This is a genomic window from Marinomonas spartinae (assembly GCF_016461715.1).
In the GTDB taxonomy this organism is placed as follows: domain Bacteria; phylum Pseudomonadota; class Gammaproteobacteria; order Pseudomonadales; family Marinomonadaceae; genus Marinomonas; species Marinomonas spartinae_A.
In genome coordinates this window covers 1-57,671 of record NZ_JAEMUI010000013.1, presented here as the reverse complement: position 1 = coordinate 57,671, position 57,671 = coordinate 1, and the positions used below count along the sequence as shown (strand labels likewise).

Genomic DNA, 57,671 nt, shown 5'->3' with positions numbered 1-57,671 from the left:
ATTCTTTGTCCATCGGCGATGTAAACAACAGGTAAGCCCTCTTCGATAACCACGCTAATGGCTTCACCAAGAGACGCTGATTCGTCTAATTTACTTAATACACACCCGTCTAGCTGAACTTGAGAATACACATCAACGACAGACTTAAGCACCTGTCTTTGACTAGTACAAGGTAAAACTAACAATTTTTTCAAACTGGAACGCGCTCTTTTGATCATTAGCAATTGCCGCTCGAGGTTAGAATCTCTTGGATTCATACCTGCAGTGTCCACTAAAACTAAAGAATAATGAGCGTATTTAGCAAGTACTTCATTTAAATCAGAGTATTCATTCACCACTTCTACCGGAATATTTAAAATCCGGCCAAAGGTGCGTAACTGCTCATGAGCAGCAATCCGGTAAGTATCGGTTGTCACTAAGACTATGCTGTCTGAACCATATTTCAAAACATGCTGAGCCGCAATTTTACCAATGGAGGTTGTTTTTCCTACCCCTGTCGGCCCCATAAAAGCAATGCACCCTTTTAGCTCTGTCGAATTTGAACGCACTGGAATATAATCCGCAAGATGAGCAAGCAAACGATTCCAATCGTCCTCCCGACCTTTTAGGTCAATATCATCCAGCAAACGAGAGGTCACCAAATCAGACAAACCTAAACGCTTTAATTTTTCTCGGGCTTTCGCTTCAACTGAATTTTCTTTGGGCTGCGTTGCTGACTGCTGACGCTGTTGCTCCAACATTTCTTTGACACGGTGCAACTCCTGCTCCATGGCATGGAGCTGGTTATCGCTCCCTTTGTTCTGTTTTAGAGAGAGCGCTTCTTCCAACATCGGTTCGTCTTCATCATTTTCAATAGGTGGCATATCAAATGATGGGGATGATGCTCGGGGGCTATTAGTATCGGTTGGAGTTTGTTGCTTTGCCCTTTCTATACGTTCAAAATACTCAGCTGACGGGTCTTGATAAGCCTCTTTTCGTCGCTCTTTAGAGGGCCTATATGTTGATGTTGAAGGCTTTTTTTGCACCATACTAGAAGGCAAAGAGCCATCATAGTCCAACGCAATGACGATCTCTATCTCACCAGTAGGTAGGCGTTGATTCGATAAAATAACCGCATCAGGGCCCACAGCGTCACGGACTTTCCGTATCGCTTGGCGCATGTCGGGAGCTCGAAACCGCCTAATTTGCATGTATAATTGAATCCTTCTAGTGTATTTAACCTTACAAATCCATAGCTTACCCGAAAGACTTTGATAAATATAGAGACTAATTGATCACAATTGCTACAGACTATTGACCAATCACACCAACAACAGTAATTCGCTTATGATCTGGCACTTCTTGGTAAGACAGAACAGACATATTCACCATACCATAACGCATAAAACGAGCTAGCATTGGCCTGATTGGTGCTGACACTATCAGTATAGGAGTATTTCCCATTGCTTCCTGCTGTTCTGCAGACTGTTTAAGGGAAGCTTGTAATTGTTCGGCCATTTTCGGCTCTAAAATAAGCGCTTCTTCATTCTTAATACCAGATTGCTGACTCTGCTGAACCGTTTGCATCAGCATTTTTTCTAATTGAGGATCAAGCGTTAACACAGGAATTTCTTCTACCCCATCTGCCAAAGTTTGGATAATCAAACGAGATAAGGCCGTTCGAACAGCTGCGGTTAGTACCATAGGGTCCTGACTTTTCGGCTGCACTCCCATAATGGCTTCGGCGATAGTACGCATGTCGCGAAGCGGAACCCCCTCAATCAATAAGTTTTGCAGTACTTTTAACAAGATACTCAAAGGAATGGTATTCGGCACCAATTCCTCAGCCAGCTTCGGATTATATTGTTTAAGCAAGCTAAGCAATTGTTGCACTTCATCGTGACCAATTAACTCATAGGCATGTTTATGCATAATTTGGTTAATATGCGTTGCCACCACCGTACTCACATCCACTACAGTATAACCGTAGGTTTGTGCTTGATCGCGTTTTTTAGGATCAATCCAAACAGCATCCAAACCAAACGACGGATCCTTACCTGCAATCCCATCAATAGAACCAAATACTTGCCCAGGATCGATTGCCAAATCTTTATCTGGATGCACTTCCGCTTCCGCCAAGCTAACCCCCATCAGCGTGACACGATAGGCATTGGGCATCAAATCCAAGTTATCTCGAATATGAACACTGGGAACAAGAAAACCCAAGTCTTGCGACAACTTGCGACGAACCCCTTTAATCCTTGCTAATAACTCCCCGCCTTGAGATTTATCCACCAGAGGAATCAAGCGGTAGCCAACTTCTAAACCCAACATATCAACCGGCGCCACATCGTCCCAGCTAAGATCTTTGCTTTCTGCTGGAGGCGAGGCATCAGACGATGAGGATTTGCCTGTCGACAAAGCTCCAGCCATCGCTTTGCGCTTTTTGCGGTACTCAAGAAAGTAAGCGAAACTACCTAAAACGATGGCTAGGGACAAAAACGCAAAATGTGGCATGCCCGGTACAATGCCCATAATCCCCATAATCGCAGCGGCAATATACAATGCCTTTGGCGAACCAAACATTTGCGAGACAATCTGCGTCCCCATATCGCCCGACTCGTTAACCCGAGTCACCATGATGGCGGCCGCAGTAGAAAGCATCAAAGAAGGGAGCTGAGCCACCAGACCATCACCAATAGTCAGCAGAGAATAGCGCTGAATGGCTTCGGAAAAAGACAAACCGTGTTGCGACATACCAATCGCCAAACCACCGATTATATTGATCCCCAAAATCAGCACACCCGCAATAGCATCCCCTTTTACGAACTTAGAGGCACCGTCCATAGAGCCATAAAACTCTGCTTCTGAGGCGATTTCCATTCGCCGCTGTTTGGCTTGATCTGCATCGATCATCCCTGCGTTCAAATCCGCATCAATGGCCATTTGCTTACCCGGCATGGCATCCAAAGTAAATCGAGCACTTACCTCAGAGATACGCCCTGCCCCTTTTGTCACTACGGCGAAGTTGATGATCATTAAAATGGCAAAGACCACAAAGCCGACGACATAGTTGCCACCAATCACCACCTCACCGAAGGCTTGAATCACCTTACCAGCCGCATCTCCCCCCTCATGACCATACAATAAAACAACACGGGTAGAGGCCACGTTTAATGCCAAACGCATCAAGGTAGACACCAACAAAACAGTTGGAAAAACGGCAAAATCTAAAGGGCGCAAAGAGTAAATCGCGACTAATAAGACCACAATGGCGAGCGCAATATTAAAAGTAAATAAAACGTCGAGCAGAAACGCAGGAATCGGCAGTATCATCATGGCTAAAAGTGACAGAAGCAAAATAGGAATCCCCAGATTCCCGCTCACTATCCCTTTAAACTGACCAGTCACTTTTTGGCGATCAAAATTCACACGTGGTTCCCGCAGATATTAACAATCAATTTAGCTAGGATGGCGTATTACCATCCCATTGAAACTCTTCTGGCACATCAAAACGCGGCATGGTTTCCGGCCTTGGCGCACCATGTCGTGCATTACGCAGCTGATAAACATAAGCGAGCAATTGTGCGACTACTTTAAAGAGACCATGGGGAATCTCCTCTCCGATCTTCGTATGATGATAGATCGCTCGCGTTAGTGCGGGGGATTGTACCACAGGGATATCATAGTGATTGCCTACTTCACGAATTTTCAATGCCATAAAATCACTCCCCTTAGCAATCATTATAGGAGCCTGCCCCCCACTTTGATCGTATTTTAACGCCACAGAAAAGTGTGTTGGGTTGGTAATAATAACATCCGCTTCAGGAACATCGGACATCATGCGATTCATCGCAGCCTGACGCTGTAGCTGTCGGATACGCCCACGCACTTGCGGATCCCCTTCTTGCTGCTTGTACTCATCTTTCACTTCTTGTTTGGTCATTTTCAACTTTTCTTTGTGAGACCAAATCTGAAACGGCACATCTATCGCAGCAATCAGTGCCAAAGACAAACTAATAAAAATAAACGCCCACATCACCATATCAATACCGTGAGAAATGGCAGGACGTATGGACTGAAAGGTCAACTCCAGTGCTTCGGGTAAATAATGATAAATAACCAGTGTCGATACAAAAGCAACGAGGACAACTTTGGCTATAGACTTAAGCAATTCGACTAAAGATTGAACGGAAAACATTCTTTTTAAGCCAGTAATGGGATTAATCTTACTGAGCTTAGGCATTAAGGGCTCCCATGAAAAATTCAGCCCACCCAACATAATACTGCCAATAATCCCTGCTACAGCCAGTACCAACAAAGTCACGATTAACGATTTCATCATTTCAACCGTCGAACCGTAAAGATGAAAAATCATTCGACTAATATCAAACAGATCCGATCTATCTATATTAAAGTTGAAGCGAAATACATCCCCCAAGTCTTTCGCCATTAATACACCAGTACTGTATATCGCCACAGCAGCCACAATTAGCAACAGAGCAGAACTTAACTCTTTGGAGCGAGCGATATTGCCTTTTTTTCGAGCGTCTTCGAGTTTCTTACTACTGGCACTTTCCGTTTTTTCGCTACCGTCTTCGTTTTCAGCCATGTAAACGAGCCCCCCATGTATCTTTCATCCAAGCCGTTATCTCATGGAAAAATAAACGATAGATATCCAAAAAGTCCCCTAACATCATCCAGAAAAAGAACAGAGAAAAGAGCATAATGATAGGAAAGCCTAACGCAAAAACGTTTAACTGAGGGGAGGCCTTCGCCACTACCCCAAAGGCTAAGTTCATAATTAAAACAGCAATGGCCAAGGGTAACACCACTAGCAACGCCTTCTCAAACATCCAGCTCCCTAATTGAACCAGTTGCCAATAGTGTCGACTATCAAATCCACTGCCAATTGGCCAATACTTAAAACTCTCTGCTAAGTATTCGATCATCACCAAATGACCATCTGTACCTAAAAATGCTAAGGCTACCATCGACATATAGTATTGACCCATGGTTGCAACCGATACCCCATTTGCAGGGTCATTCGACATCGCAAAACCTAGCCCCGCCTTCATGGCTGCCAACTGCCCAGCCATGGAAAAGGTTTGGAATAAAATCGTCACGACAAACCCTAATGCAAAACCAATAACCAATTGCTCCGCAATAAGTACCACAAATGCAGGGGAAATCGGATCGTAATGGGGTACTTTCACAACAGGTGTAATAATGATAGCAACTAAAAATGAAAATGCGATACGGACACGGGTGTTGACCAGCCGACTACCAAACAGCGGCAACGCCATGAAAAAAGCACCGATACGAAAAAAAGGCAGTAAAAAGCTAACAACGAGATTAATCAATTGATCCGGATGAAGCTCAAGCATCAGCCAATCATCATTGGAATATTAATAAACAGATTAGTGGTGAAATCCATCAACTTAGTCAAAATCCAAGGACCAAGCTGCATAATGACCAAAATGGTCACAATTAAGCGAGGCAGAAATGATAGGGTTTGCTCGTTAATTTGTGTCGCAGCCTGAAAAACACTGACTATCAAACCAACAACCAAACTCGGTGCCATCACCGCTGCGACAATCACCACAATGAGATAAAAGCCTTGCCCATAAAGATCTAAAACAACTTGTGGATCCATAACTACATCCCAAAACTTGCTGCAAGCGTCCCCATAATCATAGACCAACCGTCTACCATTACAAAAAGCATGATCTTAAACGGTAAAGAAATGATCACCGGAGACAACATCATCATCCCCATTGCCATCAAGACGCTAGCCACCACCATGTCGACAATCAAAAATGGAATAAAGATCATAAAGCCAATTTGAAATGCCGTCTTTAACTCACTGGTCACAAAAGCAGGCATTAGGATTGTGAAAGGTAAAGTATTAAGCGACTGGATCTTCCCTTCTTTGCCTGCCAATTTCACAAACAAAGCAATGTCAGCTTTGCGGGTTTGAGCGAGCATAAAGTCCCGCATGGGCTTTTCTGCTGCCTCGACCGCCTGTAATGAGGTCATTTTATTATTCAAGTAAGGCTGTAAGGCCACAGCGTTTATCTTATTCATTGTTGGCGTCATAATAAACAAAGTCAAAAAAAGCGCCATACCAATCAGAATCTGGTTAGAAGGCGTCTGCTGCAAACCAATTGCCTGACGCAAAATGGCTAAGACCACAATAATTCTAGTAAAAGCCGTCATCATCATTAATGCCGCAGGCAACAAGGTCAGCGCGGTCATAATAAAGAGGATTTGCAGAGATACAGAATACTCTTGACTACCGTCCGGGTTAGTTACCACATTGACCGCAGGCAACCCCACCTCAGCCCACGAGACGGACGGCAGTATTAACAGACTAAGTAGCAGCAGAAGACGAATCACGATGATGCCCCGCGAGGTGAGACACTGTCATCTTGAGCAATATTATCGTCTGCTTTGTCTTGCAACGGCGCTTCTCCCATTAATTGAGCAAAGGCTTTACTATTCGGTGTGAAACTTTTGATGTGATTAATCGAATGCGATGTGACACCAATCAGAATTTTCTCGCCTTCCACTTCCACAAGAATCAATTTCTCTTTTGCCCCAAGCGACTGGCTACTAATAATTCGAATATCAGACTTACTCAATCTCATCTGAGCAAACTGCAACTTTTTCACAACCCAAAGGCTTGCAGGAATAAAAGCAATAATAAAAATCAGCGACGCAACCACCTTCCAGATGGAATAAGTCGATGTCATGGTAGGAATCGATCCTGAATCGGCTAAAGAATTAGCGTGCGCATAGGAAACAGCCATGCAAAGCATGGCTGTGATCAGAAATGTGTGCAATTTTCTATAAACAGTCACGGGGTTACTTCAATCTTCTAATACGCTCACTAGGGCTAACAACATCGGTTAGGCGGATACCATATTTATCATTCACCACAACAACTTCACCATGGGCAATCAGAGTACCGTTAACTAATACATCTAATGGCTCACCTGCAAAGCGATCTAGCTCAACGACAGATCCCTGCGTCAGCTGCATCAAATTTCGAATAGCAATTTCAGTGTTGCCAAGTTCCATTGACAGTGTAACAGGGATATCCATAATAAGATCAAGGTCAGAGCCGACCCCACCACTTGGAACAGATGGTGCAGACAATGACTCTAACTTAACAGGCTTCGCATCTTGTTCTGACATCGCGGCGGCCCATTCATCATCGACATCATCTTGTCCCCCAGTTTCTCCCGCTTCTGACATGGCAGCAGCCCACTCATCGGCAAGCCCTTCGTCCATCCCCTCTGCATCAGGATTTTGCTCTTCAGCCATATTACTTATTTACCTTGTTAGATTTAAAACTTTCTTCCATCTGAACTGCATAACGCTCATTACAGACGCCCAATTTTCCTTTAAAAGCAGGAACATTGTTTGCTCTTACCGTTACAAATTCGGGCATTTCAATAGGGATGATATCACCTGCTTTGAACTTTAAAACATCACCAAGCGAAATTTTACGGTTCGCTACATTTACTCTAAGGTTAACATTGATGTCCTTCACATCTTGCTCAAGGGATTTCCCCCAACGGTCATCCATCTCATCGACATCACTTTGCACCCCAGCATCCAACAGTTCACGCACAGGCTCAATCATCGAATAAGGTAGGGTTATATGCAGCTCACCGCCACCTCCATCTAATTCAATATGAAAGGTAGAGACCACCACTACTTCACTCGGACTGACGATATTTGCCATCGCCGGGTTAACTTCCGAGCTGATATATTCTAATTCAAGCTTTAATACCGGAGCCCAAGCTTCTGTCAGATCTTTAAACACTTGTTCTAACATAAGTTGAACAATGCGGATTTCTGTTGGGGTAAATTCACGCCCTTCAATTTTAGCGTGTCGGCCATCCCCACCAAAAAAGTTGTCAACTAATTTGAATACCAATTTAGCATCCAAGATAAATAGCGCCGTACTTCTTAGCGGGCGAAATTTCACCAAATTCAAGCTCGTCGGTACATACAAAGTATGCACATATTCGCCAAATTTCATAATTTGCAAACCACCAGACGAGACATCTGCCGTACGACGCAACAAATTAAACAAACTAATACGAGTATAACGAGCAAAACGCTCATTGATCATTTCCAGCGTAGGCATACGCCCACGGACGATGCGCTCTTGACTGGTTATATCATAAGAGGCGACACCATTGGCATCTCTATCGTCCTCTTCTTCCGGCTTTTCATCAGGGCCATGTAAGAGGGCGTCGATTTCATCTTGGGAAAGTAAATCTTGCGCTGACATAAGCGTTATTGCATCACAAAACTAGTGAATAAAACCGCATCGATACCACCTTTACCCGTCTGCTGTTCCAATAGCTTATTAATCGCTTCCAGAGCAGATTTTTTCAGAGCTAACTTACCCTTCATTGTTTTTAGATCGTTAAAGGATTGACTGGAAAAAAGCAGCACCAGACTATTACGAATTAAAGGCATGTTTTGTTTTAAAGCATCGATTTGAGACTGATCTTTGGATTTGACGGTCATATTTAGCTGCAAATAGCGCTGTTGACCATCGACGACAAAATCCAACACAAAAGGTTCATCAAATTTCAAATAAATAGAAGGCTGTTTAGAAAGGTCTGCAGCCGCTTCTGCCGATGCAGCTCCGCCTCCCGCTTCGGCGCTAGCGGCTTTATCGGATCCACTAAAAAAGAAAAAGTAAGCGGCCGCTCCACCACCGCCTAACAGCACCACAGCAAGAGCAATGATGATAATAAGCTTCTTCTTACCACCTTTTTTTCCTTCTTCGGCACCTACATCTAAATTATCTTCTTCTGCCATAATAAAACCCTTGGAAACACAGACTTATAAAACAACGCACAATACGCTTTAAGGAACCCTATTCTACAAAGAATAATGAATAGCACCATCACTTTCCTTCATTTTAGGCGTAGTAATCAATTCCTGCAGGTGTCACGTAGGACATATTACCAAGAACAGGCTCTTCTTCGTCGTTATCTTGCCCTGCTATAGAGCCTAGATTAAGCTGTGGCTGATCACCATCTGCTGTCTGATATTGAGTGCCGGACATGTCTTGCTGAGAAACATCTACATTAACATTGCCAAGATCCATTCCTTGCTGAGCTAACATGTCACGAAGACGTCCCATCTGACCTTCTAGTAAATCTCGAGCATGATGAGTCGCTGCTACAAAACTAACTTGGGTATTATTATTGTCACTGTCGACAGACACTTTCACCGTTAAACTGCCTAATTCGGGAGGATCAAGCTTAATATGTGCGCTGTGAGCGCCATTATGAGCAACCCAAGCCACTTTTTGACTCATCTCCCCTGCCCAACCAGGGTGATTTAGCGGAACAGACATGGCTAGGTTTTGTTGCTGAGTCGGTGTTGGCTGTGTTGGATTCGTTGCCCCTAATGCCGTTCCTGTCGCAGCTAAACGACCAACATTGTTAGCAAGAGAACTCCCCATTCCTCCTGTATCCGAATCCTTGCTCACACCATCCAATTGCCCGACCATTTTGCCGATCATAGCATCCTGCTCTTTTTTCCGCAGTTCTATAGGTTCATTGGTTAACAAGCTGGCCTTAGAAGACCCCTTGCCATTAAGAAGACCTGACGCTTCTGTCGTAGAATCAGCATTCGCTAAAATGAGAGGTGTATCAGGTGCCCCCGTCACTGAGCCTTTCAAAGCATTGGCTAGCGCCACTTGGTCTGCAACCTTACTGGTTGAAACCTGATCACCGATTGACTGCGTCACATTTGACGATTTCGACGCTGAACTTGTACCACGAGCAGTGGCTGCCATACCAGTCACCGCTGCACTTACAGGCGCGATAGGACTGGCTCCCATTTGCGATAACACCCAAGAGAGCTCTCCATCTCCCGACTTTTTAGTCTCTTTTTTATCATTGGAAGATGGATCCGTTACGTTTTCAGCCCCCTTCTCGGACGCCTTTTTAGCACTTGCTAACGCTTGTTTTTGAGCCATAGGAGACAAGGCACTTAAATCAACATTGGACGCAGTTGATTTTACTTTATCCTCTTTGTTTTCTGCCGCCATTAACGCCCGCACTTCTGGCGGTATTTTACTCATTTTTGACGAGACATCATTTGCTTTGCCTTCGTCACCATGAACGCCTCTTTGATTATGGGATATGGGACTACCGCCATTAGCGCTTAATAATAAGTCTGACGCATCCTCGGAAGAAGGCGAGGCAACCTCTCCTTGCCCTAATACTACAGTTTTATCCGTCACAGGTTTGCCGTTTTGATCAAGATGGACAGCACCCTCTAGTGACGCCTTTTTCACAGGATTACCGTTTTTATCAAGATGAACGGTATCCCCCAGTGATGCCTTTTTCACAAGGTTACCGCTTTGATCAAGATGAATGCCCCCCTCTAGTGACGCCTTTTTCACAGGATTGCCGTTTTGATCAAGCTGCACAGCAGTTGTCTGAGCATGTGTTGCTTCAGTCTTTAACGTTTTCAAACCAAGGTCACCTTCAACAGAAGAGGTTACGACCTTATTTCCCTTGGTATCAGCTTTTATGTCTAACTGCGGAGTCTGCTCTCCTTCCTGCTCCTTAATCGCCAGATGGCCCGGTCCCCCCTGAGAAGCAGCTTTACCCAAATGCAGATGAGGCTGACCGTCAACCATCTGTTGTACCATACCATTTTGATTGGATAGGCGAACTGTATTCTCTTGCCCTTTTGAAGGGGCTTCTTTACTGACCGCCTCATCTAGCTTACGGTCGCCAGATGCTCCTTCAGAACCAGTGAAATTTGGAGTGTTTTTAATTAGCTTACTTTGTTCAACTCCATCACTATTGATCCGATTATTCACAACATGATCATCAACACTCACCGTGCCATTGACAAGCTTACCCGCTTGCTCGCTGTTTACATGCTCCTGTGATGGCGTCGTGCCAGTTACTGAAGGGATTGTCTTCTCAGACTGGGGTAGATTGGAAGAAAGCTTTTCGAGCTGAGTATCTGAATCTGCCCCTACACCAGAAGATACCGCAATATGAGGACTGGTACTTTTACTTTTCGTTGCGCTTTCATCAGAGTTGGTATGCTTAAACTCCCCACCCGTTCCAGCGCTTTCTTCTGGCGAAGATTCACCTTCAAGCTGCAATCTATTGCCGCTTACGTCAGTTTTGCCTAATGCGTTACTGTCATGATTTGCAGACGATCTAGTCCCTTTTTTTAGGGTATTCTCTTGGACACTATCAGCATCTTTTGAGGGGGAGTCAGATGGTATAGATGAGTCCGTTTGACGAGAGCCTCTTTCCAACTCTTTCTCTGGAGGATTTTTGCTGGACGCAGACGAGTCTAAAGCTTGCTTTGCTCGGTTAAAGTCCTCAGCAAATTGGCCCTGTGATGACTCAGTCGTCTGAGGCGATAAGGTGGATTTAGATGACACATTTGATGTCGGTGATAACACCGAATTGACCGTTGATTGCATAATACCCTCCAGCGATAGGATGATCTATGCAAGACAGAGGCCAATCTAATTGTTTTTTTCTGGACGCCAATGAAAATGGGCGGTTACCGTTCGACCACCATTAGAAAAACCAATCTCCTGACAAATCTGATGCAACAATGCTAAGCCGCGATTATAAGGCACTTCAGTGGATCCCAAAGTAAAGTCTAACGATTCATAATCAAAGCCTCTACCACTGTCTTCCACTTCTAGAATCAACTGTCCTAACTGTTTGTCAGAAACTACCTTAGCAGAAATCTTCACAAAACCATTCTTCAAAGAAGCTAATGCCTGTTCGCGCTCTTTATAATAAACAGAGAAGCCATCTAATGTGTTTTTCTTACTGGAATCCAACTCTAATACACCATGTTCCAATGCATTAGAATATAGCTCCGACAATATCATAAATACCTGACTAGAATAACTACTCAGTCCCGGCACGGTGGTGATGATTTGTAAGACATAAGGTAGTGGATCCGTTGTTCTAAGCGACTCTGCGCTAAGTTTATATTCAAACGAAAAATCGGCCGGAAAATCCACCAAACCAGCAAACTCTTGGTCAGTCAGAGAGTTCGCACCGATACAGGTATCAAGAGATATGCCTAAACAGGAAATATCATCATGGGGATTGTCTAACACCCCCTCCGCCTTTAAACGATCAATCAACCAGTCGATACTATCACTGGGCTTAACATCCCCCCTATAAAGTGGTTTTAGAACTGACTCACAAAACATCACCTCATTCCGATCAGCCGCCTCATAGACACCGTCAGAGAAGGAAATGAGTGTGTCACCAGGCACATAAGAGATTGGTTCAACAACACACTCAAATATAGTAGGAGACACCGCTCCAAGGGGGAAATTTTTAGAAGTTAAGCGCCTTGGCTCCTTCTTCGATTGCGAAAAAAATAACAGATCTGGCAACCCACCATTCCAAACCTCAACATTTTTTTCATTCGCTTTAATATCAATAAAGGCAGCACTGCAAAACATATTCGCTGGCAAGATGCTTTTCAGACGAGCATTCATCTCCGGAATAATTTGGCGCATCAAAAAGCCTTTTTTTGTCCAATCAAAGAAAATATCGGCAAGCGGTAATGCACCAATAGCCGCAGATAAACCATGTCCCGTAAAATCTCCTAACAGTAAATGCATACCCCCATTAGGTTTATAAGCCGCTAAAATCACATCACCATTAAAGGTATGACTCGCATGATGATAAGTCGTTAAAGCAGGGTCATTAAGACAATTAGAATGGGTAATATTTTCATAAATTTCTTTCGCCATCTCCTGTTCATGAACCAACTGCTCATTGTACCAAGCCATGGCGTCACGCTGATCCTCCAGCGTTTTTTGCATCACTAACAAACGCGCAATAGCATTCAGCTTTGCCGTCACCAAGGCTGGATTATAAGGCTTGGCAATAAAGTCTGCCCCACCAACTTCGAGACAATTAGACAGCGCAACAGGATCTGTCACACCAGAAAGAAACACAATAGGAATAAAACTATCTAGAGAAAGGTTCTGAATTTCAACAGCGGCTTCCCAACCATTTTTATGCGGCATTCTGACATCTAAACAGACTAGCTGGATAACCGCTGGGTCAAAAAGGTCAACGGCCTCTTGCCCATCTTTGGCGACAACCACATGGTGACCAAACTGCTTAAGCATAGCGCCCAATAACAGCCGGTCGGATGGATTATCGTCAGCAATTAAAATAGTTAAAGCGCTTTTCATATACTACTCAGACATATCGAACAAACGGTTGAAGTTTGCCATTTTCAATAAATCATTAACCGCCTTTGAACTATTTGTTAAAGCAACATGGGCTTCTTCACCACCAGCATAGTCCCTTAACAAAAGCAACATCCCTAAAGCCGAACTATCAAGGTACTCCACATGCGAAAGATCCACTTCATAACTTTTGGCTCGGGGCGCCAAAACAAAAGCATCTCGAAAAACCTTATGGCAACTGTAATCAAAACGACCATTAACGCGTATTACGAGGTGCTCGACATTTGCATCAAATACATTTTCAACCACTATATACTCCTTGAGTTATAGCAATTGAAATCACTAGAACTCATCTATTTGGTCGCTATTGTCATTCTTGGAAATCAAGCCAATCGGTGAAGCCTCATCTTGTTGATAGGAACGCTCTTTGTCCAATAAGACATGAATACACTCCCCCAGCTCAACTACTGATTGTTTTGCCCGTTCCAGCCTAGCCAACCCAACACTCCTGTCTGCTGCTAACAGAGACAGAGTTGAATCAACCATTTCTTTAATAGACTCAATATGTCTTTGAACCGTATCAATGTCGTGATTCAGGTCCATCGAAAAACGACGACGCACCGTCTCACTTTCCCCTTCCGTTGCCGCTAAACTGGATAAGACCCCTGCTCTAACCTCATTCAGGCAACGATAGACTTCGTCAAGCAACATGGCATCGCCCGCGATATCTTTTTCTACCATTGTTAGCCTTTGCAACAGCAACTCATACCCAACTAATACAGAATCGTGGATCTGCTCAGATAAATACGACATAGATCCAAGCTCATCTAGCAACTGCACATCAGACAGAGGATGAACCACTTCTTTAGGCACCACTAAGACATCTTCATCATAGGAATGATTGTCGTTTATTTCTTTATTTAAAAGGGTTTCGATTTGTTGTAGTTTAGTAATCTTGACCTTATCATCAGCTAGATTTTGTTTCTCTTGTGCACACTCTATTAAGGACTGCACTCTCTGTCTTACCCCCTCCAAGTCTCTAGAAAAGGCAGAAAAAGGCGAGTCTTCGCGCAAAATACGGATAGGCAAACTCCACACATCTTGTCTCATTAGCGCTGCACTTTTGCGAATAACTTCGATCTCAGCCATATCAGACAAAGAGGTTAACGTCATCAAATAATAATCAGAAACTTCCTGCTCTTCTTCAACATTCGCCTTGCCATCACCAATGCGTTGAATATGAATAACATAATTACCCTCAATCAATAGCAAGCGTGCTTCGTTTAGTCCTAATAATACACGACTAGATAATTGCTCGCCTAACGGACTGTCCAAACCATCATCAATCTCAAAATATGCTTCAAATTTGTCAATGTTGTTTTTCCATAAAGTCATCAACCCCTGACTCACCCAAACAACATCACCGTTATGTTTAGCAATCAAGAATGGAGCATTCAATTGACCGATTGCCAACTGGATCACATCCAAGCAATCTTGAGCAGCTTGGCGATCAAACTCTCGCGCTGAGAGTTCATTATCCACAAGACGCCCTATGTCAGTGAATTCATCTATACGATGATAATTCGCATCCTGCGTCAAACCACCTTGTTTATGACGCTCAAGCACGAGCTGCAAATGAGACAAGCCTTTAGATAATCGTCTAACAAAATAATAACCAAACAGAATGACAACAATACTCAACCCGCTAAACACGGCAAAAAGTAACTCAGTCATTTTATGATTAAAGACCTCATCATTAAAATCATCAGATACCTCCACCTCCATTAGTTTAATGTCGATACGGTTATTCTTTTTAATAATGTCATAAATACTAGAACGCTCTTGGGCACTTATTGGAACATTCTCTTTTACCTTTTTTTCAAGCTTTTTCAGAAAAGACAACACGTCATCAACATTGAGGTCAGACAGTTGATAATCATCTTTTTTCAACACACTTAATTGCAAATTAATTTCAGAATATTCATTCATTAACGCGTTATGTATCTCCTCAACGGAGTGTGCGTTTTGCGGCGGGCTAACTTGACTATCACTGATAGAAAGCCACTCCAGCCAATCAATTTCAGCATGATGAAGCCTATTTTCTAACGACAGTAAATCATTATTATGAGAGGATCGCTGATCGGATCCAACATCCATGAACTTATACAAACCAAAAGCGCTAATAATCAACAGCAAAACAATGCAGAAAAAACCTTTTTGCACCGTGCTAACAAGCTGCGTTCTTGGCTGACTAAGAGGAGAATGTGGCTTTTTCATAATTCATTATTCCTTTGGTAAAGACAACGTTGGCCAAACAGAGGCAACAAAGTCAGCAACGTTTCTTGTATTAAGAATATAGTCTTTATTATTTTCATTATTACAAAGAGTCACAACATAATCCGTCTCTTTTTGCACTATAAAGGAAGCGTTTTCTTCACCCAGTTCTGCTGATATGTTCTCGTGCCATACACAGGTTTCCGTATCGATAACAAAACCGCCTAAAGCTTTTATTACTATAGAGAAAGCCGCTGTTTGCTCGTCTATCCCCCTAATAAACCGTTGAAAATACTGTATACCATAAATCAATATATTCCCTACTCTTTTACAAGTTTTATAGGGCAATATGGCTTGAACCAACGATGCTTCAAGCCAAATAGCAACACCAGATACGTTCAGCTGATAATAACCAATTTTTTCCATATTAATGGCATTATTCTTTTTTGGGACGATGTGATTTATAAACAATGTATTTTGCATCAGCCAAGGCTCTAAAAAGATGTCTCCATAGGCCGTCAACCAAATATTTTTTGCCAACGGCCCAATACAATCACAGTGCCCACATACCGCTTCAGAAATCGTCACCTTGGAACCAATAACCGCGTATAGCTTTCCCCCTTGTACAATCAAGACAACTTGCTCATTTCCCTCCAATGCAGCACTCTGATCACCCATTCCATCCAATGTCATGTCGGCAAATACAACCTTTGCCACTCGTCCTTCTTGACAGATATAGCACCATTGATTTTCATGCTCATCCGCCTGGTATAGAGCGGTAGCATTAAAAGGATAGACGCCTTGACAGTCTTCTTGATCAAAGACAAACACACGGTTTTGACTTTCTACCACATACACATTGGACGAGAGATGATCGCCTCCCAAATAAACAAGCTCATTGTGCTTATCTTGACTCAACATAAATGACGGATCACTCTGTTCATCTTGACAGCACACCCAAAAAGCACCAGAGATTCTTATTGGCGAAGCGGAAAGAGTAGAGCTTTTGAGCGATATGGGATGGGCTAAACCCCTAAAGGGTACCCGACGCGAAGCCTGTTCAATATGTCCCACAAAATGTACTTGAGAAAAGCACTCAGCAAAAACTTGGTAATCGTTAGAATGAATCCATGTCGCTAAAGCATCCAATACATAATAATGCTCTTGTCTTGGGAGATGCTTTGATAAAAAAAGACTTGAGTATGTGGCTACAGGGAAGGCTAGTTGCTGTACTGGATTCCTTTTCCTAGCATCTACCTCATCACATTGTCGCCATGTAAGTGTAAGATAAGCATGCTGTGATTGTAGCCAAGCCATTGGTTGGGGGGTTTTCAACTCAATAATACCGTTAAGTTCTCCCTGTGATAACACACTGTCGAGACGATAAGTTACCTCACCAATTTGAGCCAATGATTGCAACATCTTATTTAAAGGAAAGCGTGAAGACTCTTTGAACTCTGTATAATAATGACATACTGGTGAATAAGCTCGACGTCCAAGAGAGGCCTCTAATACCTGCCAACAAGTACGCTGTCGATCTAATAAAAACTGGGTTTGCTCAGCATAATCGCCTTCAAGAGAAGACGCATAAAAAACTTGCTCAAGGGCATCAGCTGCTGCAAAGAAAGCCTGATACAAATCGGCATCATAAACAGCGCCTAAACGAACCGAAGATACCGCAGCCTCCTGCATTAACTCTAAACGAGCCAGAAGAAAGGGGGAATGAAACTCTCGCTCTGTATGTTGGCGAAGTGAAGAAACTGCCTTTTCTAGCGCCTCCATCCCTTGTTTTGGTGAAGACGAATACAAATAAAGTGCCGAGGAAAGGCTACTCAGGGAGGAAAAAACGGTAGACGTATGGTTTTCTAGCAACATCCTTTAACCCCTCGCCCATCTTTTCCTTTCAACATTCAATATCTATTATCAAAAAAACGCCGTATAGAAAGCTCATCGTTTTGTCGCTGTTCCTTTCTATCTTCCTGCGTTTGCTCAGTTTTTTTATATTTACTTTTTAGCCAATCCATACTTTGCGTCTTAGCTTTTGCTGCCTGCCAACTCCGCATTGTCATATCCGCTTGCTGCTCAGATCGCCCTATGGCTGCTTCTTGCTGATGAATAGCCTGCTGAACACGATCCACAAAATGCTGATAGTTAGTTGTCAAATACGGGCTTAACCCTAACAAGTTGCGTTCTGACTCATATTGCCCAGCATACTCTTTAAGTTCGTTCAGTTTGTTTTTATCGTATTCCACTTTCGCTCTATCACTGGCAAGTTGCCTCGCAATGGCCTCCTCTTTTCGCTTAGCAACATCAATTAAAAGCTGTACTCGTTGTGATTTACGCGCCATGTCCATTCTCTTCTAAGTAAGCCCAACTCTCACATTCATCTGTATGCTTTAACTATTCAACAAAGGTTCATCTTGTCTTTTTTAGACAATAACAATAAAACAATAATGACATTCTATAGAAAAAAAGGGGATTTATTTGCACCTTTTATGCCTATTATCTATTAAATACTAGACGACATCAGGCTTCAATGCATAAATTGCTCACTAAAAGCTTACGCTAAAAGCATTCATTTACTCTTTTGTCATGGCCGCAACAAGGGCCTCTAGGCTTTCATCAATAGTGAATTTTTCAGTGAGGGACTGCTGAAGAAACGTTCTAATATCTGGCATACGATAAATCGCTTGATCCAAGTCAGGATCACTGCCCTGGTTATAAGCACCAATAGCGATTAAATCCTGATTTTGCTGGTATTTTGAATAAAGCTGCTTAATACGCATCGCACCTTGTAAATGGGCTTCGCTCACAATATTGGGCATGGCTCGAGAAATGGATGCCTCTATATCAATAGCGGGATAGTGCCCTTCCTCTGCCAAACGACGCGACAAAACTAAATGACCATCTAGAATCGCACGAGCAGCGTCGGCAATAGGGTCTTGTTGGTCATCTCCTTCTGTTAACACTGTATAAAAAGCCGTTATGGAGCCACCACCATCGCGACCATTTCCCGCCCGTTCGACCAGCTGAGGTAATTTCGAAAAAACCGAGGGTGGATAGCCTTTGGTTGCGGGCGGTTCGCCGACCGACAAGGCAATTTCCCTCTGTGCTTGAGCATATCGCGTTAATGAATCCATCAAAAGCAAAACACTTTTCCCTTGATCTCGGTAATACTCTGCAATACGCGTGGTAAGCATTGCTGCTCGCAAGCGCATCAATGCAGAATCATCCGCTGGAGAAGCCACAACAACAGAGCGAGCCAACCCCTCTTCTCCCAAAATTTGTTCTATAAACTCCTTTACTTCTCGCCCCCGCTCACCAATCAAACCAACAACGGTGATGTCCGCTTCTGTAAAGCGCGTCATCATGCCCAACAGCATGCTTTTGCCCACCCCACTGCCTGCAAACAAGCCCAAACGCTGCCCTCTACCCACCGTCAGCAAGCTATTAATGGCTTTAATACCGACATCCAGCGGTTCACTAATCGGTTTACGTTGCAAAGGGTTGATAGCATCACACTGCAAGCCCACAGTATCTTTGGCTTTGACTACACCTTTACCATCCAGTGGCTTACCTAAACCATTAATCACACGGCCTAATAGCTCTTCTCCAATTGGTAACTTGCCTTCTTCAAGCATCGGTCGGACACGCGCCCCAGGAGAAATGCCGTCAATGGCCTCTGTAGGCATTAAATAGGTTAGGTTACCAGTAAAGCCAACCACTTCGGATTCAACCCACCGATCTTTACGGACTTGAACTAGGCAACGATCCCCCAAGGCTACAATACAACCTACCGCTTCCATGGTTAGCCCTACCATGCGCGTTACTTTTCCCTCCAACTGGGGGAGTATAGGAACAGAGGAGATATTGAGTAGCTTTTGCAAACGTTCTTCGAGAGTGGACACCAATAAGGCCTTATTCTTCGGAACTAGAAAGGTAACGCAGCTCATTACAGACGGCTTCTAAACGCTGTTCGACACGACCATCAACGTGAAATGACTTACAGTCCAGCACAAAACCGCCTTCGATCAGACTGTCATCAGGCTCAACTTGTATAGCGAGACGGCCATCGACGTCCAAAGACGCCAATACATCAACCGTATCAGGGTGAAGTTTCAGGCGTATACGCCCCTCAAATTCCCCCATTTGGTCAAAAATACGCGCCAACTGATCTTTCAATACACGATGGCCTTCTTCTTTCATTTGCGATAAGCAAATATTTTCAACCATTCGTACCATCGTTTTGTACAACAGATCTTCCACACCAGCACGACTCTCTTCCAAGGGATGGACAATTTCCTGAACCACGTTGGCTAACACGTTCTCTAACGTTTCTAACTGTGTTTTAGCCAAGGCGATGGCTTCAGAACGACCTTCTTCCGTGCCTTTTTCAACGCCTTTTTCAAATCCGGATTCAAAGCCATCTATCTCGCCTTGCGCACGGCCATCCTCATAACCTTTTGCATGGCCTTCCGACTCTCCTTGAATGAAACCTTCTTCATAGGCTGCGGATCTTATCTCTTCCAACTGGGACGCTGTCAAGGGCTCGTAAACCAAGCTATCGTGGTCTACTTCTTCCATCGTAACCGTTTCTTCTTCTTTCTGAACAAGAATACCAGGAGAGAAAGTCTTTTTTTCTTGATTACTTTCTAAATGTGGTAACTCCCAGCGTTCATAAGCGGTTAGCTTACGCTCGGAATCATCCTTTTTCTTATCTGACATTACTTAATTAAACCATCTGCTCACCGCCGCCACCGAGTACGATTTCCCCGTTTTCAGCGAGACGTCTGGCAACCGCCAGAATTTCTTTTTGAGCAACTTCCACTTCACTGACTCGAACTGGACCTTTTGCCTCAAGATCATCTTTAAGCATGTCCGCTGCACGAGATGACATATTTTTGAAGATCTTTTCTTGCATATCAGGATCAGCACCTTTGAGCGCCAAAATCAACGTTTCAGACTCCACTTCACGCAGAATCACCTGAATGCCACGATCATCCACATCCAATAAGTTGTCAAAGACAAACATAAGATCCTGAATAGTATTGGCTAAGTCTTCATCCACATCACGAATGGACTCCATCAACTCAGACTCAACAGAGCTATCAATAAAGTTCATGATATTAGCAGCGGTACGAACCCCGCCAATCGAAGTTGATTGGGTAGATTGATTTCCAGAAAACTGCCTTTCGAGAATATCGTTTAGTTCTTGCAAAGCCGCTGGTTGCACTGTTTCCAGCGAAGCGACCCGAAGCACAATATCCAAACGCACACGCTCATCAAAGTTTGCTAAAATATCTGCAGCTTGATCAGGATCCAAATAAGAGATAACAATGGCTTGAATCTGCGGGTGCTCATAACGAATAACGTCAGCAACAGCGCGCGGTTCCATCCACTTGAGCGTATCAAGACCAGTAGTGTTTCCGCCCAACAATATGCGATCAATCAAGCTACCTGCTTTTTCATCACCCAGCGCTTCTTTCAACATATTTCGAATATAGCCATCGGCGCCCAAACCAAGACCCGTTTGATCGCCAACCAAGACTAAAAAATCGTCTAATACTTTTTCTACTTGATGACGCTGCACATTAGATAGCTGCGCCATCGTTTGACCAATGCGTTGAACTTCCTTTGGTCCCATGTGCTTTAGAATTTGCGCAGCATCAGACTCACCCAACGACATCAACAGGATGGCGGCTTTTTCCAAGGAGCTTAAATCAGTTTGCCCAGTATTGCTCATTTACCCTTCCATCACCCATTGTTTAACAACCTGCGCCACCCGCTCTGGCTCTTCAGCAATCAGGCCACGAATTGCGTTAATCTGACGGTCAATCTTCTCCGGTGAACCTGGTACCATCACGTCTTCTGCACTGACCAAAGACACTTGATCATCGGATATTTCATCGGTCTCATCGGAGAAAATATTCGCTTCGGTATCCTCTGCAACGGCGATCTTGTTCTGATCACTAAGGGATTTCAAAATTGGGCGAACCACCACCAGTAATAACAATAGAACAAAAATCCCAACTAAGCTTGGCTTCAACAAATCCAAGAACCAAGTTTGCTTGTAAAAAGGCGGCTCTGGTGCGGGCTCTTGGGATTCAACAGGGGCAAACGGTGAATTAATAACACTGACACTGTCCCCTCTTGATGGGTCATAACCTACCGCATCACGAACCAAGAGTGTTAGACGCCCCAATTCTTCATCACTCCAAGGCGTTCTGACTACTTTATTCGTTTTGGGATCAATGGAAGTAATGTCATCAACTACAACAGCCACGGACAAGCGTTTAATTTTCCCTTGCTGATGTTTGGTATAACTAATACTTCGATCAAGCTCAAAATTTCGCGTTGTCTCGACTTTAGACTGACCATCCGTTACTTTATTCGTTGTTGAAGCGCCAATGGGCGAACCATTTTGATCAACTGTTTCTGGCACAGAAACGGCTCCTGGAGGCTGATTACTCAACGCTCCTGGTATACCACCATTTGCTGCTCCCCCAGTTTTATTTTCTTTCAGAGTCTGCTCACTGCGCAACGCCAGCAAATCAGGATTGTATTGTTCTGCGGTTTGCTCAACGGCATTAAAATCCACATCTGCTGACACTTCAGCTTTAAAATGTCCGCTTCCGACCACCGGATCAAGAATACTATTAACGCGCTGTTGCAGCGCATCTTCTACTTTTCGAGTGTATTCAAATTGCTTTCCAGCCACAGACAGATCCGATGACTTATCTTTTTCAGTTAAGAGGGTGCCTCTTTGATCCACTACGGTAACATTATCATCGGTTAATTCAGGAATACTCGAAGACACTAAGTTAACAATGGCGTCCACCTGACCAGAATCCAAACGACGGCCTGGGTAAAGCTCTACAAACACGGAAGCCGTTGGCTTTCGCGTGTCACGAACAAATACTGACTCTTTGGGAATAGCCAGGTGTACTCGTGCCGATTTAACACTTTGTAAGCTAGCAATGGTTTTACTTAACTCTCCCTCCAAGCCTAGCCGGTAACGAGCATTCTCAACGAACTGAGAGGTACCGAAACCTTGGTTTTTATCCATGATTTCCATACCAATATTCCTGTCAGAGACAATACCGGAACCCGCTAACTTAAGACGAGCTTGTTGATATTTATCAGATGCCACCAACAAAGCACCTGTGTTTTCGTCAATTTTGAAGGGAATACCGTTAGAATTGAGAAGGTCTACGATTTGGTCAGCATTATAATTTGTAATACTGCTCAGAACAGGTTTGTAATCCGTTCCATTTGACCACAGCACTGCCGCAAGCGCGATGGCAATAGACGCAGCAAGACCGACCATTAATGCTAACTGTCTGATGACGGTTAATTTATTAAAGCCTGTCAGAAGCTCAAGGTAGAGCTTTTGTTCTGATTGTTCTGCAGGGACATTATCCATTTAAAAGCGCCAAGCGATGTATCATACCTAAATAGGCATATTCATGATTTTTTCATACGCGTCGACCAGTTTGTTTCGTACTTGGGTCATAGCTTCAAATGAAACACTCGATTTTTGCAGACCTATCATCACTTGAGGCAAATCCACCCCTTGGTCTCCTCGCTCATAAGCCTGAGCAAGATTTGACGCATTCTTCTGCAACTCATTCACATTGTCGACTGCCGTTTTTAACATTTCTGCAAAATCTGGGCGCGCAATGGTATTGCTATCATCACCTTGTTCACCACTAATTTTAGCAATATTTGGCATCGACAAGTCGGGTGCTTGAACCTGCGCTTTCATCTCTCTCATTTGAGAAAGAACTTGATTAATGTCTGGTCTATTAGTGACCATACTTCCCACCTACAAAAAACGTGTATATATAGCTTAGCATAACATTCATAAAACTTAGCATATACAGATTTAAAAGAAGACTCAAAAATCAATCTACATCAATCCCACATTCTCGCATTTTAGCAATTTTATAGCGCAATGTCCTTGGACTGATGCCCAGCTTATCCGCGACAAGCTTGCGTTTTCCATTCGCATCAATCAAAGCTTGTGCAATAATTCTAAATTCATGCTGCTGAACGCCTTTTCCTAAGATAGATGCAGCACTATTTTCTTCCGGCTCTTCGTTGATATCACTGGCGGCAGGCGCACTCATCATATCAAAAACAATATGATCTTCATGTATCTGGCCATTGGGGCTCAAAATTAACGCCCGTTGAATCACATTATCCAGTTCACGAACATTGCCAGGCCAAGGGTGTGCTTCAAGCTTACTTTGTGCAGAGGGCTTTAGTACCGCATTAGTCACACGCATTTTTGCAGAATGCCTTTCTAATGAACTTTGCGCAATAGGTAAAATATCACCTTTACGTTCTCGAATGGGCAACCAACGCAAAGGAAAGACATTCAGACGGTAATATAAGTCTTCTCGGAATCCCCCTTCACGAACATATTCCGCCAAGTCTCGGTTCGTTGTGGCAATAATACGCACATCTAATGGGATGGCCTTTTTTCCTCCTAACCGTTCAACTTCTTGTTCCTGCAAAACACGCAATATTTTCGCTTGTAAGCCAATATCCATTTCAGAAATTTCATCCAGCAACAACGTCCCACCGTTAGCCTGCTCAAACTTCCCTGCCTGAGACGATACCGCCCCAGTATAAGCGCCTTTTTCATAGCCAAATAAAATAGCTTCCAGCATATTCTCAGGTATTGCCGCGCAGTTAATGGCCACAAAAGGGGATTTATGACGGTTGGATTCCTGATGAATATAGTTCGCTAATACTTCTTTACCAGTCCCACTTTCACCACAAATAAGAACCGTTGAATCCGTCACCGCGACACGCTTCGCCAACTCCAACATAGCAATGCTGGATGGATCTTTAGCAATGGGTTGATTTCCCTGAGCCACAACCTTTTTGACCGTGTATTTTTCAATTGCAGAAAGCAACTCGCTCTCTTGAAACGGCTTTAATAAATAATCCACTGCTCCATCGCGCATGGCTTCCACCGCATGAGCAATGTCACCATAAGCGGTCATCAGCATCATAGGTAACTCTGGATAGGTATCGATTACATGGCGTAATAACTCGTAGCCATCCATACCTGGCAAATTAACATCGGATACCACCATATCAAAGGCGCTTTGCTTAAGGGCTATGACAGCGTCTTCTGCAGAAAAAACCAGCTTACATTGATAACCAGCTAACATAAGGGTATCTTCTAATGCTTCCGCCAGCCCTTTATCATCTTCAACAATCAGTAATTTAACATCAGACATATCACACCTTTATAAGAGGAAGTTGCAGTGTTGCCGTCGTTCCAACACCCTCTTTACTATCTATTTCAAAAATCCCATGATGCGCTCTGGCAATCGCCTTCACCACCATCAGACCTAACCCCGTACCATGCTGCTTTGTGGTAACAAACCCTTCTTGAACATGCGCTAACTGCTCAGAGGACATACCCTTGCCATTATCAACAAACGAAAAGCGGATGACACTGCCATCACAATACCAACGAAGAAGGATATTAGTCCCCTCCGACTGAGCATCGATGGCATTGTTCAATAAATTTAATAAAGCACCTTTTAGTGTATCTTTATTACAGTGTATCCACACAGACGTGTTATCGCCTTCCCCATCGACCGTAAGTGTCATATTTTTTTGTTCGCACACTTCACGTCCTTCAACTACTAATTCCTCAAGAAATACTGCGCCATTTACATGATCACTCAATTTAATGTCACTGCGAGAGAAAATCAGCATATCGCGAATTTGACGCTCAATATTCGCCAGACGATCTGCCAATTTATCCGCAAAACGCTGGCGCATAATAGGGGATAAATCTGTTTTTTGCAGATGCCCTGCGTAAAGAGTAGCAGAAGAAAGAGGGGTACGAACTTGATGAGCCAAGGCTGCTACCATTTTTCCCATCGTCGATAAGCGTTCGTGATGCGTGAGCTTTTTTTGCAACAAATACGCTTCGGTCAAATCCACAAAAATCAATAATTGACCAGGAACATCACCTAGCGATGCGGTTTCTACGCGAACACGTCGACCCGATGTCATACTCACCTCATGACCATCATCTTTTTGAGGAGTAAAACATACAGGCACAATATCAGACCAAGACTCCCCAACCAATGCCATGTCAAAAAGCCCATCCGCTACAGGGTTCGCCATCACGATAATGCCTTCCGCATTAAGTAACAAAACCCCCACAGGCATGGATTCAAAGAGTTGCTGGAACTGTTGAACCAAAATACGGTTTTTATCTTGTTCTTCTCGACGATCTTGCTCTGATTTTTCAAGTTGTGCAGACAATTGTTCAACTTGCTTTTGTAAATCCAAATAGGACTTAGCGAGGATCTCAGATGACTCAGAAAACGCATAAAAAGCAGCCTTTAACTCGGCGATTTCTTCATCCTTAGTCACTAAAACTCCGACTTATCAATATTGTAACGGCGCATTTTTTCAATCAAGGTAGTACGCTGAATCTGCAAGTTTTGAGCGGCTTTTGACACTACCCCTTGCGCAGACACTAGAGCCTGACGAATCAACAACGCCTCTAAATGACGAACATGCAGATTCAAGTTCACCCCAGATGGCTGAGGCATACGGCGCCTCTGCTGAATTTCTTTAAGAATGCTCCACAAAGTCTGAGAGCGCCAAGGCAAAGGGCAAAACCATACATTGTCTTGGGGTATTATAGACAAAGTCTCACTGAGAGATACAATAGAAATGGATTCATCTAACTCGATTGACTCAATAGACTGACCTATCACAACAAAATCAGGCAACTGAAACGCAGTGAAAGAGGTACTGTGCTCTATGCCGATAAACGTCAGCACACTTGATACAGACATTAACTCTTCATCATCTAACCCACATAACCAGGCCTTCACGTTGCTACCCTCTGTTAATCTCAATAAGGTGTGCGACACACCTCTTAACCTAAATAATGCGAATTTTATCTAAGGTTTCAACCCTTAACCGTTAAATAAGAGCCTAACTCTAAAAAGGTCTTTTGATTATAGCTGAGCCAAGATATGATCAAACTCCTTATTTGCCGCTGTCTCCTCATCTTGCCAACTCAACGTACCTAACAAGGGGGCAGATAGTAAAGCTTGTAAACTGGCCAAGTTTTCCTCATAACGGAGCATACTCTCTTGACCGCCATTCGCCACCCAACCGGCTAAAGGCAACCCGTCCCGAACAATTGCTTCGGCACTTAATAACGCATGATTCAAACAACCCAACTTCATATTAACAACAAGGATCACAGGAAAACCAAGCGATTTCGCCAAATCGGATAACATCTCTCTATCATTTAATGGCACACGCCAACCACCCGCGCCTTCAATCAGTGCCAAGTCATTAGGTGTTAACAAAGCGCCTTTTAAATAACCTTCCAATCGAGAAACCGTCACCAATCGCCTCTCATCCGCTGCGGCAATATGCGGTGCGATGGCAGATTCTAACACTACTGGGTTGACTTGCTCATAGGGCAATTGAACACTGCTTGAGGACTGAATCAGTAACGCATCGTCATTACGCAATATACCATCAATCTTATCCGCCCCCGCCGCAATCGGTTTAAGTCCAAGAGAGCGCAGACCCGCACGCCCCGCAGCTCTTAATAGCCCTGTAGTGACATAGGTTTTACCCGCATCTGTATCCGTTGCAGTAACAAAAAACTTCTTTCCCATAAAACACTCTACTCTCTTCTCTAACCAAAAAACCTTTCATTCCAAACATCTTTAAGCAAAGTGTTCGGTCAATTTCTAACAGGCTTTTTGCGCCACAATAAACGCCACTTGATAACTTAACGGCACCCCAGCAGTTTGACGCAACTGAGCGTATTGCCTTAAAAAGGCCCGCCATTTCGACGGCGACATACCTTTCGACGCTTGACCTCTTACCAACCCAGCACCTACTTTTTTAATAGAATCAACGGCCTCTTCTGGCGAATCAAACCACATGGTTATGGGTTCTAAAACAGCATCATCTATTGTCCAGCCGCCTTTCCCTACCTGCTCAAGCAAAGACGTATAAGTAGCGTATTGATTCACATGGATGTTGTCATCTAACCCTTTCCACGCCTGATCAATTTGTGGCATAGAGCCATGACAAAGAGTGGAAAACACTATATAACCACCAGGCTTGACAGCCCGATACAAACCATCAAATAAGACGTCAGGGCAAAGACACCATTGCAATGCAAGGCTCGATAACACCAAATCAAATGCTTCATCCACAAAGGGCAAAGCTTCGGCATCAGCACAGATAAAAGATGTCGCCTGAGAAGGGGCTGCCATTCTGGCTTGCGACAACATTTGCTGCGACAGATCCATGGCAACCAAACGATCAGGAGAGAATAAAGAGCGCAGCAAAGGAATAGCTCGTCCTGTCCCTGTCCCCAGATCTAACACAGAGTCCACCTTTATCATCGGCAGCACTTGGAATAGGCGCTCAAGAACTTGTTGCTGAAAACGTGCGTAAACATCATAAGTCACAGCTGCACGGTCAAAGCGCTGGGCAACTTGTTGCTTATACGACGTTAGATTTTCACGACTAGAGAGAGTTGGCATCAATAAATTGTTCAATATGACGTAAACAGACAGACTCATTTTCCATAAAACTTTGATGCGCCACATCAGGCATAACAATCACTTCTTGATGTGGATTCACATCGGCTTGAGTGGTTAATGTTTGATAAGAAACAAGCCCATCACACTGCCCAAGAATATGAAGATTAGGACGATCTAAAAGCGACCATTCGCGTCGCACATCTAACGTTCTCAACAAACGCAAACCACCTACCAAAGCCGCTTTGTTCAGCGTGCTAGTCGGTAACAAAGGCTGCAACTGTTTTACCAGTGTTCGCTCATTAGCCGCCCCTTTGGTTTGCAACATCACAAAACGCTTTAGACCTTGCTCTGGCTGATTCGCTGTTAACGTCGCAAAATCATCAAATAACGAGACCTCCATCCCATGAGGCCATCCCTCTCGCTGCAAGAAACTAGGCGAAGCGGATAAGGTGATCAATCCCTTCACACAACTTGAACGCCGTGCCGCCACATACGCCGACACCATGCCACCAAGCGACCAACCGATCCACCAGCAATGCTTCGGTGCCACCGCAATCAACTGCTCGCTCAACGCATCAATATCGTAATTAGGGCCAATTCGAGTACGGCTAATCCAACTTTCATCCAACGACACTCCTGGCAAGTTAGCCAAAACGACATAAAACCTACTACTCAAACGCTCCGCTAAAGGACGCATGGTTTCCTTTGGCATTCCCCAGCCAGGTACCATAAAAATTGCTGGATTCGTCGAATCCCCTAACTGCTCTGTTTCTATTGGTCTGCGCATGTTTCCCCTTCAGCTCAACTAACCTTTACTTAACTAGGACTTATTCGCACTTTGCCTTAACGACCAATACCGACTCTAGCGAATCACATAATAAAACCACATCTTCTTTACTATGTGAGGCACTCAACGTAATACGCAGTCGAGCACTGCCAATGGGAACCGTTGGCGGACGAATCGCCGTACACCATACCCCCAAGGCCTTTAATGCCTCGCTCGCTCTAAGCGCTTTATCACTATCACCAATAATAATTGGTTGTATCGCCGTATCTGATGACATCAAAAGAACAGGAAGTTCAGCCATTCGTTGACGGAAATAACGAATATGACTGGCTAAGATTGCTCGCCGCTCCTCCCCTTCATCTGACCGAATCAGACGCAAAGCCGCCAAGGTTGCACCCGCTATCGCAGGTGACATAGAGGTAGTGTATATGTAAGGGCGAGCAAATTGTGTCAAATAATCAGCAATTTCATTCGATGTGGCCACAAAAGCCCCTGATGTGCCAAATGCTTTGCCAAAGGTACCCACCAAGACAGGTACAGAATGTGAATCCAAGCTCTCTAGAGAAAGACTGCCGCGCCCATTATTGCCCAAACAACCTAATCCATGGGCATCATCGACCATAAAAAGCCAATCTTCTTCCTGAGCTAATGCCGCTAAGGAGGCTAAGGGAGCAAGATCGCCATCCATACTAAACACGCCATCTGTCACCAATAAACCGGGGGTTGCGATTTTCTGCAGCAATCTTCGAGCACTGGACACATCACCATGAAGGTAACGGCGTAGTGGTGATTGAGCCAATACGCTACCATCAATTAAAGAGGCATGATTAAGCTTATCTTGAACCACTGGTCGCGATTTCGCAGCCAACGCAGAAATCACGCCTAAATTGGCCATATAACCAGTACTAAATAACATCACCCTCTCATAACCGAGCCAATCAGCCAACGCATCTTCTAACGCTTGATGGGGAGCTAAATGACCACAAACTAAATGCGATGCGCCCCCACCGACACCATATTGCTCTGCGCTAGCCTGTACAGCTCGAATCAAATCAGGGTGATTAGCCAATCCCAAGTAATCATTTGAACAAAAAGAAGTATAAGTAGAACCGTTAAATCGCGCAGTTGGTGTTTGTGGACCATCTAATGTCACCGTTTGACGCAGTAAGGCCTGTTGACGGCGCTCGTCAAGTGCCGTCTTTATCCAGGATGGTGTATTAGGCATTGGCATCGTAAAACAGTTTAGATTCTTCCTGCTTCACAACCTGATCAGCAATGGCTTCCATCACTGCTTGGTCTGAATGCTCTTCACGCTTTTCAGGAGTAATACCCAATTTGCTGAATAAATTCATGTCTTTATCCGCTTCTGGGTTGGCTGTAGTCAGTAATTTTTCACCATAAAAAATAGAATTAGCACCCGCCATAAAACACAAGGCTTGCGTTTGCTCACTCATACCTTGGCGACCAGCGGACAAGCGCACATGAGACATCGGCATGACAATACGCGCTACCGCAATGGTGCGGATAAACTCGAACTCATCAAGGTCCTCCACATTAGCCATTGGCGTCCCTTCCACTTTTACCAACATATTAATTGGCACACTTTCAGGGTGGGGTGTCATTTGAGACAACTGGCGAATCAGACCCACACGATCTTTTTGCTCTTCTCCCATCCCCATAATACCGCCACAGCATAATTTAATGCCTGAATCACGTACTCGAGACAAGGTATCTAGACGATCTTGATAAGTACGGGTCGTGATAATACTGTCGTAAAATTCTGCCGACGTATCCAAGTTGTGGTTGTAATAATCTAAGCCAACGTCTGATAAACGCTGTGCTTGCTCATCGCTCAACGTACCGAGCGTGACACAAGATTCAAGCCCTAAGGCTTTTACACCTTTGATCATTTCGAGTACATAGGGAAAATCTTTTTCTGAGGGATGCTTCCAAGCTGCCCCCATACAGAAACGGCTCGCGCCCTTTTCTTTGGCCAACTGTGCATCTTCCAGCACCTTTTGAACTTCCATCAGTTTCTCTTTTTCCAGCTCTGTATTGTAATGCCCACTCTGTGGGCAATATTTACAATCCTCTGGACAAGCACCCGTCTTAATTGATAATAACGTACTCACCTGAACTTCATTGGGTGCAAAGTTTTGACGATGGACCGTTTGAGCGCGAAACATCAGATCCATAAAAGGTAGATTAAAAAGCTCTGTAATTTCAGCATGAGTCCAATCAAAACGTGGCTCAATCAAGTTAGTGACAGGCATAATATCCTCAAAAAATATAGCGTTAAGGATGGCAATACTAATGGACTGGAGACAACTGTCAACCTCATTTTTACCCAAGGTTTACTATAGTATATTTTCAAAACAATGCAGTATTTGCCAATCTCACAGTCAAACAGCCGTTTGTAAGTATTGCAAAGTAGGGTTTGAACACAATCGCCATGCTTGTTCTGTCTGCCAACGCCCCCTATCGCAACAACAGATAGCGCAACAACAGATAGCCCAACATGCCTCCCAACAAAGTCTATGTGGAAAATGCCAAGTAGCCCCACCCCCCTATTATCGCTGTTTAGCTCCCTTACGCTACGAAGGGACAACAAGAATCTTGATTCAAAATATTAAATTTCACCAACAAGCCCACTTTATTCAACCACTAATGGAAATAGTGAGAGATCACCTCGTCACCTATTATTCACAAAACGCACCTTGGCCAAACCAAATAGTATTCGTACCAAGCCATCCGCAGCGCATAAAAGAACGCGGTTTCTGTCAAACCCAAATAATGGTCAACACATTGCATTCCCTTCTCAAATCCACCCTAACCAGCGACCTCCCTTACATAGCTACTCGCAACCCAATACACAAAAGTGTTCACACACAAGCACAACACACTTTAAGTCGAAAACTGCGCATACAAAACCAACAAGGTGTGTACCAAGTTCAAGGACCAATAGAAGAACACGTTGCGTTATTCGACGACGTCATGACCACAGGCAGCACATTAGAGAGCTGCACTAAGGCACTACAAAGAAAAGGCGCAAAACGCGTCGACATATGGGTTATTGCTAGAACCCCCGATGATAAACACGGCTAAATTGTCCCGTCTCAGAGTCAGTTTACTCTCTTTGAACACGACAGACTGGTGGCAAAGATACGTCGCTTTGTTTAGACTCCAAGCGCCTCTACAAGAAGAAATGGTTTTACAATGCAAGATTATCCCTCCCATCAAAACTATATAGAGCTAGACAAACAACTGCTTTGGCACCCTTATACCTCAATGAGCACACCAACGCCCCAGTATTTGGTGGAACGTGCTTTAGGCTGCGAAATTCATTTGGCTAGCGGTCAAACACTGATCGATGGTATGTCCTCTTGGTGGAGCGTCATCCATGGCTATAACCACCCAACCATGAACCAAGCAATGAAACAGCAGATCGATCAATTTTCCCATGTTATGTTTGGCGGGCTGACACACAAACCCGCCATTGACCTCGCCCAAAAATTGGTTGCTATGACAGCAAAGTCCCTGACGCGCGTATTCTTCTCCGACTCGGGTTCCGTCTCGGTAGAGGTAGCATTAAAAATGGCCATCCAGTATTGGCATACCCAAGGTAAAGCAGACAAACAATTCTTTGCCACCCCCAAAAGTGGTTACCATGGCGATACTTTTGCTGCCATGTCTGTCTGCGATCCTGAAAATGGCATGCATAACTTATTCAATGGAGCTGTCACCCAGCAGTACTTTGTCTCTCCACCACCAACAGGCATAGACACTCCCATTAAAGACAGTTATATCGACGAAATTCGTGCTCTTTTCACTACCAAACATAACAAGATTGCCGGTTTTATCATTGAGCCCGTCGTACAAAATGCGGGCGGTATGCGTTTCTACAATCCCGACTATCTCAACCGTCTTCGAGCACTCTGTGATGAGTTTGATATTCTCTTAATTTTCGATGAAATCGCCACCGGATTTGGCCGGACAGGCAAACCATTTGCAACAGATCACACCGCCATTAGCCCAGACATCATGTGTGTTGGCAAAGCGCTAACCGGGGGTTATATTACCTTAGCCGCCACACTGGCCAGCGACAAAGTCGCCCTTGGCATCAGTGATAATGGCGGCGTCTTTATGCATGGCCCAACCTTCATGGGAAACCCTCTAGCTTGTTCTGCGGCCAATGCTAGCCTCGAATTATTGGCGAGCTACGACATAGAAAAGACTGTCAAACGAATAGAAGATTGGATGAAGGAGGCACTAGAACCTTGCCGCACCTTAGATCAGGTACAAGATGTGCGCTGCTTTGGAGCAATTGGTGTCGTTGAGTTAAAACAAGCGGTTAATCAGCATGAAATACAACCAAAATTTGTTGAACAGGGTGTTTGGATAAGGCCATTTGGCAAACTGATTTACTTGATGCCTCCCTATATCATCACTAAAGAACAAATCAACACGTTAGGAAAAGCAATTTACAAAGTCGCCAGTGAAGAAGCCAACCCAGTATAAAGGTTGGCCTCTCTATCAACTTACAAACCTAACGACCATCAAAACTGACCTATCGCCAAAACCAACGGCTAGAAAATCTCACCTGGCGATAAATCAAACTTCTTCAAGTCCGATTTGTCGTATTCAATGGCCCCATCATTAATGGGTTTATCATCCGTTTGCATTTTCGGTCTCGACAGATCATTTTGCCTGATAACGATTTCCACACGTCGATTCATTGCTCGATGTGCTGGCGTATCATTTGGCACCAAAGGTCGGGTATCAGCGTAACCAACTACCGCAAAGCGATTTTGATCCAACCTACCATCAGCAAATAACTCTTCCGCCACTGACAAGGCACGGGCGGATGATAATGCCCAGTTTGATTTAAACTTCTTACTGACAATAGGCACATTATCGGTATGCCCCTCAACAGAGATTGTCCCTTTAATACCGACTAAAACATCACGAATCATATCGATCACGGGGATAAAATCGTAGTTTAATTCCGCCGACCCAGATTTAAATGAGCCATTATCTTTCAAACGAATCGTGATAGTTTGTTCCTGCGTTTCAACCTCAACGGTTCCTTTAGAAATTTCCTCTCGCAATACAGAAGCTACTTGCTGCGCATCTTCTTCCGTTTGCTTAATTTTCTTTTCTTGTTCCAAGTTCGCTTTCGATTGGTCCACAAAAATCTGTTTAGACGGCAAACCAGCACTGTCTTTATTGTTTAAATCCGCTTGACCTGGTTTACACAGAACTTCTAGCGTATTTTTAGGAACGTTATCCGTTTTTTGTCTAACCTCGTTAATAGGTGTAGGATCCGGCCTTCCGGGACTAAACTCTTGGGCAATAATGGATGTTCCCATAGGAATGGATTCAGCCTTTACCTCTTTTTGAACGCCAAATGCCTCACGCATGGACCCAGCTAGTTGTTTAAATTTTAAAACATCCATTTCAGAAAAAGACAGTAACAGCACAAAGAAACACATCAATAGAGACATTAAGTCTGCGAATGTCCCCATATAAGCTGGTAAGCCTTCTACGCACTCAGGACATTCTTGTTCTTCTTCATCACTCATTTAGTTAATCCGGTCACAACTTGACAATTCATTAACAGCTGGGTTATTCGCGTTCAACACGCTTACCTTCTGCAATATAGGTTTTCAACACGCCGTCGATAACACGAGGATTTTGCCCAGTTTGAATGGCTAACAAGGCATCAAGAATCAGCTTCTGGCAGGTTAACTCTTCGTTTGCACGATTCATTAGTTTCGCTTGTAGAGGCAAACACACCATGTTTGCTAACATCGCACCATATAAGGTAGTCAGCAATGCAACGGCCATAGCAGGACCTATGGCCTTAGGGTCACTCATATTGGCCAACATCTGCACCAGCCCCACTAGTGTTCCGATCATCCCCATGGCTGGGCCTGTGTCACCAAACGCTTTAAAGATTTTCGCGCCATTGTCATGACGGGTAAACGACATACTCATGTCTTTAGACAGTTGGGCACGAACCACACTGCCATCGTGACCATCGACGAGCATTTGAATACCTTTAGATAAAAAAGGATGGCTAACCTCCTTGCCTTCCAAAGATAATAAACCACCTTTTCGAGCTTCATCAGCTAAAGCATAAATTTCATCGATTAATGCATCTAGAGGCACACTTTTAAACATAAATGCTTTTACAACCACTTTGCCAGTTGATAAAAACTGACTTAAGGGATACTGAATGAGCACAACAAAAAGCGAACCAACCAGTACAATCAAGATGGAGGCTGGGTCGATAAACTCACCTAGCGATCCCCCTAACAGGATGGCCATAAAAACAATTGCTAACGAACCAACAAGCCCGATTAACGTTGCGATATCCACACACGTCTCCTACAAAAAAAGCTATAATGCTCAACAGTTTTCCTAATTCTAAACGAAAGAGAAGAGAAGGTTCACTCCTTGATCCTTTATTTTTGTAATTTCCCTACAATTGAACTCGAAGATTTCGTCTTTTTCTGTTAAAAATTGTAGATAACAACGAGAGATATTATCATGCCCCCTAAAACAGCGGTCCGTCACTTCGAAGACAACCTAACCGACTTGGACACCATAGTGACGCAACTAGAGTCAAATCAGTTATCCCTAGAAGACGCGCTTAAAGCCTTTGAAAAAGGGGTAAAATTAAGCCAAGAGTGCCAGCGAGTCTTAACCCAAGCCGAGCAAAAAGTGCAAATTCTACTCGATAAGCAAGATGGCGAACACTTAGAACCTTTTGATCCGGAAACAAATTCGTGAACCTAGACCAATTCTCCAACTACGCGCGTCAACGAGTCGATTGTTACTTAAAGCAAACATTAGACACATATCCGCCAGCCGCTTCCTTACAGGCTGCAATGAATTATAGTCTATTTAATGGGGGGAAGCGTATTCGCCCTATGCTGACATTCGCCAGTGCCGCCCTCTTTGCAGAACCCACCCCGCTGACGGATGCTTGTGCTGCGGCCATTGAGGCGATTCACGCCTACTCATTGATTCACGACGACCTACCAGCGATGGACGATGATGATTTACGCCGAGGCCAACCAACGTGCCATATTCAATTTGATGAGGCCACAGCGATTCTTGCAGGAGACGCCTTGCAAGCCTTCGCTTTTGAATTACTCAGCTGCCCATCCCTTAACCAAGCTCAGTGCCAATTACAACTCATTCAAGAGTTAGCCTGTGCCGCTGGACGACATGGGATGGTAACCGGACAAATGATAGATTTATCCAACGTTGGACAGGATATCGATATTCAGGCACTAGAAGAAATGCATGCCCATAAAACAGGCGCTCTGATCCGTGCCAGCGTTCGCATGGGAGCCATCAGTGTTGGGCTAAAGGATGCCAAACAGCTGGCTGCACTGGATGACTACGCCACTGCCATTGGATTGGCATTTCAAGTTCAAGACGACATTATCGACATTACCAGCGATACGCAAACCTTAGGAAAAACGCAATTTGCCGACGCCGATGCCAACAAGCCAACTTATCCTAAATTACTTGGCTTAGAAGGGGCAAAACATTTAGCAACAACCCTTAATCAACAAGCAATTGCAAAAATTTCGCCTTTTGGTGACGCTGCGCAACCTTTAATAGAGCTTGCGAACTATATTATTGGTCGCAACCACTGATATACTAGCCCGCTTATTATGACTTTATTAATGTGACCATACTGGTGCCCATGTTCGACGAAATCCCAACCTCACGACCTAACACTCCACTACTTGATCAGGTGAATTCTCCAGCGGACCTGCGCAAGTTAAAAAAAGAGCAGCTGCCTAAACTTGTACGCGAGCTTCGTGAATATATGCTCTTCAGTGTGGGCCAGACAGGTGGACACTTCGGAGCAGGCTTGGGCGTCATAGAACTGACGGTCGCCTTACATTATTTATACAATACTCCAGAAGACCGTATCGTGTGGGACGTTGGTCATCAGGCTTACCCACATAAAATATTAACTGGGCGCCGTGATGCACTACTGAATATTCGCCAAGAAAATGGCATTTCCGGCTTTCCAAAGCGCGAAGAAAGCGAATACGACACCTTTGGCGTCGGCCATTCCAGTACCTCCATTGGCGCCGCTTTAGGAATGTCACTCGCTTCTCGTCTTCTACACAAGCCACGTAAAGCAGTAGCTGTCATTGGCGATGGTGCGATGTCGGCCGGAATGGCCTTTGAAGCATTGAATCACGCAGGGGATGTGAAAGCCGATATGCTGGTTATCCTAAACGATAACGAAATGTCTATCTCCAAACCCGTTGGTGCATTATCCAGCTACTTTGCTCGCATGTGGGCCAGCAAAACTTACGATCACATTCGTAAAGGCGGTCAAAAAGTCTTTTCAGGCCTTCCTTCAGCGCTCGAAGAGCTTGCTCGTAAAGCAGAAGAACATATGAAAGGCTTGGTCTCTCCTGCCACTATGTTTGAAGAGTTAGGATTTAACTATATAGGCCCAATCGACGGTCACGATATGGACCATCTACTCACCACCATCAACAACATGAAAGATCGCTCTGGCCCGCAGTTCTTGCATATCATCACCAAAAAAGGCAAGGGCTTCGAACCCGCCGAAGGCGACCCGATTGGCTTCCATGCCATCAGTAAAATAGAACAAGATAATCCAAGTGCCCCCCCCAAAAAGAGCTTACCAAAATACTGCAACATCTTTGGTGAATGGATTTGTGATGCCGCTGAGCGCGATAGCCAGCTTGTTGCCATCACCCCTGCCATGAAAGAAGGTTCCGACCTGATAGCCTTCGCAGATCGCTTTCCAACACGCTACTTTGATGTCGCCATCGCCGAACAGCATGCCGTCACCTTAGCCGCTGGTATGGCCTGTGATGGCTTAAAACCTGTTGTCGCCATTTACTCCACTTTTTTACAGCGCGCTTATGACCAATTGATTCACGATGTCGCTCTGCAAAATCTCGATGTTCTTTTTGCCATCGACCGTGCTGGACTAGTAGGGGAAGATGGTCCCACCCATGCAGGCGCCTATGATTTAAGTTATTTACGCTGCATTCCTAACATGGTGATCATGGCCCCCTCTGATGAAGATGAATGCCGCAAAATGCTACAAACGGGGTACGAATACCAAGGGCCAGCAGCCGTTCGCTACCCACGCGGCACCGGAAGAGGCATCGAGACAGAAAACACCCTTGAGACCATTCCTATAGGCGAAGCCCGAACACTCTATACTGGCCACTCCGACATTGCCATTTTTGGTTTTGGACGACCCACCTACGATGCGCTACAAGCGGCTAAACATTTAGATGCGACACTACTGGACATGCGCTTTGTTAAACCATTGGACAAAGCAGCCTTACTGAAGCATCAACATGCCAAACTTATCGTGACAGTGGAAGAAAATGCGATTATGGGCGGTGCTGGCTCAGCAGTCAGTGAATTCTTACTCTCTAATAATATCAATGTTCCAACCCTACATATCGGACTGCCGGACCAATACGAAGAACATGCTAGCCATGGGGCAATGCTTAAACGCATCGGGTTAGATGCTGACGGTATCGAACAACAGATCAAACAGAAATTAGAACAAATCTAATTCACTGCCTTTTTCTACAACGCAATCCAATATGAAAAGCCGACGTAAAAATCGGCTTTTCATGTTCAGCAACCTACCTAAAAATGTCCATCAAGTATGCAAACCTCAGCCAAGGGGTTTAACTTTGAGACTCTCGCCTAATATAGTAGGTAAAGGCAACTAACTTAGGGAGTCAGGTAATGAGTAAAACCTTAATCATTGGTGCAAGTGGCCAAATTGGTAACATCATCACGCAAACAATGGCACAAACAAATGAACCTGCACGAGCGCTTGTCCGTGACAAAAGCAAACTCAGTCACATCACGGGTAAGCAACTTGAAGTCATAGAAATGGATCTAGAAGGAGATTTTAGCGCCGCCTTTGAAGGGATTGATCGCGTCATTTTTACAGCAGGCTCTGGAGCTAAAACCGGACCAGACAAAACCCTGCTGATTGATTTATGGGCAGCGAAAAAAGCCGTAGACTATGCAAAAGACGCCCAAGTCAAACAATTCATCTTAGTAAGCAGCATAGGCGCCGATGATCCAGATGCACTAGAATCTAACATCAAACCTTACCTTGTTGCGAAACACATGGCGGATGATTACCTAATAAAATCTGGTGTTCCGTATACCATTGTTCGCCCAGGCCCTCTTACAAATGACAAAAGCCAAGGTAAAATCACTATCAAACGTCCTGATTCACGTGCAGAAATGGCCATACCCCGTGCCGATGTGGCCAAAGCTGTTATGTTTATTCTCAGTAAAGACAATTTGAACGGAAAGGTATTTGAACTGTTCAACGGCACCTACGACTTTGATAACGTATTGGTCCCATCTGCTTAATTTAATCTCTAATGCTAATAAACAAGCATTCCCCAAACTGAGGCAGACACTCAGTTTGGGGAATTTTATCCTATTCAATTAGCTAATAATAAGGTTACGTTCTGGAATGTTTGCCAAACAGTAGCTTTTTATTCCATTATGAAGTGCATTGGCAATCTTGTTTTGGAATGCTTTTGTTCTCAACTTCTTCTCTTGAGTCGGATTGGAAATAAAGGCGGTTTCCACTAAAGCAGATGGAATATCAGGCGATTTCAAAACAACAAACGCCGCTCGCTCTACCTTGCGGTGAAGTACGCGTTCACTTTCTGCCAAATTATGGATCATAGTATGGGCAAGATCGGAACTGGCCGATATGGTTCCCGTCTGAGACAAATCTAATAAGACTTTAGCCAACATACTACCCTTATCTTTTAGCGATACACCACCAATTAGATCAGAGTCGTTTTCTCTATCCGCCAAACGACGTGCCATCACACTACTAGCACCTTTATTTGACAAAATATAGACCGAGGAACCTTTTACAGAACGATCATCACAGGCATCCGCATGAACCGAGACAAAAACATCAGCTTTGTGCTTATGAGCAATATTAACTCGTTGACGTAATGGAATAAAAATATCCTTGTCCCGTGTCATCACAACTCTAAAGCCTGGCGTATTATCCAACTTACGTTTCAGCATGCGACTAATTTCTAACACCACATTTTTTTCATGAGTGCCGTATTTTCCGGTGGCACCTGGATCTTTGCCACCATGTCCAGGATCCACAACCACAATAATATCACGCTTAACCGGGTGCCTTTCCATGACGGCATGATGCACCAAGTTATTGCTAAAATCTAAAGCCAGATGCCCAGTGCGTTTATCAATAGAAGCACCATCGAAAGAGGTTTGATGCGGTAAGTCAAAAACCACCCGTAGCGTTTTATCATGGTGGACAGCCCAGCGAACATTATCGAATAGACCGCTTCTTTTTAGCGAATCCAGATTGCTGCTATTGGTTGTATCATGTAAATCCACCACCAACCTTGCAGGGTTTGATAGTGTAAAAACGTCGTAATGGGGGACTTTTGCCAAATCAAATGTTAGGCGAGTTAGTTTGCCATCATGAGTGGAATGAACCGCTTTTAAAATGTTAGAGCGATTCGCTGCCAAAACCGGGGCAGATAATAAAACAGCGCCAGATGCCATTAGGAGCCGCTGAATAAATTCACGTCGAGTAGTGCTTGACATAGGAAATACGCCATCTTCGTTTGAGCAAATTGTTTACAACAACAAAGCCTATGGGAGAAGAGGAAGATGGGGCCTCTATTATCTATCTCAAGTTTTTCGAAAAACGTCAAAGAGCGCGTTTTAAAAGCCAGTATTTACTGCAAATCGCCTCGATCAATAGGTCTACTATTTACACGGGACGCGTGCTCCAAGGAGCAAACTTTTTGTTCAAACTCAGAGAAAAGAGAACCAATTCATACCTTCCCAAGACTAAGTTAACACAGTTATGTAACCACGAATAAATCAAAATCTCAAAAAAATACCCAGCACTTCCAAAAACTTTACGCTAGAATTACGACCAGAAAAAGCAGCATCCCCCACCAAATTTCCGTAAAACACTGCATAATAATCAAAAAAAGGACCAAGACAGCATCGCTATTTTGGTCCTTTTTTTGTGTCATTTCTTCTCAAAGAAAAACGCAACAAAAGCTTAGATAGGGTTAGCAACCAAGTCTAAACGTCTTCTAAAGCCCATGACAGCAAGGCTAGCTAACACCCCAACACCGCATACAAAAGCCACATAATAAGCAGGTGCAAGTGGGTCTTCTCTTAACAAGGTACTCACGACTAACGGCGTCGTCCCACCGAAAATGGCATAAGCCAAATTATAAGAGAAAGACAACCCTGAAAAACGAATCGCAGCAGGAAAGCTCTTTACCGCGATGGCTGGTACCACACCCGTCAACCCGACAAAGAAGCCGACCAATGCATACATCGGAAACAACAAGGACGTGTCATGCAACATGGTGCTGTAAAACATCCAATAGCTCACGCCCAGACCAATACTGAAAATCGCCAAAATAGGGCCATTACCAAAACGATCCGCCAATGCACCACAAACCCAGCAGCCGATGATAACGCAAATAATCGCTAAGCTGTTTGCTTCTAGCGAGGTTTGAGGGTCCAGATGAATCAACTTCTGTAACAAGGCTGGCGTCATTAAAATCGTCACCACTACAGCAGCCGTTAATACCCAAGTCACCGCCATAGAAATCAACACAGAAGGAATGTGTTTTTTAACCACAGATTTAATAGGCAACTCTTGCGCTAATTCTTTACGCGATTCCATTTCCTTAAAGACAGGCGTTTCCTGTAGCCAACGACGTAAGTACATGGTAATAAAACCAAACAAACCACCTAGAATAAAAGGATAACGCCAAGCATAACTGTGAATCTCAGCAGCACTGTAAATAGAATGCATAAAGGTGGCGACCAAAGACCCAATCAAAATCCCTGCCACAAGACCCGACGACAAGACCCCACATGCAAATCCCACATGACGCTTAGACACGTGCTCTGTCACAAAGACCCACGCCCCAGGCGCTTCACCACCAATCGCGGCACCTTGCAAGACACGGAAGAACAACAAGAGTAAAGGTGCGGCAATACCAATCGTCTCATAGGTTGGCATAAGACCAATGGCTAAGGTAGGTACAGCCATCAGCAAAATACTCATCATAAACATACGTTTACGACCCAGTATGTCACCAAAGTGCGCCATAATAACGCCGCCCAATGGACGAGCTAAGTAACCCGCAGCGAAAATTCCGTAGGTTTGTACTTGGCGAAGCCATTCGGGCATATCAGCGGGAAAGAAAAGACTGCCAACGACATTGGCAAAATAAACGAAAATAACAAAATCGTAAAACTCCAACGCGCCACCAAGGGCGGATAGACTTAACGTTTTTGCATCACTTCGATTTAGACGACGATGAGCATCTGACCCACCCTCGGTTTGATTAGGTTGAGAGTTTGTTTTTGTATTCATGATTGATAGACAACTACTTTTAAAGGATACTTTTGTTTAAGAGTCCTGCCTGCTTCTACCACGGTTATATTTTATGTCATGAACGCAAATTCACGAGTGCGATATGAAGTATTTTCAAACAGGGGGGAATGAAGTTTACTGATGAGACACAACAAAATAAAGGCATTTTGTTGGTTTTGTCGACAAATTATTCCGTAGACGCAGAAAAAAGCCTAAATGTATTTTCAGCTCAATTAAAAAGTGCACAATCCAAGAAAATAGGCCATTTTCAAGAACCAACAATAAGGCAATGCTGTTAATGATTTACAGCCATATATAGGCACTTTAGCCATATTCAGTCCATCAGACTAAAGAAATACCTCCATCCACCACTAACGTATGCCCAACAATATAATTTGCTTTATCAGAAGATAAAAACTCAATCGCATCTGCAATTTCTTCTACCTCTGCAAAGCGTTTAATGGGCACCACATCAGATACCTCTTCTTTGATCCTTGGGGTTTCTCGTTGCCGTTCTTGCCAACGAGGTGTCCAGGTCACTCCAGGAGCAACCCCATTGACACGCACACCTTTTTCAATGGCCTCTAAAGCAACAGAACGCGTTAAACCTTCTAATCCATGCTTTGCCGAACTGTACATGGCAGCGTTGGGGGTTGGACGCAAGCCATTAACCGAGCTGATATTCACCACTCTGGCCCCAGCGGACATCAACGCCAGCTCATACTTAAGGCATAATACATACGACCAATAATCATTGAGCATGGTTTCTTTTAATGCGTCCACACAAACCGATTCAAAACGCCCCTTAGAGGCTAATAGCGGTGAGGCATTATTAATCGCAATATCTAACTTGCCATACTGTGTTTCAATATAAGCAAATAATTGAGAGACCGCTTCTTCTTTCGATAAATCTGCCTGGACATAATCAACAGCATGAAGTTCAGAATGCTGAGACAACACGTCACTCCATACTGCCGGTTCACGAGAGCACGTAACCACTTGATAGCCCAGTTCAACAAAACGCAATACAGAAGCAAGTCCGATGCCTTTACTTCCACCTGAAACAAATACAACTTTCATAAAACCCCTTTTCTGCGTTTAGCATCCGTTCTCACAAATAAAATAAATAAGAGACAACCTATTAATGAGTATCTATAGGAGTGATAATTTCATGTATTGAACATTAGACTCTTTGGATAACGCTTGATCTAAGCGATAGCCCAAACCTTGATACCAGCCAAAAGCGGTTTTATTAGACGGTTCAACACCTAGCACTAAGGTTTTAATAGAACAGTCTAGAGACACAGTTTCCATAAACCTCATCAATGCCCTGCCGATCCCCAAATGTTGACTGGTCGGCTTCACGTACATTTGAATAATTTCACCAGCGTTTGGCAATAGTGTTGTTTCAAAGGTTACACCACAAATTCCGACAAGCTCAGCATTGATAAACGCGCCTGCCATCTTTCCTTTCATAGAACCTTCCTTTATCAAACGCTCAAAGTACATGGTTGGCAAGGCTTTTTGCTGCTCATAATCCGCCGCAAAACAATCTGGATAAGTGTTTAGCGCTTCTAGCCTAATCTCTCGATAAACACTGGCTTCATGGGGCTCAAGCAATCTTATTTTATACACCGGATAATGTCTCATTCAGACACAGAAAGCGCAAAGGCAACAGCCGCATCCGCATGCAGTTTGGTCGTATCATACAAGGGCACATGGGTATGACGCTGCTGCACCAACAGCCCAATCTCAGTACAACCTAAAATCACCGCTTGGGCGCCACGTTTATGAAGCAAATCAATGATGGCTAAATAGCGCTCTCGCGACTCCGTATAAATTTGCCCTTGGCACAATTCATCATAAATAATAGTGTGCACGGACTCTCGATCCGCTTCCCCAGGGACCACCACATCAATGCCAAAATGCTCGATTAAGCGATTTTTATAAAAGTCCTGCTCCATGGTAAAACGTGTTCCCAACAAGCCCACCTTAGTAATGCCATCGGCTTTTAACGCGTCCGCTGTTGCGTCGGCTATGTGCAAAATGGGGATGGAAATCTGCTCGGCAATATAAGGCGCCACTTGATGCATAGTATTCGTACAGATCAGTAGAAAATCCGCCCCACCCGCTTCGACAGACTTTGCTCCATTGGCTAAAATGGCCGCCGTTTCCACCCACTTTCCCTCATGTTGTAAGGTTTTAATCTCCTCAAAATCCACGCTATGAAGACAAATTTTCGCAGAATGTAAACCACCTAATGCGGCTTTGATTCCTTTATTGAGCGCCTCGTAGTAAGTCACGGTTGATTCCCAACTCATGCCTCCTAACATACCAATCGTTTTCATGATCTCTCCATATCGTTTTAGATATAAATAAACAAACACAGGTTGAAAATATTGGGTGGCATCGACGACATTTGCTCCTCGAAGCATTTAAAACACGCCTTTGATAGACTGCAACTTAATCTGCATTAACCCAAGTATTTTCTCTTACGTTATAATGGGTTACATAATGATCCGGTTGTAACTCATACTTATCATCTTCTGGGTAGAGCTTTGCTACCCCAATGTCTTCACCAGAAAAAGCTTTTATACTCTCAACATCCGTCCAATAAGTAATCAAGGTGATTTCGGCCCCTTCACTACTATCACGATTAAATATTTGGGCGCCAAGAAAGCCATCCGTTTTAGCGGTATCTTTTACACCTGTTTCATATAAATACGCAATGAAGCCTTCTTCATGTATTTTTGGGCATTTGGCTTTCCATTCACGAGCAATCACTTACACCTCCTTAACCACTTCAATAAACCACTTTGGCTGCATTTCAGCAAAATCTGTTCGACTGTTAGAGGGGAGGTAACTGGCAGAATCCAGAACGACAGGCTGACCGTTGAATCGCTTAAATACAACCCAATGCCAAAAATCCTTGCCATCTTCTTGATGATGCTTAATCGCTAACAACGCCAAATCCGGCAAGGCGTCCCAAGAGACAAATGGTGCTTCATTGTCTGAGGCTTTCACCCCGCATGCCAGCAACATGCGTCTAACATAACCCGTATCAGACCATAGCGAGGTATCTGAGGCAAAAATACCTAAATTATTAGCAATTGTTTTCATTTGTGAATAGGTTTTGCCAACAATATTCGCCACTGACGCAATGCCACAGCCCGTCGCTTCTTCTTGGATCACAATAGTCAAACTCACTCTCCATTATTGATTTTTATAAAGCACTCTCTCCAGAGCGCTTTATTTGGCAGCAAAATGCCTCCAGCCCGGCCTTTAGCATTCCTGATAATTCAGGATTTTCAAGAATCCCCTCTTTATCCAGTTCGCTACTTAATAAAGGAATCGAGACAAACGCACTGTCGATAATGACACCCGACATAGTCGTTAATACTTCCCGCAAAGCCGCCAAACCGTGACTAGCTCGTGGCGAGGTATTAATCAACATAATGGGCTTATAGGGAAACTCTACCCCGCTGACCAACCAGTCCAATGCGTTTTTCATGGGGCCACTGATGCCGTGTGCGTATTCTGGACTAGCTATAATTAAACCGGAGGCTTGTGCAAGCTGTGCTTTTAACCTCTGTAGTGCTGGAATCTGAGCCTCATCCAAATCAGGGTTAAACAAAGGAAGGGCTTTAATCTCACCTATTTCCACGATCACATCATCAGGTGAAAGCTCACCTAAGGCTTTAAGTGCCGCCGTATTATAAGAACATTCACGCAAACTGCCTGATAAGGCGAGTATTTTCATTCCTTCGATCCTTTTCCTACCATTCAATTAATAACCTATGACTTGCCAACCACACACTGAACCAATAATTTCAATCGATCTACATCGGTAGGGTCATCATAAACATCGTAAAATAACTGATAAGCAACGGCATCATTTTCTTGCAAATAACGCAGGCTTTTCTTAGGGCCAAAAAACCATAACCCGCGAAGCTGAAAATAGATTTCTAATAACTCAAACTGCAACCAATGGCGTCGATATTTCCCTTCCAAGTCATCTAATTCAATTCGAGACAACATTTTAGAGATCCATTCAAAAGTATGTGAACGGTCTGTCTCATCTAATATCTCCGGCCCTGCCTCGATTCGCTCTTGGATCGCCGCAAGGTACTGACCACCAAGGCCTCGTTGATCCAATAAACAGATGCCATCACCAAAACGCAATGCATCGTCCGAGACTAAGGTCATCTTCTCAGAGGGATATACCCAAGCGTCCAAATACACACCATGAAACACACGCGCCTCTTTGGTTTCCGTACCGCTATCTACAAAACATGCGATATCAATATCACTCGCCTGCGTCGCCTCGCCCCTTGCTCTAGAGCCGTAGAGAATAATGGTATGTGGCTGATAACGCTTTATCAGATCCTCAACAGCTAAACGGATCAGTTTATCCATAAAATAGCAGCCTCTTTACCTTGTTGAATAGACACAGATTTCATCATTTTTTACCCGCAGGTGTCTTACTAGAGGGTTCAATCAATCTTGCTAAGCAGGGCTCTCATAATAAATATCAAACTCCTCTTCATGTGTTTTTATAAAGCCATTATTGATATAAAAATCATTGGAGCGGCTGCCTTTAAGCGCACCTAACCGAACAGGCAACCCTTTTTTATGAGCCATTGAAACAATCTTTTGAAGCGCCAATTTACCAAGTGCTCTACCTTGATGTTCTGGCTTGATATACAGATGATCCAAGTAATGATGGTCTGCTTTGACGCGTACTACAAAGAAGCCCAATAACGTCTCATCATCCACTATTTTGAAGGTATCACTCGGCGTGAAGGTCTCTAGAAAACGGCTTCTCACTCGCTTTTCATCAAAACGACCTAATGCTTCGAGGCTTGGCCGCATCGCTAAAGCCCGAACTTCAGCTAATTCATAACCATCGTCTTTAACCGCTTGTGTGTATTCCATATAACGCCCTTCAATGTATTAACAGACTTGCCACTTACCTCGTAAGCCAATGAGGTTACCAAAAGGATCCGCTACCTGGCACATGCCAAAGCCGCTCTCTATTGCCATTGGACCACGGTATAAACTCGCCCCTATGGATTCAAAATGCCTCAAGGATGCTTCAAGGGAATCAACAAACCAATACAGAACGGTTCCCGACTTTCCCGCTCCAACCTTTTCATCGGCCTGAACAATTTCTAGCGAAAACCCATTAATGTCCAAAACGGTAAAATCGAAATCAGCCAAGTATCTGGGTAACGCTGATGGAAAAGCCTTTTGATACCAAGCTACCCCTAATGATACATCGGGTACATGCACTAATATTGCCGTAGGTGTCATATTCTCTCCGAGACTTTTACACACTTGCTGTGTAAAAGTTTCTCTCCCTAATAAACGAATAAAAAATCAGCTATACATTACGACTCATGGAGCTATTAAAGGAATACATGCGAACTTCATCCCGAGGAAACCACCCAAGCATTTCATAAAAGCCTTGGGCATTTAGATTGTCGTTGTGAACAAATAGATGGGTTTTATGAATGCCAATCAATGCCAACGCTTTAATCGATTTATCCACGAGCGCTTGGCCAATCTTTTGACCACGCAATGGTAATGAAACAGCGAGATGCTGCAAGTAGCCACGTCGCCCATCGGTTCCCACCAATACAGCGCCGACAACCTCATCCTCATTCAGCGCTACAAAACTCAGCCCTTCATTGCGATTAAGATAACGCTCAATACTCTCGCGTGAATCCGCCTCTCGTAACGACATACTTTCCGTCTGACGCCACAGTTCAATAACAGCGTCGTAATCTGTTATTGTCATTTCACGAATAACAACCATCTTCTTCTCCTGCAGGGACAACCCCAACCTATCGTCAATTACGCTATATTAATCAGTCCAACTGACTCGAAGAAATAAAAGCAAACAATAGTAATAAGCACATACAGACAAACTGATAAGATAATAATACCAAGCACTTTCCAAGTAGATTGAAGGTCAAATTCTGAGGATTGCTCTATTTGCATTTTTGTTAAAAAGTAGTCCTTGGAAAGCAATAAAACGGGAATAACATAGAAAAATGCTAAACTCACACTTGGTACACCATCAGGTATATAAGGACTTAGAAAAATAAAGACAAACATAGCGGCAATTCCAATCCACAAAGACCGCTTTGCAAAATCCTGTCTCCCGATTGCATTAAATCCCGTTACTAAAAAGTAGATTGCAGCAACAGGCCCTCCAAAAAAGCTTCCCCACATCATTTGCTTAGCAGTATAGATTTTTTTCATTTCAACTTCCTATTAGAGAATTTCCCTATAAAATGATGTCCCACATCATGCAAATACATTCCAATAAGTCTCATCACTCGACCGCTCAGTCAAAGCAAGCCGAGTGAAACGCAATGCTACCCTTGAGTGTTATCCAATGCTAATTGCTTAGCAGCTTTAAAGTCGAGTTTGCCGCTTCCTAAAATAGGTAACGCATCAACTTGAATAATCTCACTGGGCATCATTAAAGCAGGCATTTTCGCCTCGACCAAAGATTGGCGGATATCCTCAGAGTTCGCGTCATCACCCACCAGTAAGATTACCCTTTCGCCTTTTTTCTCATCCGGCACATTCACTGCCACCATGGATAAATCAGTCGACTGTAGAATTGTCCGAATCTGCTGTTCCACCGCACCTAAGCTAACCATCTCTCCGCCTAACTTGGCAAAACGCGAATAGCGATCCACCACGGTTAAATAGCCGTCTTCATCTAAGTGTCCTTTATCACCTGTTTTATACCAGCGTAATCCATCCATTTCGACAATCACATCAGCGGTTTTTTCTGGATCCTCTAAGTAGCCTTTCATAATTTGCGCACCACCAATCAGAATCAGTCCATCTTCCCCAACAGGCAGCGTTTCCAATGAATTGGGATCAACAATACGGAAGGTTGTGCCTGGTAATGCCATACCGACCGTCCCAGTACGAGCCGCTTCCTGCACTTGAGCTGTATCACGATTAATGTAGCCTGGCAGATTCACACTGGCTACCGGAGTGGTTTCCGTCGTGCCATAGCCTTCTAAGATCGTTTTACCAAACCGCTGGGTGAAAGCATCTCTTACTTGTGGGTCTAATTTCTCTGCACCACTTACGACAGCTCGCAAACTACTGAACATAAGAGGATGAATACGACGATTACGGGTGTACAGCCGTAAAAAGGTTGACGTAGCACACATCAAAGTCGCTTCATGTTTCGTCACTGCTTTGGCAATGTTTAAACCATCGGTAGGATCAGGGTGGCAAATCGCGGGAACGCCTTCAAGCAATGGTAATAACCCCGTGACAGTTAGACCAAAAGCATGAAACAGTGGCAATGTGGCCATGATGCGGTCATTGTCGCGCACATTTAACACATCAGACACTTGACGAATATTCGCCATAATATTCCTATGGCTTAATACTACTCCTTTAGGCGTACCTTCACTGCCCGATGAAAACAAAATCGCGGCGGCATCATCTAGCTCACAATGGGAACACCATAACCACTGCAACCAACTAGTGGGCAAAAGTGCCGCCATAACAGCGGTACTCACCGCCTCGACTTTATTAAGTCCCTTATGGAAATCTTCTAGATAAATAACGTCTTTACCCGCCAATAATGCCTGACAATCAATACCTCGTTTTTCTAACTGCTGAATAAACCGATGGGCGGTGACAAAACCCTGAATATCCGCCTGTTTTACGGCATGAAGCTGCGCCTCAGGTGTGGACGTATAGTTAATGTTCACTATCGTCTTACCCGCCATTAATGCTGCCATATTAGCCGCTACGCCAGGAGAAGACGTTGGCACAAGTAGGCCAAGATTTTTCCCCGGTAATTTTTTAATACGACGTTGCAATAATGCGGTCATGGTCAGTAGTTTTTGGTGGCCCAATGGTTCACCTTTACTGTCAACAATGGCCCAATCTGTTGGTTTTGCTTTCGCAGTACGAATCCACGAATGGGCTAAGGGCTCAAGCGTATCGGTATAATCGTTCCAGCTCGTCACTGACATCTCAAATACCTTTTGCTTCACTGTCTCCGCTGTGGAATGAATATCCATAGGCGTGCCAAACGCGATGGTCACATCTCGTTTCAGACCACTTTTTCTCAACTGAGACAGTTTTTGCGATGAGCGAGAAAAGACGCTCCCCCACATACCCCGTAGATAAAAAGGCACAATGACACCTTTTGAGTCTGCGCAAGCGCGCTCAAAACCGTGTTTAAATTCGCCAAGTTGCCCCAAATGGCTGATCGCCCCTTCGGGAAACAGACACACTACTTCACCTTGGTTAAGTAACTCAGTTACTTGTTCTAAAGCCTGACGACTTTGCCCACCGGAAATAGGAATCACCTTATAGCGATCAAAAAACCACTTCAAATACCAACGCTGGTAAATACCTCTATCCATCACAAAATGCACATGACGCGGGCAGGCCATTTGCACCATAGCCCAATCCAACCAACTGATGTGATTACCCAATAACAAAACGCCCTGACCTGACTGCTTTAAATGCTCTAAACCAAGCACATTTAGACGATATTTACGGGCGAGAATAATTGCCATAACACCACGAAGTAAGGCTTCTGGGAGGATATGTATGGCTGCTAACGTCCCAGCTAAAACAATGAACCCCAATCCCCATAACAGATAGCTTACATCTAGATCAGTAAGCGCAAAGATAATAGTGAGACCTAAAAAGGCCAACATACCAATGTTTTGAATATAATTGCTGCCCGCCAAGGTGCGACCTAGCTGATCATTCCTAGCGTGGAACTGAATCAACGCATTTAATGGCACACTAAACATGGCCCCAAACAGACCGATGATAAAAAAAGCACAGGCCAAGATAAGAAAAGAGTGTGCCATTGGGATGATAAAGGCACCAAGAGTCACCCCCGCGATCCCAACCGGAATAAGAGATAAGTTGATTTGATTGCGTGACATACTATTGGCCCACATAGAGCCCAATAAAACCCCAATGCCAGATACAGCAATGGTTGCTTGAATGACAAAGGCGTTAGTCATTCCCAAATGCTCTTTGCTATAAGCGGGAAAAACGGCTAGTAGCACCTGACTTATAGACCAAAACAATGTCAAACCAAGAATTGACTGCCAAATAGCCTTATGCCTACCCAGCAAGGATATATTCTGTTTTAAGGTGCGACCACGAGCATAGTTAGACCAATTGAACGCCTCTGATGAGGTCACTGCATTCCCTTCCGGTAAGCGCAATGTTAAATAAAACTCAAAGCAGGAGCCGATAACCAGCAGCCAGCCTAATGGCGCAATGGCACTGAACACACTATCAGGAGAGTACATACTCTGCGTCGGCAGCAAGAGTTCAAATAAAGCAGAAAAGACCACGATACCGCTTAAGATAGCGATCATAGTGACCCCTTGGATCCAGCCATTACCTTCGCTTAAACGGTTTACTCCCGCCATTTCACGAATATAGCCATATTTAGCAGGGGAATAAATGGCACTTTGTAGCCCCAAAATAAAGGTAAAGGCAAATGCCTCTATAAAGCGCCCATGGTAATAGCACCACGTTATCATGAGAGTGATAACAATCGCGATGGCTGCGGACATTTGCATCACGCGCTTTTTCTTATAACGATCAGATAAAAAACCAGCGGGAGTCACTAATAAGATATAGGGTAATAGCACGAGGGCATTAACCAACGCCGTCAATAAAACTTGATAACTGCCATCGTAACTTTTAAATAAGGTATTCTGAATAATAATTTTGTGGCCTAAATCAACAAAGCTATTGAGAAAAGCCACACTAATAAAAGCAGCAAAACCGCGAACCTTATACAAACTGTTCATTGGTGCTCTCCTGTATCCAATGTGTTAAATAATGAGTCAATAAGTTATCAATCAATGCATCCGTTTGATCCCCTTCAAGAAACAGCTTACCTCGGGAACTCAGCGCGGCAATACCATGAACCCCACACCACAAGGTTCGTACCGCAAGCTGTAGTGACTCTTCACTGACATTGGGTGCTAATTGACGCAACGGCGCCTGAACAAAGTCAAACAATTCGTTAACTGCATGAATTAACCAATCAGGGCAAATAATACTTTCTGGAGTATGATGTTCAAACATCAACGCCCAACGATTAGGCCACTCAGCGGAAAAGTTAAGGTAGGTTTTTGCAATAATACGCAAGGTTTCTTGAGGTAGGTGGTTTACTTTTTCTTGTTCAATTTGAGTCGACAGTAGGCCATTCAACATGGCCATGGTTCGGCCGTTGATGTGCCAGCATAAATCGTCCAAATTGGTAAAAACCAAATACAATGCACCAGCGGAATAGCCAATTTTCTGGGCAACTTTTCGTGCTGACAGTGCATGAATACCGCCTTCATCTATCAGCTGTTCGCCAGCAATTAATGCCAACTCCTTTAACTCTTCTCGACTATGATCGTTACGGCGAGCCATTTTTTATCCCTGTTAAGCCATATTAAACACTGTTCAATAAATATAATGAACAGTGTTTAATAAGTCAATAGAGTTCACTCAAAAACCAAACTCTAGCCCATGGACATTCCCCATTAACCTATAACAAACCTTTAACATTAATTGATATTGATTATCATTATCGATATTATCTTGATTATATAAACAATGGAGACTGTTTACGTGCACAAGCCAGCATTAAGTAAGTTAATCACAAATCCACTGCTTGCTGACGCTTTACGACCCAGCGCAACAAAGCTTGCTAGCGGCGCGCTTTTCTCATCATTATCAGGCATAACAATGCTGGCAGCGTTATGGAGCTTGATTCAGTTACTGGACGATTTGTCCTCTATTTGGTTATTCACTGCTTCCCTATTATGGCTCTTTGGCGCGCTATTTGCTGCCCTTGCCTCTTGGTTAGCACACGATGGCGAAGCCGCTTTTTCCGCTAGATTGCGACGTAAAGTAGCCAATCACTTATTAAGACTCCCTGAATCCTCGCTTGCCAAGCAAGGAGATCAAGAAGTACGAAATTTAGTCTCTAGTGATATTGAGAAGCTGCATCATATGGTGGCTCACTTACCTGCCGAAATTGCCAGCTTTTTGGTCACACCGATCGCTGCGATATGTCTTTTGATCAATATGGCAGGGGTATCAGCCTTATGGGTTCTACTACCTGGCGTACTTGCTTCTTTATATTATCTGGTTGTCGTACCTCACATTAACGCACGTGATGGTGAAGTGCGACGACAGATCATGGGCGAGATCATCACAGCAGTCGATAACTACGCCCGAGGCATCCGAGTCAATCGAATATATGGTCAGCTGTCCGGTGCATTAGCCGACTACGATAGTGCTACAAAGCGCTTTACCAACAACATGGTCCTCTGGGTCAGTAAAGTCGCCACTTTAGCTGGTACCGCCGTGGCATTACTGCAAGCCGCTGCCACTTTTGCTATCGCTTACTTAATTGCCTATGACACCAGTATTCCATCCCTCGCCGCCACATTGTTTTTTAGTTTTGCTATTGTTACCCCAGCGCTTAGACTTGGCCATGGCCTTGATTACGTCAGTGCTGGTCGATTAGCAATGGGGAGACTGATCGCGCTACTACAGTTGCCGACTTTACCAACAGGACAAGTCACGACATTACCTCAGCCTCCCACACTCACCTTACAAAACGTCCGTCTCACGATTAATGGATCGCAACTGCTAGATGTGATTAATGAGACCTTTCCGAGCAACGCCCTGAGTGCCATTACAGGAGCAAGTGGCATCGGTAAAACGACGTTATTGCGAGTTATGGCTGGACATGAACCATTATCGAGCGGGCAAATAAAACTGGCGCAGACCGACATCACACAGCTAAATGAGTCAACCCTGCATCAATCAATACTGCTCATTCCTCAAGGAGGCGATACACTACCCGCAACAGTCGAAGAGAACTTACGCCTTTCAGCACCACAAGCAAACACTGCTGAGCTTAATGACGCCCTACTCCGTGCTCAATTAAACACAACACTTGATACCCATACCGACATACTTTCCGGCGGTGAACGTCAGCGCTTAAGTATCGCCAGAGCGTTCTTATCTGACGCTCACATCATACTTCTCGATGAGCCAACTAGTGCACTCGATGCAACAAGAGCAAGCGGATTAATTCGTGAATTAGAGCATTTAGCTCAAAAGCAAGAAAAAACGATTGTCATGGTTACCCATGATGAGGAATTGGCGGCCAATACCGCAAAAGTCCTCAAACTCAAACGGATGACCATCGCAGAGGATCAGCAATGAAATACGGTGCAGACAGTTCAAATCATTCGCCAATCCTAGCGCTACCCTCTGCTGCACGTAAGCGTTTACTCTATGTCGGCTTAGGCTGGATCTTAGTTGCGGCTTTAGAAGCTTGGGCTTATACCGTGCTAGCGTTGGGTATCACCCATCATTGGCCCCCTTTGTGGATTCTAATCAGTACAGGGATGGCCATTCTTGTCTCAATTGCCGTGAACCGCTCTGGCTATTTAACGGGTGTGCGACTTGCTGGCGATTTATATAAAACACTAGGTCACGCCTTGGCTCAAAGCAAACTTTCTTGGTTTACCCACAATAATCGAACCAAAATAGCTAACATAGCTGGTCAAGGCATTCCAGGGTTCATGAGCATCCCCGCCCACCAACTACAAAGCTTTCTTCATGCTCCCTGTTTACCACTGTGTTTAGTCGTCGGTATAGGCGTGGTGGCAGGTCTGGAGATTGCCCTAGTAGCCAGTGTTTTATTAATACTGGCGTTGTTAGGACTTTTTCTTTCACAGCGGGCCCTGAAACGTGCTGATGCTCAGCGTCAGACCGCACAAAATAATGCCTCTGCCGCAACACTTGAATTTGTTGACCATCTTGAGTTATTACGCACGGCAGCAGGCCCCATCAAGGCCATTGAACGCATTGAACAGCGTTGGCAAGCTCAAGAACAAGCCCTGAGTAAAACCAACTGGTCCTCAGCATTCGCCATCTTTGTCTCCACTCTGGCGAGCGTCCTCCCTATCGCTGGTATGGCCTCTTTTATGGTCCTCCAAGACGACACGAACATCACCACGCTACTAGCCGTGTTAATGCTCATTGGACGCGCCGCCGCACCTCTTGGGGAATTGGCCACAGCAGGGTTAAGCATTAATGATTTAAAAGCTTCATTAGACAATTACAAACAAGCGACGACCGCGCCACAGCTCCCCGAGCCTAGGCAGCCTAAAACCATGACAAGCGATCATCAGATCCGTATCGAGGGCATCGCTCACGGACCAGTATTAAACAATATTAATGCAACGATTCCTGCTGGCAGCCGAGTGCGCATTTTAGGCCCAAGTGGAAGCGGCAAAAGTACGTTATTAGAGCTATTAATGCGGTTTGATGACCCTGAAAAAGGTGTCATTACGATTGGAGGTGTTAAACTCAGAGATATAACATACGAAGAACTTGCCAGCCATATCGCTTATGTCCCTCAGGACCCAGTTGTATTTACAGGCACCCTTGCCGATAACATACGTATCGGTAATCCGACAGCCAGTGACCTCGAAGTAGAAACCGCCGCTAGACACGCGTCATTGGACACTATCATTGACCGCTCTCCAGACGGTATACACCAATTAGTCGGACAGCAAGGCATGGCATTATCGGGTGGTGAGCGTCAACGTGTCACCATCGCACGGGCGTTAATCAAAAAGGCCCCCATCTTAATATTGGATGAAGCCACTTCGGCTCTCGACAGCACTACGGAACAGGCAATTGTTAACACCCTTCACACTCTCGATGCGACCATTTTGTTTGTCACACACAAAGACATTTCTGATTGGCGCCCGAATCAAGTGATTGATTTAACAGGTTATATCAATCACTCCCCACCTAGTTAGAAAGGGAGTGATAACACATTCCCTTCCCTTATTAGACGAAAAACTGGCAAATCTCTCAGTAAGTGATTGTTGCGAGCGCTCGATCACACTTTGATCTCAGGCCGCACGACGGTGAGATCAGGCCGCACGACGGTGAGATCAGGCCGCACGACGGTGAGATCAGGCCACAACTGCAACCAACGCTTACTATTAATACGCTGATCAAAATCAATCGGCTTAAGACGATCAGGGTTCATGGTGATGTGCTTTCTAAACAACACATCGACTCCAAAAGGAGCCACCAGCTTTACCTGACCAGAAGACGATAACCGAGCCCCTATGGCTGTTTCTAGCTCGACCCAATAGCTCATGGCGTGACTGGTTGACCGATAGGGTGCATCACTATTACGGTGATGCATACGAGCTTGATTCTTAACAGACCATGGTAAAGTAGAATGAGAAGTCAGCTCATCTTCAATACGCTCGTCTGCTTCGACACTGGTGTTTACTGGGTCAAAATAGATTAAGTCCAGATCATTCAATGGGGTTGTCTCTTCATAACCATGGAGCTTATCCCAGATTAAATTTCTCACAAAACCAGCCCCGATACACCAATCATTCAGTCCAACTTGCTGGGCGATTTGTAAAGCTTCCATACGCATTTTATCTTGCTCAAGCCAAGCAATTACTCGCTGTTCATGATTCACGACGACTTCCCCTCTGGAGAATATGATAAGCACAACCGAGAGAGTAAGATAGAGAAGCAAACCATCAGAAAATCCACGCCTTATTTTGAATAAATCATTTGGAGAGATTATCTTTTTATTGCACAAACATCAATAACTATAGGTTTATAATTTGTTCTTACATTATACGACGCATTAAAAATCATTTAATAATGCATCGTACAATAAAGAAATGTAATTTAAAATTTATCCTACAATTGGTTTAAGTTTAGAAAGTGAGCCTTTTTTCAATAAATCTGACTGAGCTAAGACATTATCTAGCCCATAATAATGACCTGCATTTTTCACTGCTAACATAATTAATACAATACAGTAAATAATATGTGAATCAATGATAAAGTTGTGGTGATCTACGACATATGGAAAATCCATGTTTGCCATCCAATACATGAATAGAACCAAAGCGCCAAAAGGCGCACTGATACGGACAAACAAACCAAAAAGCAAAGACAAACCAATCGCTAAATGGCCATAAGCCACCATAAACGACACGATAGGTGCAATGACAGGCCCTGTGAAGTAAGAAAAGAAACCATGAAAAGTCTTCGTACTGTTTAAAAAACCAACGATACTAAAATTGGGGTCAAATACTTGATGAGAACAAGCATATAAAAACGTCCAAGCCATCCCTAAGCGTAAAGCAAGCAAAAAACGTTTATCGATTACATTAGACATATCAACACTCCTTTTTAAAATTTAGTGATGACAGTATATTTATATTGAAATTATAAAATATTGACATAAATCAG

The 57,671-nt window shown here is 44.1% G+C and carries 56 protein-coding genes (1 of these 56 running past the window's edge); 8 read left to right on the top strand and 48 right to left on the bottom strand.

Annotation, left to right across the window (positions count from 1 at the left end; genetic code table 11):
• The 29 genes from flhF to bioB form a co-directional block, all read right to left on the bottom strand.
• Positions 1 to 1,190: the 5' portion of a flagellar biosynthesis protein FlhF gene (gene flhF / locus JHD45_RS12880; protein WP_199476925.1), read on the bottom strand. 106 nt of this gene lie to the left of the window's left edge; 1,190 of the gene's 1,296 nt are visible here — the first part of the coding sequence; it begins with the start codon at positions 1,188 to 1,190; its stop codon lies beyond the left edge, outside the window.
• Between the two features lie 100 nt (positions 1,191 to 1,290).
• Positions 1,291 to 3,411, bottom strand: coding sequence for a flagellar biosynthesis protein FlhA (gene flhA / locus JHD45_RS12875; protein WP_325097294.1), 2,121 nt, complete (start codon positions 3,409 to 3,411; stop codon positions 1,291 to 1,293).
• Positions 3,412 to 3,445: 34 nt separating this feature from the next.
• Complete coding sequence (flhB, locus tag JHD45_RS12870) at positions 3,446 to 4,591, bottom strand: flagellar biosynthesis protein FlhB (protein ID WP_199476924.1); 1,146 nt, start codon at positions 4,589 to 4,591, stop codon at positions 3,446 to 3,448.
• On the bottom strand, positions 4,584 to 5,366 hold the full coding sequence (gene fliR, locus JHD45_RS12865) for a flagellar biosynthetic protein FliR (protein WP_199476923.1): 783 nt from the start codon (positions 5,364 to 5,366) through the stop codon (positions 4,584 to 4,586). Before fliR ends, flhB begins: the two co-directional genes overlap by 8 nt.
• The gene (gene fliQ, locus JHD45_RS12860) at positions 5,366 to 5,635 is read right to left on the bottom strand and encodes a flagellar biosynthesis protein FliQ (RefSeq protein ID WP_067016938.1); all 270 of its coding nucleotides are present in this window, start codon (positions 5,633 to 5,635) and stop codon (positions 5,366 to 5,368) included. The genes fliR and fliQ overlap by 1 nt, the downstream gene beginning before the upstream one ends.
• 2 nt (positions 5,636 to 5,637) lie before the next feature.
• The gene (gene fliP, locus JHD45_RS12855; RefSeq protein ID WP_199476922.1) at positions 5,638 to 6,378 is read right to left on the bottom strand and encodes a flagellar type III secretion system pore protein FliP; all 741 of its coding nucleotides are present in this window, start codon (positions 6,376 to 6,378) and stop codon (positions 5,638 to 5,640) included.
• Positions 6,375 to 6,734 (bottom strand): flagellar biosynthetic protein FliO, encoded by a 360-nt coding sequence (gene fliO, locus JHD45_RS12850; protein WP_233407813.1) that lies wholly within the window; start codon positions 6,732 to 6,734, stop codon positions 6,375 to 6,377. Before fliO ends, fliP begins: the two co-directional genes overlap by 4 nt.
• Positions 6,735 to 6,846: 112 nt before the next feature.
• Positions 6,847 to 7,308: a flagellar motor switch protein FliN gene (gene fliN / locus JHD45_RS12845; RefSeq protein ID WP_199476921.1), complete on the bottom strand. Its 462-nt coding sequence runs from the start codon at positions 7,306 to 7,308 to the stop codon at positions 6,847 to 6,849.
• A 1-nt stretch (position 7,309) separates the two neighbouring features.
• On the bottom strand, positions 7,310 to 8,287 hold the full coding sequence (fliM, locus tag JHD45_RS12840; RefSeq protein WP_199476920.1) for a flagellar motor switch protein FliM: 978 nt from the start codon (positions 8,285 to 8,287) through the stop codon (positions 7,310 to 7,312).
• Positions 8,288 to 8,292: 5 nt separating this feature from the next.
• Complete coding sequence (locus tag JHD45_RS12835; RefSeq protein ID WP_199476919.1) at positions 8,293 to 8,826, bottom strand: flagellar basal body-associated FliL family protein; 534 nt, start codon at positions 8,824 to 8,826, stop codon at positions 8,293 to 8,295.
• Between the two features lie 103 nt (positions 8,827 to 8,929).
• Complete coding sequence (locus tag JHD45_RS12830; RefSeq protein ID WP_199476918.1) at positions 8,930 to 11,476, bottom strand: flagellar hook-length control protein FliK; 2,547 nt, start codon at positions 11,474 to 11,476, stop codon at positions 8,930 to 8,932.
• A 45-nt stretch (positions 11,477 to 11,521) separates the two neighbouring features.
• Positions 11,522 to 13,231, bottom strand: coding sequence for an ATP-binding SpoIIE family protein phosphatase (locus tag JHD45_RS12825; RefSeq protein WP_199476917.1), 1,710 nt, complete (start codon positions 13,229 to 13,231; stop codon positions 11,522 to 11,524).
• Positions 13,232 to 13,234: 3 nt separating this feature from the next.
• Positions 13,235 to 13,537, bottom strand: coding sequence for an STAS domain-containing protein (locus JHD45_RS12820; RefSeq protein WP_199476916.1), 303 nt, complete (start codon positions 13,535 to 13,537; stop codon positions 13,235 to 13,237).
• A 33-nt stretch (positions 13,538 to 13,570) separates the two neighbouring features.
• The gene (locus JHD45_RS12815) at positions 13,571 to 15,505 is read right to left on the bottom strand and encodes a hypothetical protein (protein WP_199476915.1); all 1,935 of its coding nucleotides are present in this window, start codon (positions 15,503 to 15,505) and stop codon (positions 13,571 to 13,573) included.
• 6 nt (positions 15,506 to 15,511) lie between these two features.
• Positions 15,512 to 17,377: a hypothetical protein gene (locus JHD45_RS12810; RefSeq protein WP_199476914.1), complete on the bottom strand. Its 1,866-nt coding sequence runs from the start codon at positions 17,375 to 17,377 to the stop codon at positions 15,512 to 15,514.
• A gap of 35 nt (positions 17,378 to 17,412) precedes the next feature.
• Entirely contained in the window at positions 17,413 to 17,850 is a 438-nt protein-coding gene (fliJ, locus tag JHD45_RS12805; RefSeq protein WP_199476913.1) for a flagellar export protein FliJ, read from the bottom strand.
• Between the two features lie 231 nt (positions 17,851 to 18,081).
• Positions 18,082 to 19,455, bottom strand: a complete 1,374-nt coding sequence (gene fliI, locus JHD45_RS12800; RefSeq protein ID WP_199476912.1) for a flagellar protein export ATPase FliI — start codon at positions 19,453 to 19,455, stop codon at positions 18,082 to 18,084.
• Positions 19,421 to 20,227 (bottom strand): FliH/SctL family protein, encoded by an 807-nt coding sequence (locus tag JHD45_RS12795; protein WP_199476911.1) that lies wholly within the window; start codon positions 20,225 to 20,227, stop codon positions 19,421 to 19,423. Before JHD45_RS12795 ends, fliI begins: the two co-directional genes overlap by 35 nt.
• Before the next feature lie 7 nt (positions 20,228 to 20,234).
• Complete coding sequence (gene fliG, locus JHD45_RS12790) at positions 20,235 to 21,245, bottom strand: flagellar motor switch protein FliG (RefSeq protein WP_199476910.1); 1,011 nt, start codon at positions 21,243 to 21,245, stop codon at positions 20,235 to 20,237.
• The gene (gene fliF, locus JHD45_RS12785) at positions 21,246 to 22,925 is read right to left on the bottom strand and encodes a flagellar basal-body MS-ring/collar protein FliF (protein ID WP_199476909.1); all 1,680 of its coding nucleotides are present in this window, start codon (positions 22,923 to 22,925) and stop codon (positions 21,246 to 21,248) included.
• Positions 22,926 to 22,952: 27 nt separating this feature from the next.
• Entirely contained in the window at positions 22,953 to 23,318 is a 366-nt protein-coding gene (gene fliE, locus JHD45_RS12780; protein ID WP_199476908.1) for a flagellar hook-basal body complex protein FliE, read from the bottom strand.
• 88 nt (positions 23,319 to 23,406) lie between these two features.
• Positions 23,407 to 24,756, bottom strand: coding sequence for a sigma-54-dependent transcriptional regulator (locus tag JHD45_RS12775; RefSeq protein ID WP_199476907.1), 1,350 nt, complete (start codon positions 24,754 to 24,756; stop codon positions 23,407 to 23,409).
• 1 nt (position 24,757) lies between these two features.
• Positions 24,758 to 25,912, bottom strand: coding sequence for a sensor histidine kinase (locus tag JHD45_RS22555; RefSeq protein WP_199476906.1), 1,155 nt, complete (start codon positions 25,910 to 25,912; stop codon positions 24,758 to 24,760).
• Positions 25,912 to 26,382 carry a helix-turn-helix domain-containing protein gene (locus tag JHD45_RS22550; protein ID WP_199476905.1) on the bottom strand — a complete coding sequence of 157 codons (471 nt, stop codon included), beginning with the start codon at positions 26,380 to 26,382 and terminating at the stop codon, positions 25,912 to 25,914. Before JHD45_RS22550 ends, JHD45_RS22555 begins: the two co-directional genes overlap by 1 nt.
• A gap of 126 nt (positions 26,383 to 26,508) precedes the next feature.
• Positions 26,509 to 27,186, bottom strand: coding sequence for a dethiobiotin synthase (bioD, locus tag JHD45_RS12760; RefSeq protein ID WP_199476904.1), 678 nt, complete (start codon positions 27,184 to 27,186; stop codon positions 26,509 to 26,511).
• Between the two features lie 75 nt (positions 27,187 to 27,261).
• The gene (gene bioC, locus JHD45_RS12755; RefSeq protein ID WP_233407812.1) at positions 27,262 to 28,107 is read right to left on the bottom strand and encodes a malonyl-ACP O-methyltransferase BioC; all 846 of its coding nucleotides are present in this window, start codon (positions 28,105 to 28,107) and stop codon (positions 27,262 to 27,264) included.
• Positions 28,052 to 28,855: an alpha/beta fold hydrolase gene (locus JHD45_RS12750; RefSeq protein WP_199476903.1), complete on the bottom strand. Its 804-nt coding sequence runs from the start codon at positions 28,853 to 28,855 to the stop codon at positions 28,052 to 28,054. Before JHD45_RS12750 ends, bioC begins: the two co-directional genes overlap by 56 nt.
• 40 nt (positions 28,856 to 28,895) lie before the next feature.
• Positions 28,896 to 30,080 carry an 8-amino-7-oxononanoate synthase gene (gene bioF, locus JHD45_RS12745; protein ID WP_418903782.1) on the bottom strand — a complete coding sequence of 395 codons (1,185 nt, stop codon included), beginning with the start codon at positions 30,078 to 30,080 and terminating at the stop codon, positions 28,896 to 28,898.
• A complete protein-coding gene (bioB, locus tag JHD45_RS12740; RefSeq protein WP_199476901.1) occupies positions 30,073 to 31,128 on the bottom strand; it encodes a biotin synthase BioB in 1,056 nt (351 codons plus the stop codon). Before bioB ends, bioF begins: the two co-directional genes overlap by 8 nt.
• Positions 31,129 to 31,471: 343 nt before the next feature.
• Between bioB and JHD45_RS22300 the strand changes: the two genes are divergently transcribed.
• Positions 31,472 to 31,960, top strand: coding sequence for a ComF family protein (locus JHD45_RS22300; RefSeq protein ID WP_233407811.1), 489 nt, complete (start codon positions 31,472 to 31,474; stop codon positions 31,958 to 31,960).
• 111 nt (positions 31,961 to 32,071) lie between these two features.
• Complete coding sequence (bioA, locus tag JHD45_RS12730; RefSeq protein WP_199476899.1) at positions 32,072 to 33,373, top strand: adenosylmethionine--8-amino-7-oxononanoate transaminase; 1,302 nt, start codon at positions 32,072 to 32,074, stop codon at positions 33,371 to 33,373.
• 68 nt (positions 33,374 to 33,441) lie between these two features.
• On the opposite strand, the gene JHD45_RS12725 is transcribed toward bioA, so the two are convergent.
• Together JHD45_RS12725 and pomA are read right to left on the bottom strand one after the other, a co-directional pair.
• On the bottom strand, positions 33,442 to 34,437 hold the full coding sequence (locus JHD45_RS12725) for a flagellar motor protein MotB (RefSeq protein ID WP_199476898.1): 996 nt from the start codon (positions 34,435 to 34,437) through the stop codon (positions 33,442 to 33,444).
• A 43-nt stretch (positions 34,438 to 34,480) separates the two neighbouring features.
• Positions 34,481 to 35,236: a flagellar motor protein PomA gene (gene pomA / locus JHD45_RS12720; RefSeq protein WP_199476897.1), complete on the bottom strand. Its 756-nt coding sequence runs from the start codon at positions 35,234 to 35,236 to the stop codon at positions 34,481 to 34,483.
• A 171-nt stretch (positions 35,237 to 35,407) separates the two neighbouring features.
• Between pomA and JHD45_RS12715 the strand changes: the two genes are divergently transcribed.
• From JHD45_RS12715 to JHD45_RS12700, 4 genes are all read left to right on the top strand, one after another.
• The gene (locus tag JHD45_RS12715; protein ID WP_199476896.1) at positions 35,408 to 35,650 is read left to right on the top strand and encodes an exodeoxyribonuclease VII small subunit; all 243 of its coding nucleotides are present in this window, start codon (positions 35,408 to 35,410) and stop codon (positions 35,648 to 35,650) included.
• Positions 35,647 to 36,528: a polyprenyl synthetase family protein gene (locus tag JHD45_RS12710; RefSeq protein ID WP_199476895.1), complete on the top strand. Its 882-nt coding sequence runs from the start codon at positions 35,647 to 35,649 to the stop codon at positions 36,526 to 36,528. Before JHD45_RS12715 ends, JHD45_RS12710 begins: the two co-directional genes overlap by 4 nt.
• A 50-nt stretch (positions 36,529 to 36,578) precedes the next feature.
• A complete protein-coding gene (gene dxs / locus JHD45_RS12705) occupies positions 36,579 to 38,459 on the top strand; it encodes a 1-deoxy-D-xylulose-5-phosphate synthase (protein ID WP_199476894.1) in 1,881 nt (626 codons plus the stop codon).
• A 179-nt stretch (positions 38,460 to 38,638) separates the two neighbouring features.
• Positions 38,639 to 39,283, top strand: coding sequence for an SDR family oxidoreductase (locus JHD45_RS12700; protein WP_199476893.1), 645 nt, complete (start codon positions 38,639 to 38,641; stop codon positions 39,281 to 39,283).
• A gap of 78 nt (positions 39,284 to 39,361) precedes the next feature.
• Here the strand turns inward: JHD45_RS12700 and JHD45_RS12695 are convergent, their stop codons facing one another.
• The 15 genes from JHD45_RS12695 to JHD45_RS12625 form a co-directional block, all read right to left on the bottom strand.
• Positions 39,362 to 40,516: an N-acetylmuramoyl-L-alanine amidase gene (locus JHD45_RS12695; RefSeq protein WP_199476892.1), complete on the bottom strand. Its 1,155-nt coding sequence runs from the start codon at positions 40,514 to 40,516 to the stop codon at positions 39,362 to 39,364.
• Between the two features lie 469 nt (positions 40,517 to 40,985).
• A complete protein-coding gene (locus tag JHD45_RS12690; protein ID WP_199476891.1) occupies positions 40,986 to 42,323 on the bottom strand; it encodes an MFS transporter in 1,338 nt (445 codons plus the stop codon).
• Between the two features lie 342 nt (positions 42,324 to 42,665).
• A complete protein-coding gene (locus JHD45_RS12685) occupies positions 42,666 to 43,403 on the bottom strand; it encodes an SDR family NAD(P)-dependent oxidoreductase (RefSeq protein ID WP_199476890.1) in 738 nt (245 codons plus the stop codon).
• Between the two features lie 72 nt (positions 43,404 to 43,475).
• Complete coding sequence (locus tag JHD45_RS22295; RefSeq protein ID WP_199476889.1) at positions 43,476 to 43,958, bottom strand: GNAT family N-acetyltransferase; 483 nt, start codon at positions 43,956 to 43,958, stop codon at positions 43,476 to 43,478.
• An 11-nt stretch (positions 43,959 to 43,969) separates the two neighbouring features.
• Entirely contained in the window at positions 43,970 to 44,671 is a 702-nt protein-coding gene (locus tag JHD45_RS12675) for an aspartate/glutamate racemase family protein (protein WP_199476888.1), read from the bottom strand.
• Between the two features lie 115 nt (positions 44,672 to 44,786).
• Positions 44,787 to 45,107: an antibiotic biosynthesis monooxygenase family protein gene (locus JHD45_RS12670; protein WP_199476887.1), complete on the bottom strand. Its 321-nt coding sequence runs from the start codon at positions 45,105 to 45,107 to the stop codon at positions 44,787 to 44,789.
• Positions 45,108 to 45,524, bottom strand: a complete 417-nt coding sequence (locus JHD45_RS12665) for a hypothetical protein (RefSeq protein WP_199476886.1) — start codon at positions 45,522 to 45,524, stop codon at positions 45,108 to 45,110.
• Positions 45,525 to 45,546: 22 nt separating this feature from the next.
• Positions 45,547 to 46,083 (bottom strand): NADPH-dependent FMN reductase, encoded by a 537-nt coding sequence (locus JHD45_RS12660; RefSeq protein ID WP_199476885.1) that lies wholly within the window; start codon positions 46,081 to 46,083, stop codon positions 45,547 to 45,549.
• A gap of 35 nt (positions 46,084 to 46,118) precedes the next feature.
• Complete coding sequence (locus JHD45_RS12655; RefSeq protein WP_199476884.1) at positions 46,119 to 46,739, bottom strand: nucleotidyltransferase domain-containing protein; 621 nt, start codon at positions 46,737 to 46,739, stop codon at positions 46,119 to 46,121.
• Positions 46,740 to 46,829: 90 nt separating this feature from the next.
• A complete protein-coding gene (locus JHD45_RS12650; RefSeq protein ID WP_199476883.1) occupies positions 46,830 to 47,258 on the bottom strand; it encodes a GNAT family N-acetyltransferase in 429 nt (142 codons plus the stop codon).
• A gap of 18 nt (positions 47,259 to 47,276) precedes the next feature.
• On the bottom strand, positions 47,277 to 47,636 hold the full coding sequence (locus JHD45_RS12645; protein WP_199476882.1) for a glyoxalase/bleomycin resistance/dioxygenase family protein: 360 nt from the start codon (positions 47,634 to 47,636) through the stop codon (positions 47,277 to 47,279).
• A 70-nt stretch (positions 47,637 to 47,706) separates the two neighbouring features.
• Entirely contained in the window at positions 47,707 to 48,141 is a 435-nt protein-coding gene (locus JHD45_RS12640; protein ID WP_233407810.1) for a GNAT family N-acetyltransferase, read from the bottom strand.
• A gap of 38 nt (positions 48,142 to 48,179) precedes the next feature.
• Positions 48,180 to 48,590: a hypothetical protein gene (locus JHD45_RS12635; protein ID WP_199476881.1), complete on the bottom strand. Its 411-nt coding sequence runs from the start codon at positions 48,588 to 48,590 to the stop codon at positions 48,180 to 48,182.
• 116 nt (positions 48,591 to 48,706) lie between these two features.
• On the bottom strand, positions 48,707 to 52,162 hold the full coding sequence (locus JHD45_RS12630) for an acyl-[ACP]--phospholipid O-acyltransferase (RefSeq protein WP_199476880.1): 3,456 nt from the start codon (positions 52,160 to 52,162) through the stop codon (positions 48,707 to 48,709).
• Positions 52,146 to 52,775, bottom strand: coding sequence for a TetR/AcrR family transcriptional regulator (locus JHD45_RS12625; RefSeq protein WP_199476879.1), 630 nt, complete (start codon positions 52,773 to 52,775; stop codon positions 52,146 to 52,148). The genes JHD45_RS12630 and JHD45_RS12625 overlap by 17 nt, the downstream gene beginning before the upstream one ends.
• A gap of 201 nt (positions 52,776 to 52,976) precedes the next feature.
• Between JHD45_RS12625 and JHD45_RS12620 the strand changes: the two genes are divergently transcribed.
• Together JHD45_RS12620 and JHD45_RS12615 are read left to right on the top strand one after the other, a co-directional pair.
• Positions 52,977 to 54,587: an ABC transporter ATP-binding protein gene (locus JHD45_RS12620; protein ID WP_325097293.1), complete on the top strand. Its 1,611-nt coding sequence runs from the start codon at positions 52,977 to 52,979 to the stop codon at positions 54,585 to 54,587.
• Positions 54,584 to 56,197 (top strand): ABC transporter ATP-binding protein, encoded by a 1,614-nt coding sequence (locus JHD45_RS12615; protein WP_199476877.1) that lies wholly within the window; start codon positions 54,584 to 54,586, stop codon positions 56,195 to 56,197. Before JHD45_RS12620 ends, JHD45_RS12615 begins: the two co-directional genes overlap by 4 nt.
• Before the next feature lie 83 nt (positions 56,198 to 56,280).
• On the opposite strand, the gene JHD45_RS12610 is transcribed toward JHD45_RS12615, so the two are convergent.
• On the bottom strand, positions 56,281 to 56,883 hold the full coding sequence (locus JHD45_RS12610) for a nucleotidyltransferase family protein (RefSeq protein WP_325097292.1): 603 nt from the start codon (positions 56,881 to 56,883) through the stop codon (positions 56,281 to 56,283).
• A gap of 225 nt (positions 56,884 to 57,108) precedes the next feature.
• A complete protein-coding gene (locus tag JHD45_RS12605) occupies positions 57,109 to 57,597 on the bottom strand; it encodes a DoxX family protein (RefSeq protein WP_199476876.1) in 489 nt (162 codons plus the stop codon).
• Positions 57,598 to 57,671: the final 74 nt, after the last annotated feature.

Excerpts from the sequence above, each read along its gene's own strand:
- JHD45_RS12655 (WP_199476884.1), bottom strand. The coding sequence starts at position 46,739 with ATGGATAAACTGATCCGTTTAGCTGTTGAGGATCTGATAAAGCGTTAT.
- JHD45_RS12825 (WP_199476917.1), bottom strand. The coding sequence starts at position 13,231 with ATGAAAAGCGCTTTAACTATTTTAATTGCTGACGATAATCCATCCGAC.
- JHD45_RS12775 (WP_199476907.1), bottom strand. The coding sequence starts at position 24,756 with ATGTCTGATGTTAAATTACTGATTGTTGAAGATGATAAAGGGCTGGCG.
- JHD45_RS12685 (WP_199476890.1), bottom strand. The coding sequence starts at position 43,403 with ATGAAAGTTGTATTTGTTTCAGGTGGAAGTAAAGGCATCGGACTTGCT.
- JHD45_RS12715 (WP_199476896.1), top strand. The coding sequence starts at position 35,408 with ATGCCCCCTAAAACAGCGGTCCGTCACTTCGAAGACAACCTAACCGAC.
- JHD45_RS12625 (WP_199476879.1), bottom strand. The coding sequence starts at position 52,775 with ATGGCTCGCCGTAACGATCATAGTCGAGAAGAGTTAAAGGAGTTGGCA.
- JHD45_RS12795 (WP_199476911.1), bottom strand. The coding sequence starts at position 20,227 with ATGTCAGATAAGAAAAAGGATGATTCCGAGCGTAAGCTAACCGCTTAT.
- JHD45_RS12815 (WP_199476915.1), bottom strand. The coding sequence starts at position 15,505 with ATGAAAAAGCCACATTCTCCTCTTAGTCAGCCAAGAACGCAGCTTGTT.
- bioF (WP_418903782.1), bottom strand. The coding sequence starts at position 30,080 with ATGCCTAATACACCATCCTGGATAAAGACGGCACTTGACGAGCGCCGT.
- JHD45_RS12700 (WP_199476893.1), top strand. The coding sequence starts at position 38,639 with ATGAGTAAAACCTTAATCATTGGTGCAAGTGGCCAAATTGGTAACATC.
- bioD (WP_199476904.1), bottom strand. The coding sequence starts at position 27,186 with ATGGGAAAGAAGTTTTTTGTTACTGCAACGGATACAGATGCGGGTAAA.
- bioB (WP_199476901.1), bottom strand. The coding sequence starts at position 31,128 with ATGCCTGTCACTAACTTGATTGAGCCACGTTTTGATTGGACTCATGCT.
- JHD45_RS12835 (WP_199476919.1), bottom strand. The coding sequence starts at position 8,826 with ATGGCAGAAGAAGATAATTTAGATGTAGGTGCCGAAGAAGGAAAAAAA.
- JHD45_RS12695 (WP_199476892.1), bottom strand. The coding sequence starts at position 40,516 with ATGTCAAGCACTACTCGACGTGAATTTATTCAGCGGCTCCTAATGGCA.
- fliJ (WP_199476913.1), bottom strand. The coding sequence starts at position 17,850 with ATGGCGCGTAAATCACAACGAGTACAGCTTTTAATTGATGTTGCTAAG.
- JHD45_RS12675 (WP_199476888.1), bottom strand. The coding sequence starts at position 44,671 with ATGAAAACGATTGGTATGTTAGGAGGCATGAGTTGGGAATCAACCGTG.
- JHD45_RS12810 (WP_199476914.1), bottom strand. The coding sequence starts at position 17,377 with ATGTTGCTAGAAAACCATACGTCTACCGTTTTTTCCTCCCTGAGTAGC.
- fliO (WP_233407813.1), bottom strand. The coding sequence starts at position 6,734 with ATGACATCGACTTATTCCATCTGGAAGGTGGTTGCGTCGCTGATTTTT.
- JHD45_RS12650 (WP_199476883.1), bottom strand. The coding sequence starts at position 47,258 with ATGGAATACACACAAGCGGTTAAAGACGATGGTTATGAATTAGCTGAA.
- fliM (WP_199476920.1), bottom strand. The coding sequence starts at position 8,287 with ATGTCAGCGCAAGATTTACTTTCCCAAGATGAAATCGACGCCCTCTTA.
- fliN (WP_199476921.1), bottom strand. The coding sequence starts at position 7,308 with ATGGCTGAAGAGCAAAATCCTGATGCAGAGGGGATGGACGAAGGGCTT.
- bioC (WP_233407812.1), bottom strand. The coding sequence starts at position 28,107 with ATGAGTCTGTCTGTTTACGTCATATTGAACAATTTATTGATGCCAACT.
- JHD45_RS12605 (WP_199476876.1), bottom strand. The coding sequence starts at position 57,597 with ATGTCTAATGTAATCGATAAACGTTTTTTGCTTGCTTTACGCTTAGGG.
- dxs (WP_199476894.1), top strand. The coding sequence starts at position 36,579 with ATGTTCGACGAAATCCCAACCTCACGACCTAACACTCCACTACTTGAT.
- fliE (WP_199476908.1), bottom strand. The coding sequence starts at position 23,318 with ATGGTCACTAATAGACCAGACATTAATCAAGTTCTTTCTCAAATGAGA.
- flhB (WP_199476924.1), bottom strand. The coding sequence starts at position 4,591 with ATGGCTGAAAACGAAGACGGTAGCGAAAAAACGGAAAGTGCCAGTAGT.
- JHD45_RS12640 (WP_233407810.1), bottom strand. The coding sequence starts at position 48,141 with ATGGTTGTTATTCGTGAAATGACAATAACAGATTACGACGCTGTTATT.
- JHD45_RS12830 (WP_199476918.1), bottom strand. The coding sequence starts at position 11,476 with ATGCAATCAACGGTCAATTCGGTGTTATCACCGACATCAAATGTGTCA.
- JHD45_RS12635 (WP_199476881.1), bottom strand. The coding sequence starts at position 48,590 with ATGAAAAAAATCTATACTGCTAAGCAAATGATGTGGGGAAGCTTTTTT.
- fliI (WP_199476912.1), bottom strand. The coding sequence starts at position 19,455 with ATGAGCTGCGTTACCTTTCTAGTTCCGAAGAATAAGGCCTTATTGGTG.
- JHD45_RS12630 (WP_199476880.1), bottom strand. The coding sequence starts at position 52,162 with ATGAACAGTTTGTATAAGGTTCGCGGTTTTGCTGCTTTTATTAGTGTG.
- JHD45_RS12690 (WP_199476891.1), bottom strand. The coding sequence starts at position 42,323 with ATGAATACAAAAACAAACTCTCAACCTAATCAAACCGAGGGTGGGTCA.
- JHD45_RS12645 (WP_199476882.1), bottom strand. The coding sequence starts at position 47,636 with ATGACACCTACGGCAATATTAGTGCATGTACCCGATGTATCATTAGGG.
- JHD45_RS12660 (WP_199476885.1), bottom strand. The coding sequence starts at position 46,083 with ATGAAAATACTCGCCTTATCAGGCAGTTTGCGTGAATGTTCTTATAAT.
- fliG (WP_199476910.1), bottom strand. The coding sequence starts at position 21,245 with ATGAGCAATACTGGGCAAACTGATTTAAGCTCCTTGGAAAAAGCCGCC.
- bioA (WP_199476899.1), top strand. The coding sequence starts at position 32,072 with ATGCAAGATTATCCCTCCCATCAAAACTATATAGAGCTAGACAAACAA.
- fliR (WP_199476923.1), bottom strand. The coding sequence starts at position 5,366 with ATGCTTGAGCTTCATCCGGATCAATTGATTAATCTCGTTGTTAGCTTT.
- fliF (WP_199476909.1), bottom strand. The coding sequence starts at position 22,925 with ATGGATAATGTCCCTGCAGAACAATCAGAACAAAAGCTCTACCTTGAG.
- JHD45_RS12725 (WP_199476898.1), bottom strand. The coding sequence starts at position 34,437 with ATGAGTGATGAAGAAGAACAAGAATGTCCTGAGTGCGTAGAAGGCTTA.
- fliQ (WP_067016938.1), bottom strand. The coding sequence starts at position 5,635 with ATGGATCCACAAGTTGTTTTAGATCTTTATGGGCAAGGCTTTTATCTC.
- JHD45_RS12615 (WP_199476877.1), top strand. The coding sequence starts at position 54,584 with ATGAAATACGGTGCAGACAGTTCAAATCATTCGCCAATCCTAGCGCTA.
- JHD45_RS12750 (WP_199476903.1), bottom strand. The coding sequence starts at position 28,855 with ATGCGCAGACCAATAGAAACAGAGCAGTTAGGGGATTCGACGAATCCA.